This window comes from Alkalinema pantanalense CENA528, assembly GCF_050753345.1.
In the GTDB taxonomy this organism is placed as follows: Bacteria; Cyanobacteriota; Cyanobacteriia; order Leptolyngbyales; family Leptolyngbyaceae; genus Alkalinema; species Alkalinema pantanalense.
In genome coordinates this window covers 57,672-102,191 of sequence record NZ_JBLZFX010000009.1, presented here as the reverse complement: position 1 = coordinate 102,191, position 44,520 = coordinate 57,672, and the positions used below count along the sequence as shown (strand labels likewise).

The following is a 44,520-nucleotide window of genomic DNA, read 5'->3' as shown; positions in this document are numbered from 1 at the left end:
CCGCTTAATGTTCAACGCAGCAGGCTTGTGGAACTTCTACTTAGATGCAGCATAAGTTAGATAACAGTCAGGGCAAACCCTGTCCCAGAGCTGGTTTTATTTCCCAACAACTCTAATCTGGGAATTATGCTTAGATTGCTAGAATTACGCACTAATCAATCGCTAATGCTTCACTCAGAAAGCACGAACCAAGCCCGAAGAACTTCTGCAACTGTCCAAGCCTGAGCAAAGCAACCCCGTGGCGTCATTGGCGCATCCCCGTCAAAAATTTCGCTGAGACTACCTACTCCGTGATCCAATAGATGGTGGGCCATCGGTTGCAGAAATTGTAGCGCCGCTGCCGCATCCCCATACACCCGAAAATGCCCGATCGCGAACACGCCCAACAACCAACCCCAAACCGTACCCTGGTGATAGGCTCCATCCCGTTGCAACTGCGTCCCCCCATAATGGCCTTGGTAATGCGGATGGTCAGGACTGAGCGATCGCAGTCCATGGGAAGTCAGTAAATGTTGCGCACAGCGATCGACCACCGCTTTTTGTTGGTCAGGGTTGAGTAGGGCTGGAAAATCGGCTGTACCCAAGGCAGGTAAGGCGATCGCGAACAATTGATTCGGTCGCAACGTTGGATCTGCCCCCTCCGGCCCATCCAACACGTCATAGCAGTAACCTAACTCCGCATTCCAGAACTTGGCGAAATGGGTTTGAATCCGATCAGCAAGGGCGTCGTAGTCTTGGTGGGGTTGCTGGAGTTGCCGCGCAAATTTTGCCAGCGATCGCACGGCGTTGTACCAGAGGGCATTAATTTCGATCGGTTTACCAATGCGCGGTGTGACCACCCAATCGCCCACTTTTGCATCCATCCAGGTTAGCTGCACCCCCGGTTCTCCCGCATAGAGCAAGCCATCCTCCGGATCAACATGAATCTGATAGCGCGTTCCCTGGCAATGCCAATCAATGATCTCCTGCATTACTGGGAACAATTGTTTAAGTAAATCCTCGTCACCTGTTTGATAATAGTAAGCGCGAATCGCTTCGATATACCAAAGGGTCGCATCAACGGTGTTGTATTCAGGCACTTCCCCTGCATCGGGAAAACGATTGGGAATCATGCCCCGATCGACATACTTAGAAAACGTCAGTAGAATCGATTGCGCAATATCTGGACGGCCTGTACAGAGCGTTAATCCCGGCAAACTAATCATCGTATCCCGGCCCCAATCGCTGAACCAGGGATAGCCTGCAATAATTGTTTTTCCCGTTGGGAAATCTGGTGTTGCACGATCGACGATAAACTGATCAGCAGCCAAAATTAACTGCTCTATCCAATCGGGTATGGACTGGTTCGGAACCTTTGAGCGGGCTGTGGTCAGTAACGTTACTTCGTGGTGATGGCGATTTTGTCTGGCGGAATCCGGCACGATCGCGGTCTGAAGCTCAGTGCTCGCAACAATAGCGACAGATTCTCCAGGCTTCAACGTCACTTGAAAAGTAGCAGCATGGAGATGATGTTCCCGATCGCTTAAGCCTCGATACCGTTCTACCGCTAAATCAAACCCGTAATACCAGTTGTGGGCTGGGGTTGCCGTTGCCCGATCGCTCAGTAAATAAATGGGAGCAGCATCCGGGAACGCCTGAATTTTCACTCCCTGAATGGGTATTTCTGAATTAATCGATCGAACATCCATAGACCAAGCATTTTGCGTATCGCTATGGTAATCCCGATAATTGACTAAAACATTTGCCTGTAGCATCAACGGTTGCGTTGCCCGTAGTAAGCGATAGCTAATGTAAGTTGTATTCTCACCTTGCTGCATCCAAATTTGTTTTTCTAGCAATGCATCGGCACAGGCATAGCGCCAAGTGGGGATGCTACCCTCTAAGGCAAATTGCTCAATGTATTGATAGCCTTGGGGATGAATCGACCCATCTCGCCAAACATTTGTAGACAGTTCATAGCGACGATCGCCATAGCCAATCCGCTCCTCCACCTTGCTCACCAGAAGCGTGCGGCCCAAGGGCGGTTGGAGCGCTGCGATCAAGATTCCATGGTAGCGCCGAGTTAGCGAACCCGCGATCGTCCCTGCCGCATAGCCCCCAATGCCATTCGTAACAAACCACTCACGGGTACTAGCAATCTCCGATCGACCACAAATTTCCCGGCCCAATTGAATGCCCATTGACTGATTCCAGAATTGGATAGTTTTAGCATCGAGGATTTTGGCTAGATGCACGTGAGAAAAAGCTAAAGATTTGCTGAACTGTGGTTTCCACCAGAACGCAACTCAGAACCAACAAGCAAAAATAAAAAAAGGGCAGATGAATTCCGCCCTTGCCTCTTGATTCAATTGAACTTCTTGAAAGTCCCCCTTTTGTTGGCGCAGCCTCTCCGTAGGAGTTAGGGGAATTTAGGAATTGCAATCACAAATTGATTGAGCTTAAGCTTAAAACCCGCGCCCTTCCCAGCTAGAACCCGATGAAGGGAACGACGCAGAACTGAAGGATGATACAGTCGTCGTCTCCACAGGCGTTTCTGTAGCTTCTACCGTTTCTGCGGCTTCTGTTACAGACTCCACAGATGCAGTCTCCAAAGCTTCTGTAGCTTGTTCAGCAACTGGTTCGATCGCGAGTTCGATCGCGGGTTCGGTCGCGGGTTCAACCTCAGATTCTTCAGCGGATTCGATCGAAGCTGCGATCGCGGGCTCAGAAACCGTTGTAGTCTCTACCAACTCTGCATTTGCTAAATCATCATCAGCCTGAGCATTCACAGCCTGAATATCATCTGAATCCGTCACAGACTCAGAATAATCCGCCTCGACGGCAGCCACTTCAGCAATGGGATGTTGGCTGAGGTATTGATCAATGATTTCCGTAGCGAGTTCCGTCATGGAAACGCCCTTGGCTGCCGCTGCATCCTGCAACCGCAGATAGACCTCATCCCGCACCGTTACCCGTTTCCGGTGATCCAATGCTTTACCTTCCCGCCGCGCTGCATAGGTTACTGCAAATTGGCGAATGGCATCAAAGCCAACCCGATCGCAGAAATCCCCAAAACTTTCTGTCTTTTTCCGACGCTTTTTGAACAAAGCAAAGGCTGGTTCCAGCGTCTTTTCCAAGTCATCGAGATGCATTTTCTCGACATATACCTGGGACAAACGGGTTTGGTTTGGCGCAGCCCCTAGCCACAGTTGATACTGGTTTGGCCCGTTGCCCACCAAGCCCAGTTCCGCCAAGTAGGGACGGGCACAGCCGTTGGGGCAACCCGTAATGCGGGTGATGAAATACTCTTCTGGCAGCCCAACTTTGGTGAGTACTGCCCGAATGCGCGTCAGAATGTCCGGCAAAATTCGCTCGGCTTCAGTATTGGCCAAACCACACAGCGGCAGCGCAGGGCAGGCCATGGAATAGCGCACCAGCGTATCGATTTCGTCTTCCCGTTTGATACCGTGATCCGCCAAGATTTGCCCGATCTCCGCCCTATCTTCCGGACGAATATCGTACAGGATGGCGTTTTGGCTAGGAGTTAGCAGCATCGGTAGCTGATAGGTGGAAACCAAGGTTTTCAGCGCAGACTTGAGGCGCAATTCCCCCTCATCTTTGACCCGACCGTTTTCGATCGAAATCCCAACAAACCACTTACCATCTCCCTGTTCATGCCAACCCAGGAAATCTTCATACTGCCAAGCGGGAAGTTTGGCCAACGGCTGCAAGGCTTTCCCGAAATACTCTTCCACCTTGGCTTTAAAGGTATCAACGCCCCATTCATGGATCAGGTATTTCAACCGAGCATGGCGACGATCGGTACGATCGCCATAATCCCGTTGAGTTGCCACGATCGCCTTGATCGCTTCGTACACATCTGCCGCTTCTACATAACCGATCGGATCAGCAATCCGGGCAAAGGTTTCTTCCTTGCCGTGGGTACGACCCAAACCGCCGCCTGCGTAGATATTAAAGCCCTGTAGCTGACCAGCGTTATTGCAAATCACCACCAGCGACAGGTCTTGGGAGAACAAATCAACGGAATTATCCCCCGGCACCGTCACGCAAATCTTGAATTTCCGGGGCATGTAGTGGGTGCCATAGATCGGCTCCACGGAATCGGGGAAGGTCGATCCATTCTGGTGAGTCTGCCGCGCAGCAATCACGTCAGGATGCTCTTCGCCGGAGACCACTTTTTCCCCATCCAGCCAAATTTCGTAATAGGCTCCGGTTTGGGGCGTCAGCAAGTCCGCAATCCGATTGGCATATTCCCGCGCTAATTCGTATTCAGGACGGTTGCGGAAGGGTGCAGGCGGAGCCATCACATTACGGTTAACATCTCCGCAGGCCGCCAGGGTAGATCCCATACTGTGGGCGATCGACGCGATCGTAGCCTTTAAATTCTTTTTCAGCACCCCGTGGAGTTGGAATCCTTGTCGGGTGGTGGCTCGCAGGGTATGGTTGCCGTACTCGTCAGAGAGGCGATCGAGGGTGAGATATAACTGCGGTGGGATGAAGCCTCCGGGACTGCGCGTCCGCAGCATCATTTGATAGTCTTTTTCCTGACCTTTAACGCGGTTCTCGCGGTTATCTTGCTGATAGGAACCATGGAATTTGAGGAGTTGAATCGCATCCTCAGAAAAATAATTGAGATCATTCTGTAACTCGCTGGCGAGGGGCTCCCGCAGGAAGTTACTTCTTTCCTTGATGCCTTCTACCTTAGAAGGTTTTTTCTCAAGGGCTGGTGTATCAGGTGTCATGACCATGGCTGTGATGCAAGGGGGACATCCCCGGTAAGTCTATCGGAATTATGATGAATCCGATCTTACCATTACGGATCCACTGATCGCCATAAATTACAGAATCTTTTGGAATTCCCTTAGAGTTTGCAGGCAAGCTAACAAGCTAATGGATTGCGATCGCGGAGCCTGAGCTTTTTGCAAAATTACCCCGATCATTATCACCCCCCAACAGCATTCTTTGTACATTCAGCAGCAAATCTTCAATGGTGAATCTTCCAAAGAAATCTGCGAGGGGCAATTGACAAGAAGTCGATCGTAATCAAGCTAATCCCGATCGACCCACCATTTTTCTAGCAGTCTGGTTCCAGAGCCAGATTCTAGGGCGACAGACTCTGAAAGGAAAAAAGGCAGATTTAATACCAAATTGATTCATTAATGCTACAGATCCGATCCCCCCTACCCCCCTTAAAAAGGGGGGAATTCAGTCAAATTCTTTCAAAGTCCCCCTTTTTAAGGGGGATTTAGGGGGATCGTTATGTGTTGCAATCACCAGTTGATTTGGTATAAGCAATCCGGCACAGTAGGTTCGATCGCCGTAGGTCTTGCAGGCTAGCACTTCCGGTACAGAATAGCGTGGTTGCAATTTCTGCAAATAAAATATCAACTAATTCATGGAGAGCCGCTTCTGAATCATTGGCCGCTTGTAAAAAGGGCAAGGCCAAGCCGCCCAGATCAGCCCCAAGGGCGATCGTTTTCGCGACATCTAATCCGGTGCGTAATCCGCCAGAGGCAATCAAGGGAATCTCTGCGTCCACCCCGCGCACCTGCACCACACAATCCGCCGTCGGTAGTCCCCAATCCGCAAAGGTGGCTCCCAAGCGCCGTTGTTTTGCATCCTCAGCCCGTCCCGCTTCCACCTTGGCCCAGGAGGTTCCCCCAGCCCCGGCCACATCGATCGCGCCAACCCCTGCTTGGATCAGTTGTTTTGCCATGGTCGCAGAAATGCCATTGCCCACTTCCTTCGCAATTACAGGAACGGGTAATTGGTCACACAGCAGCGCAATTTTTTCCAACAGTCCCGCAAAATTACGATCGCCCCGCGTTTGCACCGCCTCTTGCAGGGGATTCAGGTGCAGAATTAAGGCATCCGCTTCCAACAGGTCGATCGCCTTGCGGCATTGCTCTAAACCATAGTGATAATTTAGTTGCACGGCTCCGATATTGGCCAGCAGGAGCGCATCCGGTGCCAGTTTGCGGATTTGAAAACTATCGGCTACCTCCGGTTTTTCGATCGCCACCCGTTGGGAACCGACCCCCATAGCCAAGCGATATTCCTGGGCGATCGTCGCCAAGCGATAGTTAATGAGTTTCGCCAGTTCCGTTCCACCCGTCATGGAGGAAATCAGAATGGGCGCATTCAACTGCTTACCTAGAAATTGAGTAGACAGGTCGATCTCGTCATAGTTCAATTCCGGCAGGCAAGCATGGGTAAAGCGATAGTTTTCTAACCCGCTAGTGGTTTCCCGGCATTGCACATCCTCTTCAAGACATACACGAAGGTGATCGGCTTTACGATTTTGCGTTTCTTGGGAAGACATGAATTTTCATGGGCTAAAACAACATATTTAATAATCTACTCGTGAATGCTAGCGATAATAAAAGTGGAAGCAAATTTCTAATAATTATCCTAGTAGTCACGAAATATCACGAAAAGACAAACAAGAGTTCATCTATGCCAGCGCTAGATCCACTTCTTGCATTTAAACTTTCAGTAACTCAACGCCTTCGCGTCCATCAATCTCTTGAAGATAGACCTTGACAACTTCTTCTTTTGAAGTGGGTAAAACTTTGCCAACAAAATCTGGTTGAATCGGCACTTCCCGATGGCCCCGATCGATCATCACCGCCAGCCGAATAATACTGGGACGGCCATAGTCGTTAATGGCATCCAACGCCGCACGAATCGTCCGCCCTTTGAAAATCACATCATCCACCAGCACCACGGTTTTGCCCGTTAGGTCAAAGGGAATTTCCGTTTTTTCCGGCGTCCGCACACCAATACGATCGAGATCATCCCGATAGAACGTAATATCCAATGATCCCAACGGCACCTCCACCTGCTCCAAAACCGCAATTTGCTCGGCCAAATCCTTCGCTAGGGGGACACCCCGGGTCCAAATTCCCAAAAGCACTAAATTGGACAAATCACCGGATTTCTCAACAATCTGTGAAGCCAGACGAGTCAGGGTTCGCCGCACTTCTTGGGCAGAAAGAATTTCGATCGCGTCAACGGTCATGGGTTGGGTGCCAGTTCAAAATAGACAGTTCAAAATAGACGATGGAAAGTCACGTATGCAAAGGGTAGGGCTTAATTCTCTATGGTGCCACAACCGTTGATCATTGATTGTGATCCAGGCGTCGATGACGCGATCGCACTTCTGCTAGCATTCGCCTCGCCGGAATTGCAAATCCTGGGAATTACCACCGTCGCTGGCAATGTTCCCCTACACCACACCCAAACCAACGCGCGGAAAATTTGCGAATTAGCAAACGTAAGTCACATTCCCATTTTTGCGGGCTGTCCTCGGGCGCTGTTGCGATCGACCCTGGAAACGGCGGAATATGTCCACGGAGCCACGGGCCTAGGGCAAATTACGCTGCCAGAACCGCAGTTACCCTTGCAAGCACAGCACGGGGTAGATTTTCTGATCAAGACCCTGCTAGCCGCCCCGGAACCCCTGAAGATCGCCACCCTGGGGCCTTTGACCAATTTAGCGATCGCGCTGATTCAGGAACCCAAGATTACCTCACAGATTCGGGAAGTAGTGATGATGGGGGGAGCCATTACCCACGGCAACGTCACCCCGTCAGCGGAATTTAACATCTACACCGATCCCCACGCCGCCGCCGTAGTCTTGACCGCAGGATTGAACCTGACCCTCATCAGCCTGGATGTCACCCACCAAGCGATTGCCAATCCCGAACGGGTCAGTAAAATTCGCGCCCTGGGCGATCCGATCGGCTCCACCGTAGCTACCTTATTGACCCAGTACAGCAGCCACGACATAGGACAATACGGCTTTGCCGGAGCCCCCCTGCACGACCCCTGTGTCATTGCCTACCTGCTGCGTCCTGATTTGTTTACTGCTCGGCCCTGTTTTGTCGAAATTGAAACCAAGAGTGAAGAGAGCTTAGGCAGAACGATCGTTGATTGGTATGGCGTTTCGGGCAAAGCAGCTAATGTGAATGTAGTAGCGACGATCGACAGTGACGGATTTTATCAATTATTAACAGAACGATTGGCCCAATTACCCGACTAGGCCAGTATGGCCACAGGGACAGTCAGCGCAAGATTCTGAATTAAAGGGATATCTGCTCAAGTTCAACTTTACCAGCCACTGCTGAGCTAATCAGTTCAGCAGTCTCCGTACTCTCAGCAGTCTGTGTACTGAAAGCAGGTTCTTGGATCAAAGATTGCCGTGAGGGAATAGAAATTATAAATTCGGTTCCCTGACCTAGCTCAGAAATACATTCCAATCGACCATTATGTTTTTCAGTCACAATCTGATAACTGATCGATAATCCCAGTCCCGTTCCTTTCCCCACTGGCTTCGTGGTGAAAAAGGGATCAAACAACTGCTGAATCACTTCCGGCGCAATACCAGGGCCATTATCTTGAAAACAAATTTGTACCTGCTGATCTTCATCCAGCAATTTTGTCTTAATCGTCAAGACAAGGGGGGGAGAGGGGCAATGGGTTGGCCCGTTTTTGATCTCCACAAAATACTCTTCCAGCGCATCGATCGCATTGCTCATGATGTTCATAAACACCTGATTGAGCTGCCCTGCATAGCATTCGATTTCTGGGATGTCGCCATACTGCCGAATCACCTGAATTCTGGGACGATGGGGCTGAGGCTTCAGACGATGTTCCAAAATCGTCAGCGTGCTGTCTAAGCCATCATGGAGATCAACCGCCTTCACTTCCGATTCATCCATCCGCGAAAACGTCCGCAGCGACAGGACAATTTCTTTAATCCGCTCTGCCCCCATTTTCATGGAATTCATCACATTGGGCATATCAGACTTCATGAATTCCAGATCGATCGATTCAATAAAATCTTGGATTTCAGGTTTCGGATCAGGATCGTTCTTTTGATAGAGATCCACTAGATGCAACAAATCCTGCGCATATTGGTTGGCATAGTCCAGATTGCCGTAGATAAACCCCACTGGATTATTAATTTCATGGGCAACGCCAGCCACCAACACCCCTAATGCTGACATCTTTTCAGTCATCAGCATTCGAGTTTGCATGCCTTGCAGATCATGGATGGCCTGTTCAAGGGCTTGGCTGCGTTCTTCCAACATATTTTGGGATTCTCGCAGTTCCTTGATCGTCGTACTTAGAACAGCTTCAGCCCGACGCCGACTTTCCTCCACCTGCAAGCGGCTTTGCTGAGCCCGATCGAGTTTTTTTTGAAGAATGCGGTTTGCTTTCTCCAATTCTTGAATTCGTTGAGTTGCCTCACAATCAGTCACTACTAATTACTCCACACCCAGTAGCAATGTTACTAAGGTTTCTTGGTGATAGAACGCCTCTCCCCCCGGTGCGAGGGGACTGATTTCACCGTAAGTATAAAAGCCGATCGTGGGTGTTGCCGAGCCGATCGATTGTTGCCCTAACTCATATTCTTCGCAGGTTCGTGTTCCCAATAACCGTCGTCTTGCTGCACAGGAAAAGAGAAAAATAGCCGCAGGTTGCTCACCGGGATAGTAACTTCGGGCTTTTTCGATCGAGGTTTTTGTGGCAGCAATAATGTCGTCACAGGTGGTGTGGGTAATTTGTACCGTGGCTCCCTCAGGCACATCCCCCATAAACAAAATCGTGCCTTGCTCCCGATCCCAGGCATTGGAAGCCCGCAGATAAAACTCATCACTCACTTGGTCAAACACCGCCAGCGGGTATTCCCCAGATACGGTTAAGCCGTTTAAATAATGGTCATAAAACTCAACGGCAGGCCGATGATCAATTTCATAGACCAATGCCCCCTCCGCCTTCGTCACCACCGCCTTGCGGCTCATCGGGTACCAACCACTAGCCACCCCATGGGAAAACTTGAGATCGCCGGAGAACAGCAATACCACGATCGCATCACTGAGTACCTGATCACCAAAGAACTGATAGGTCTGACTAAAATTCCACTGATCGCCAGCCGTTCCCCCTACGATCGCCACCTCTGGGCCTAGGGCTTGCTTGAGCCCCGAAATCGCTGCCACACCACTCACCGTCATACCATCGGGAATGGTAATACACAGTTTTGGATCTCCCGGATTCCCCGCGCATGCTTGCTCCACCGCAGCACGGGACGCGGCCTGTACATTCTGGGACACATTTACCCCGACCCCCGCTCGAATGTTCACTGTATCGGAACAAAACAGCATGAGGGTGATGGAATCCTCCTCAAATCCCAGCACAGAAGACATTTCGCCATCGGTTGTCCCCCCAATTAGTTGCAAATCGGGAAAGGTTTCCTGCAAACGAGCGAGGAGGAGGGCATGGTCAAAGTCAAGGGCCGCCAGCAAAAGTCCTGCCTGGGGCTGAACCCCGTCTAAATCCCCAAGACACTGGTCAATCACTTCCTGAATGGCGCTGGGAGAATCTGGATCATTACTGTGTGCGACAACAACTTTAAACATAGGGGCAGTCCCACGTCAGTGAAAGAACTTGTAAGGCTTGACTTTCTAGTCGATAGCTACTACTAGATTGCCCTCAACAGGAAAAAATTCGACAGCCCTACCGTTAGAACTAGGGTTTTATAGAACTAGGGGTTGAGCCGTTGTTGCACTGTAGAAATCGCTTGGCGCACCTGTTCAAATCCGGTTCCACCAAAGCTATTACGAGCTGCAACGACCTGTTGAGGGGCGATCGCGTCATAGATGTCCTGTTCAAAGGCGGGATGGAGTTCCTGCCATTCCGCCAGGGTTAAGTCTTTGAGCAACTTATTAGCTGCAAGACAAGTCCGCACTACTTTTCCAACCAAATTATAGGCTTCCCGGAAAGGAACCCCTTTGGTGGCCAGATAATCGGCCACGTCCGTTGCATTGGAAAAGTCTTCTGCCACGGCGGCGGCTAAACGCTGGGGTTTAAACACTAACCCTTCCTCAAACAAAATGGTCATCGCTTCCAGACAAGCCTGCACCGTTTTTACCGCATCGAACAAACCCTCTTTATCTTCCTGAAAATCCTTGTTGTAGGCCAGGGGTAAGCCCTTGATCACCACCAGCATGGCTTGCAAGTGACCAAAGACGCGCCCCGTTTTGCCCCGCACCAGTTCAGGCACATCAGGATTTTTCTTCTGAGGCATGATACTGGATCCCGTGGCGCAGGAATCGGTCAGGCTAATGAAGCCAAATTCCTGGGAGGCCCAGAAAATAACTTCCTCGGACAGTCGGCTGAGGTGCGCCATGATCAAGCTGGCAGCGGCGAGAAATTCCACGACAAAATCCCGATCGCTGACGGCATCCAAGCTGTTGCTATAGACGCCCGCAAAGCCCAGCAGTTCTGCGCTGTAATGGCGATCGATGGGAAAGGTGGTTCCTGCTAGGGCACCTGCCCCCAGGGGACAGAGGCTAACCCGCTTGAGCACGTCCTCTAACCGCTGGCGATCGCGCTCGGCCATCTCAACATAGGCCAGCAAGTGGTGCGCCAGACTAATGGGCTGCGCCCGTTGCAAATGGGTATAACCGGGGATCAGGGTTTCAACATGCTGTTGGGCATGGGACAGTAAAGCCCGTTGGTAGGTCTGGAGCTGTTGCTGAATTTGCTGGATTTGATCCCGCAGATAGAGACGGGTGTCCGTTCCCACTTGGTCATTGCGCGATCGAGCAGTGTGGAGCTTTTTTCCGACATCACCCACTAGGGCCGTCAGTCGCCGTTCCACCGCGAAGTGCACGTCTTCATCTTCGATCCCCGGTTGGAACTGTCCCGAGCGGTATTCCTGGCGGATTTGCTCTAGCCCTTGCACCAGTTGCTCAGCTTCTTCAGAAGAAATAATGCCTTGTTTCGCCAGCATTTTGGCATGGGCTTGGGAACCAGTCAGATCGTATTCAATCAGCTCAATATCAAAACCGATGCTGGCATTAAATTTCGCGATCGCGGGATGAAGCGTCCCCTCAAATCGCTGGCTCCAAGTTTGCGAGGACGAATTCGAAGAAGAAGGTTGGTCAGGAGAATTTGACTGCACGGTGGGAAGGCTGCGCTAACAACAGCCGTTGATTATCCCGAAAAGAGGGGGCAAGGGGCAAGATGCTAAAGCGAGAGAAGAGAGTAAATTGGGCCTTGGCAATGGGAACGTTTTCGCCATTTTTGACAATTCTCAAGTTACTCTCCCATCACAGACGCCTACACAGCTTACTAGGCAGCAGGAATTGGATCAGCAGGGATTGGACAAGCAGTACCGTTGGGCATTAAATCACTAGACATTAAACCACTAGACATTAAACCACCGGGCAATTAGAGATCAACCAAAACTGGTAAAGGTTTTAATCAAGTAACCAAAAATAATCCCAATTAAAAAAGCCCAAACTTGTCCCGTTTTGACAAAGCGGTTCCAAGCTTTGCTTACATCACCTGCAAAGTCAGGCTCTTTAAACTGCTGCGCCACCCCCGTCCAGTCATCAGGCAGGGCGGGTAAATGCAGGTGGAGGGATTGGATAGCGTCCCCTAGGTGGGAGATGGTGAAGTGAGAGGGGTTGAAATGCGAAAAATCTAGGGTCGCCAGATCAGCACTGTAATGAGTTAAGGTTTGCACCACATCAACCATCATGTTTGGAATCTCCTCGATCGCGACAAGCCTACAATCAATGATTTGCAATTTTGCTACCAGTCTACAGCGAGCAGAGAAATTCGGCGCAAACGATAGAATAAATTCGCGGATGGAGGCCCTGAATGTTGGACAGGTGGAAGCCTTGCCCAGCCCTGTAGAGGCCAGTTGCAATCTATAGCGAGAATCTTGCTTCCACAAAGCTTGTAGCATAGTTCAAGAATTCGCCTTGAACAGATCTCCCAGAAAGGATGACAGTAAAAATTCCCAATGGGTTCTATACCAACTATCCCTACTCCTCCTAGCTAATCGCAGACTCGATCGACCTACACGAATTCTCTCCCGTTACAAATATTTTGCCCATCCGGCGCTAAATATTCCAGAAATCCTGTATAGAGCAAATTTTGCAGGGATAGCCCGTTGAAATCCCCCTGGGATTAGGTTTGCGCTTTCAGACAATGATTCCAAAGGTGCGATCGTCTTAAACTTCACAGCGATCCAGGTCAATCCCCCGGCTAGAGGTATCCAATCGTTCGGTTGCCCCCCTTGTAATTTCGGTTGTTACGACTCCTATAGAATTTACGATCGTGACACGATTCGGCAACTTCCACCATATTCATTACGGTTGTCCTCAATACTTCTTTCAGCGATGTCGTTTAGATTAGTTACATCAACAACGAAGCACCTAACAACTTAAGTTCTACCAAGATTTGTAGTTGTGTCATGGTTCTCGGTGCGACGGAGTTGATACAACAGATTGAACTCAAGAAAATGGCCGCAGCGCCTACTTAATCTACTCTCTTTTTAAGGTGTACGTGATGTATCGGTTGGTTTCTCCTCGCTATATTCAACGGTCTATTCAAAATCCTTCTGGAGGTAACACCATGTCTTTGATGCGTTGGCAACCCTGGCAAGAACTGGAAACCGTTCGTCGTCAACTGGATCAACTCTTTGACGAAATGGCACCCCTCAGCCGCGAAGGTCTGATGACCACTGTGAATCGGGCCGTACGGGTTCCAGCGATCGAACTGAAAGCCACAGATACCGAAGTCATTCTGAAGGCAGAAATTCCAGGAATTGCAGGTAAGGATCTGGATATTCAAGTCACACGCGAAGCTGTGTCAATCAAGGGTGAATATCAAGCCGAAGAAAAGTCCGAAGGCCAGCAAGTTTATCGATCGGAATTTCGCTATGGTAGTTTCCACCGCGTGATTCCCTTACCCGTGGAAGTGGACAATGAACAAGCCAAAGCGGACTTTACCAACGGTATTTTGACATTAACGCTACCCAGATTGACCGACGATCGCCATAAGGTCGTGAAGGTCGCGATCGGAACCACCCCCGCAGAAGCGCCCGTGGCCGAAAGCACGGAAGGCTAACACCAACTTGCCGGGACTGGTCAATCATTCTGTGAGCCGTCCCGGCGGTCTCTGCGGAACCGCCCTCGGTCAGGTTCGGTAAATACCCCTTCATCAAATCCCCCAAGCCGCCCACCATATTAGGGTGAGGGGATACATTGCCCGGAGTACTTCGAGTTTATTTCGACAGTGCAGGGCAGCCCTGGTGCGAATCTTCCCACGCGACGCACCCCAGATAGGTTTCTTAACCCCCTAATCAACGTAACGGACAGTTTTCAATTGGAGTCGAACTTAGCCCTATGGGAAAAGTAGTTGGAATTGACTTAGGTACTACAAACTCTTGCGTCGCTGTGATGGAAGGTGGCAAGCCCACCGTAATTGCGAACGCAGAGGGTTTTCGCACCACCCCCTCGGTAGTGGGTTTTGCTAAGAATGGCGATCGCTTGGTGGGCCAAATTGCCAAGCGCCAAGCCGTGATGAATCCTGAAAATACGTTTTATTCGGTCAAGCGTTTCATTGGTCGTCGCTACGATGAAGTGACCCACGAAACCACCGAAGTTCCCTATAAAGTGCTGAACAATGGTGGAAACGTCCGTTTGGACTGCCCTTCCCAAGGCAAGCAATTTGCCCCGGAAGAAATTTCCGCCCAAGTCCTGCGCAAGCTCAAGGAAGATGCCAGCAAGTATCTGGGCCAAGAAGTGACCCAAGCGGTAATTACCGTTCCGGCTTACTTCAACGACTCCCAGCGTCAAGCCACCAAGGACGCCGGTAGAATTGCGGGTCTGGACGTGCTGCGGATCATCAACGAACCAACAGCAGCGTCCCTAGCCTATGGCTTAGATAAGAAAGCCAACGAAATCATCCTGGTCTTTGACTTGGGGGGGGGTACCTTTGACGTTTCCATCCTGGAAATTGGCGACGGTGTCTTTGAGGTTATGGCAACCTCCGGTGACTCCCACCTCGGTGGTGACGACTTCGACAAGAAGATCGTGGACTACATGGCCGCTGAGTTCCAAAAGGCTGAAGGCATTGACCTGCGTAAGGACAAACAAGCCCTGCAACGGCTGACGGAAGCCGCAGAAAAGGCCAAGATTGAACTGTCCAGCGTCACCCAAGCGGACATCAACCTGCCCTTCATTACCGCGACCCAGGACGGGCCCAAGCACCTGGAATTGACCCTGACCCGTGGCAAGTTTGAGGAACTGTGTGCTGATCTGATCGATCGCTGCCGCATTCCTGTGGAAAAAGCCCTTGCTGACGCCAAGTTGAGCAAGGATCGGATTGATGAAGTTGTCCTCGTAGGTGGTTCCATTCGGATCCCTGCGGTGAAGCAACTGGTGAAGACAGTTTTGGGCAAAGAACCCAACGAAAGTGTGAACCCCGATGAAGTGGTCGCCATGGGTGCGGCTATTCAAGGGGGCGTGCTGTCCGGTGAAGCGGGTACTGAAGGACTGCTGCTGCTGGATGTGACCCCACTGTCCTTGGGTGTGGAAACCCTAGGCGGCGTGATGACCAAGATCATTCAACGCAACACGACTATTCCGACTAAGAAGTCGGAAGTCTTTTCCACCGCTGTGGATGGCCAATCCAACGTGGAAATCCACGTCCTGCAAGGGGAACGGGAAATGGCCAACGATAACAAGAGCTTGGGAACCTTCCGATTGGATGGCATTCCTCCGGCTCCCCGTGGCGTGCCTCAGATCGAAGTCACCTTTGACATCGACGCTAACGGCATTCTCAGCGTGACTGCGAAGGACAAGGGCACTGGTAAGGAACAAACCATCAGCATCACTGGTGCATCCACCCTGGATAAGACCGAAGTTGAGAAGATGGTGCGCGATGCCGAACAAAACGCTTCGGCGGACAAAGAGAAGCGCGATCGCATCGATCTGAAGAACCAAGCAGATTCGCTGGCCTACCAAGCTGAGAAGCAAATGAGCGATCTGGGCGATAAGGTACCTGCGGCGGACAAGTCCAAAATCGAAGGCTTGGTCAAGGAACTGCGGGATGCCATCCAAGCGGAAAACTTCGACACTATTCAATCGAAGAAGAACGAACTGGAGCAAGCGCTGTATCAAGTAAGCTCTAACATCTATCAGCAAGCTGGCGGTGACGCTGAGGCTGCGGGTGGTGAGGCTCCTGGTGGTAGCGGTTCTGCACCCAGTGGGGATGACGTGATCGATGCAGATTTCACGGAATCCAAGTAGAAGTGAATTGCAGGGAATCTTAGTAGACTGTCTGTTCGATCGCTACGGAGATGAGTCCCTCCAATCCGCTCAGTAAGTGAATCTAGGTATCAGTTAAGGGTGAGTTGTATAACTCGCCCTATTTTTTTGAGTATTGATTTCCCAAAAATGCAGTTACTGGGTCGTGCAGTGGAGTGGGCGGGATAGGGTCGATCACCATGAGCTGCGCGTTTTTGAGGCTTGCTCCATTTCAGGATTGACCCACTTCACTTGTGATAATTGCCATTTGTTGCGATCGAGATGGCGCGATAAACTTGCTCGATTAGTAATAACCGTGCCATGTCATGGGTAAAGGTCATGGGAGAAAGGGCGAGGGTATAATCGGCAGCCTTTTCTAACTCAGGGGTAATGCCGTCGGAAGAGCCAATCACAAACACCAACGATTTATCGAGGGCTTGCTGTTGGATAAACTGGGAAAAGGCGATCGAATCCAGCAACTTGCCCCGTTCAGTCAAGACAATTAATTGGTCTTGAGCTTTCAAATGGGGCTGAATTTCAGCGAAGGTTGTACGTTGATTTGAGTCTTTAATTTCAGTGATATTTAGACCTGGTAGGCGTTTGAGATATTCCTGAATCCCTGCCTGAATCCAACTATATTTGACTTTACCAACGGCTACAATTTTGAGTTTTCGCTGCAACACCCGATCGTATCCCTTCACAACATCACAGATTCCACCATAACAAGAACGGGGGACACCCTGAGGATTAATGGGCTTTTTCAAAACCAGTATCAGTAGAGGAGTCCACAATTTTTTGAGCCGTAAAGGAAATGCCTGTTGGGGAACTTTGGGCATTCGGGCAGGTTAGTTGACCTTGCAGCATCAAGGGTTGGCTGGATTCAACGGTAAAGGTTAAAGTCGTCGTACTCTGTGCTAATTGAGTAGGCGCTGTGACTTGATCAACTGACGAACCACAAATCACAGCAGAGATTGTCCCTACAAGCACCCAAGTCGTACCTTGCTTAACCCCACTCAGTGAGTGGGGCGTGGCTGCTAGATTGTTGGAATTCTTCGGTTTTGTGGCAGAGTAGAGGGCCCCATTTAGGTAAACTCCGGATTGATCTAGTTCTAGAATTTGTCCCTGGAGAGCAGCGGCTGAACTATTGACGATCGTGTATTTTCCAGCAATTTTTCTTTCCGGTTTCAGGCTGGCTTCACCATAATTACTGCAGACCGTAAATAAGCCTATAACTAACCCAATGGTCCCTAGATAAAACACTAAAGATTTGGCATTAAAGAAGCCCATCTTTCAACTCCAATTGCTGTTAACAAGCTCTTATAAAACATGATCCAAATGATGCGACGTAACCTGACTAAAACGGCGAGTAATCAACAACGAAGATCGACAACGAACGGCTAATTCATCGGTGTAGCGGCCTAGGGTCTGTTGTTCTAAGCCCCATTCACGACTAGCTCCCGCGATCGTTAAATCCACCGTTTGGGAGGCATCAATGACCGCATCGATGAGTGAAGTGGTCTGCATAACAGGGGTAGAAATTCGATCGCAAACAGTTGTAGGTAACTTTTCAAGCAGTTGGTTAAACTCATAGCTAAATTCAGTGGGTCGTCCATCCTGAAACACACGAAGTAATGTCAAATGACGATCGGGATGGCTGAACAATAACCGTAACGCTAATTCAATGCCTAACTCTGTATGAACATTAGGACTATAGGGAACTAGGAGCCGCAGTAATTGTTTCGGATGCCGATCGATAAATACAGCCACATCGACTGGCGCTGTATTCAAGATTTGTCCCACGCGCCCTCCTAGACGATTGCTGCTGAAGGCAGGCCGATGCCAACCCAGCAAAATCAAATTCATCTGTTCTCGTACCGCAATATCTGCCGTTGTTTGAGCTACATTATTGGACACTTGCACAATATTCGACACTTGCACCGGGAAAGGAACCGCCGCAGATAAACTCTCCAATTCCAGTTGCCCTACAATGGCACGGAGCTTGTCCTGCTGGGCACGAATTAATCGATCGGCTTCTTGGGGCAAACTCTCAAACACATAGTCCTGTTCTAGCTGAATCAAACTGAGTGGATAAACGGATGTAGTTTGCTGCTGGGAACGAGCAATTTCTAGGGCAAGTTGAATCAAACCTTGCTGACTTTTGGGATTCGCAACGGGAACCAAGATTTTGTATTGCGGCTCTTGCATAGGCTCTGTTACAGGCGCAAGCACCTCCGTTTGCATCATCTTTTTTGGATAGGTCCACTCCAGCAAAGGCGAAGTCATAAAGGTCGTTGTCAGCGCCATAATGACTAGCATTGTGAATAGCAATGGAGTAATAACCCCTAAACTCAAGCCAATATTTAAAACAATTAACTCCGTTAATCCCCGCGTATTCATCAACCAACCCAGGGCCGAAGCATCACGATTCGACAACCCAGAAACCTTAGCCGCCGCAAAGGTTCCCGCATATTTCCCCACGATCGCCACCAACACCACTAATGCACATAACCCCCACAGTGGTGGACTATTCAGCAACCCAATTTGTGTACGTAGGCCACTGTAGGCAAAGAAAATCGGCAGTAAAAATGTTAGAACAAAGTCCTCCGTTTTTTGGGCAAGCTCCCGCACTAATCCTTCATGTTTAGGCATGACTGCACCTAACAAAAAGGCCCCAAAAATCAAATGAATCCCAATACTTTCCGTAATCAGTGCAGAAACAACGACACAAATATAAATGACTGCCAACATTGATTGGGTGAGTTTTCCTGTTCGGTTATACAAAACCGTAAATTGTCGCAATAAAGGCCGACCGACCCCAATCATTAATCCAATATACAGCGCAGCTTCTAGAATATTCGGAATGGCACCTACCATACTATTTGTACGGGTCACTGCGATCGCAACCAGTAACAAGCACCAAGCAGTCATATCGTCCACTGCCGCGCAGGTCAGTGCCAGTGCGCCAATACGACTATTTTGTAAATTATTTTCAGTAATAATCCGCGCAAGCACGGGAAAGGCTGTAATCGACATTGCTGCGCCTAAAAATAGGGCAAACGCAGTAAATGAAACCCCTTCATTGGCCACTAAGGGGTAGATAAACAGCGACAACAAAGTCCCCAAAGAAAATGGAACCAAAATACTAACATGGGACACCAACACAGCAGTATTCAATCTACCTTTGAGATATTTGGGATCCAGTTCCAGCCCAATCAGGAACATGAAAAAAATCAACCCAATTTGAGAAAGAATACCTAAAAAAGGAATCGTTTCCGGGGGGAATAAATTAGCCGCGATCGTCGGTGCAATTAGGCCAAACAACGATGGCCCTAGCATAATACCAGCCACAATTTCGCCAATCACCAAAGGTTGCTTAATACGGCGAAAGGCTAACCCAATGAGCCGAGAGAGGGCGATCACAAGAACGACTTGGATCAGGACTAGAACGATCGAGTCAAGATGCATCATCTAAATCCAACTACAGGGATCAACAGTCGTCAATACAACGCCGATCGGACAGTTTTGCTAACTTATCTAGCAACCCGACCTGAATTGTGAGTAAGCTATCCAAGGGCTACAAAGCTTTGAGCCGAATTCTGCTCCGCAATCAGATCGGGTTGCTATAGTGCAGTGTACTGACTTCCTACAGAAAGTTAAAAGTTCTATCAACAACAGTTTAGAGAGCGTGTTAGAGATCGTGAAATTGGTCAACTGATTTCGCCAGGGACTGATTCAATCCTTCGCCCATCCTGGACAGAGGAAACGAAGACCTTGAGTGACCGAGAAAATTCGCTGAGCAATCATATCCCCTGTTCACCCAGACCTAATCCATCCACCTACCCATCCCCTTTTGCTTGGGTGTTTTTAACGCTATTCCCTAGGGGATAAATCATCCTTAGCGTAGTTTCAAGGGGCGGCCTCGCCAAGTCCAACCCCAGCCCGTTTCCGTTTTAATAAGCGACACGATCGGGATCCAAAACACGATCAAACTGCCTAGCCAACCCAGCCACCAATAAGTTTTTGGAATCCCCAGAGTCATCTGTGTACGCTGCCGTAATTCGTATTGCCCATAGAGAATAAATAACGCAATCGCCGTATTGAGGCCCGCGAAACCCAACTGTAACCAGTCTTCCATCGATAGATCGCTCACTGTTGCCCATGCCATTCCTTGAGTTACTAACCCACCCAAGGCTGCTAAACTCGTCCACCAGGGTAAAACAAAGACCATTCCCACGACATAGGCCGAATACAGCGTCGATCGCCAATTTCGTTCCGATCCGAGATGCCAGTTTTTTGTCCAACCTTCCCACAATGCCCCTAGGCTGCGATACATCCGCAATTCACCTAAAGCTGCCCCAGTCCCAAACCAGAGTTTCCAGCCTTGGCGCTTGATGCGTTTCCCCAACTCCACATCTTCCACAATCTCTGCTGCCACCGCCCGATGCCCCCCGATCGCATCATAGGCCGATCGACGAAATAACATAAAGGGGCCAACGGCAAATACCGCATCTTGGCTAGGATCATTCACTTCATTCTGTTTGAAACCCACCGCAAATAACTGCGCAATCATCGGCTGAGCCAGCCATTCCCCCCAGCAATCACAAACCAACGTCAGCCAGCAGGTTAACAAGTCCGCCTGCCGATCGAGGGCCTGCACCAACGCAGCTTCGATCGCCCCTCGCCGTAGCCGCACATCCGCATCCAAAAATAACAAATATTCTCCTTTGGCCCATTGAACCGCCTGGGCACAGGCCCAATTTTTTCCCATCCATGCTTCTCCCATTGGACGGGGTTGTCCTGCCAGAATATGCAGACGGGGATCTTGCAGCCTGTCTTGCAAGTTCTTGGCGATCGCCAGCGTCTGATCCGTTGATTGATCATCTACAACCCAGACTTCTAATTGCCCGATGGGTTGCTCAGAACTTTCCAAAATTGACAGTAAACAGCCCTCAATATTGACCGCCTCATTGTAGGCAGGCACAATCACCGACACCGAAGGTAAGGTGGAAAGCTCAGTCCCTTTTAGTTCAACGGATACAGGCTCTAGCTCCAAGGGGATCTGGAGTGCGCTACTTGCCTGAAGAGCCGGGTAAAATTGTCGCCGAAACGCTCCCATGGCGAACCCACTGATCAGCAGCAGACAAAAAATCACGAGACAAAAAATCAACAAGCCCCTGACCTCAAGGAATGGCGTAGACAAGCTAGAAACTCAATTTATCAATTTAGAAAATTTAACATTTTTTATAATTTTCCGGGGTGAAACCGTGTATTGCATCACTGACAAGCAGGATGTGAGTTTCTATAATTAAAAAACCTTAAAGATATAAAAATTTGCACTAAGAAAGTTGGATACTCAGTAGCAAATCACAATAGAAAATCCAAGAAACATAAATCATTGCGTATAATTTGAGCATAATCTTCATAACTTTCTTAGTGGTTAATCCCTTAGGAGTCAATCTTAGTAATCAATTTTGTTTGGTTCATTCATCAACCTCTTTAGGACAGCTGTTTTAACGATGCCTCGGATACTTGTGATTGATGACGACCCTGCGATCGCTGAACTAGTAGCGGTCAATCTCGAGATGGCAGGGTATGAGGTGAGTCAAGCGCCAGATGGAATTAAGGGCCAAGCCATGGCTCTCCAGATGCAGCCGGACTTGATCATGCTCGATCTCATGCTGCCGAGGGTTGATGGATTTACGGTTTGCCAGCGTCTCCGCCGTGACGATCGCACCGCTGATATTCCGGTCTTGATGCTGACGGCCTTGGGGCAAACCCAAGATAAGGTGGAAGGCTTTAACGCGGGAGCCGATGACTACCTGACCAAGCCGTTTGAATTAGAAGAATTGCTGGCGCGGGTGCGAGCCCTGCTACGACGCACCGATCGCATCCCCCAAGCCGCCAAGCATGCAGAAATTTTGAACTATGGCCCCTTGACTCTTGTGCCGGAACGCTTTGAGGCCGTTTGGTTTGGTAAAACGGTTAAGCTGACGCACCTAGAGTTCGAGCTTTTGCACTGTCTGTTACAGCGCCATGGCCAAACTGTTTCGCCCAGCGAAATTTTGCGGGAAGTTTGGGGTTACGATCCCGATGATGACATTGAAACCATTCGGGTGCATGTTCGCCACCTGCGCACCAAACTGGAGCCTGAGCCGCGCCATCCCCAGTACATCAAAACCGTCTACGGTGCAGGCTATTGTTTAGAATTGCCGAACACCACCATTGAAGATGTGGCAACTTCTTCGATCGCGGGGTAAGAACCCAGAAGGCAAGGTCGCGTTCTGGCCCTAAGTCAGATCAGAGAACGCAGCACAGACATACCTTAAAATCCTCTGGTAAGGAACGAGCCAATCGTTCCTTTTTTTTAGGACATGCTAGGGGAAAGTGAGCCTGGTGCAGGAACGAATCCATCACATCACCGTCCCCAGTTAACGCCAGTTCAAATTCGTGGTGCGGTTCGATCGTCGGGACTGCTCCGCAGCAAAGATCGAGAAACATCGCCCCTCAAGGCAGTTTGCCCTGGCAGAACGTTAGAGCAAACTGCCAGGGCAAACTGCTTATGTTAGGGGACTCTACTCCCCCCAACTACCCAAGTGAAGTCTGCATCCAAGGACAGAAGATCTATGAGGGACAATTTTGCTTGTTGAACTCCCGTTTAGTTAATCGGCTCAAGCGATCGTTTAGCGATCGCCCCAAACACGAAAGGAGAGAGCCTATTCAACTCTCTCCTTTCCGCTGTAACAGACGTCAAGCGTTAGAACCGCTAGACAAGGCTAGGGAGCCAGGGCATTCCCCCGGAGGAGGCTACCAATGGTTTTCGCTGTGATCTTCAACTGCGTCAACGGGTTAGCAGGTGTCACTGTTTTGTACAGGTAGCTGTCGAAGGTCAGCTTCTGCACATCGATATCAGCACACATTTCAACGAAGGCTTCCCGAGTTGCGTCAGAGCGGTAGAACACACGCTGTAGAATATCCAGCACTAAGTAGGTTGTACCGTACATCTTATCCCAACGCTTGATGTACACCTTGAGATCCGCCTCCGTCGGGATCCGTTGCCCTTTTTCGGAGAACTCCACGATCGTTTCCGCACACATCCGGGCCGACTTCGCCGCAAAGTAGATCCCTTCGCCCGAAGATTTAGTGACAGTACCCGCTGCATCTCCAACGAGGGCAACGCGACCCACCACCCGACGGGGTCTGGGATGCTCAGGAATGGGGTGAGCTTCTACGCGGATAATCTTACCGCCCCGCAGCTTGGCCGCTGCCCTAGCCCGGATCCCTGCTTGCAGTTCCTTGATCCGAGATTGGTTAGGCTTCATGGTTCCCGTCCCCACCGCAACGTGGTTGTATTTGGGGAACACCCAAGCATAGAAGTCCGGGGAAACATCGTCACCCACGTACATTTCCGCCAAATCTTCGTAGTAGGCCATCTTGTCTTCGGGGAGCATGATCCGCTCTTGGAACGCGATCGCGTAGTTGTAATCCCCCGCGTCGATCGCCTTGGCCACCCGAGAGTTAGCCCCGTCTGCCCCGATCACCAAATCCACTTCCAGGGTTTTGTCTTCCCCTTCAATACCGTTGGAGTGATCGGCATAGTGCAGCTTGTAACTGCCATTCTGGGTCGTTGGCAACTCAAGTTTGTACATCGTGCCATTAATCAACTGGGCCCCCAGAGATGCCGCCCGATTGCGCAGGAAAGAGTCAAACACTTCCCGGCGCACCATGCCGATATATTCGTTATCTTTGAGGGTCTGACCAATATCCACCACCACATTGGAGGGGGAAATCATCTTCATTCGCCGGACCTTACGATCGATAATATTTTCCGGCAAATCAAACTCTTTCACCATGCAGAGCGGAATCGCGCCACCACAGGGTTTAACGTTGTCTAACTTGCGCTCGATCAAATAGGTTTCAATACCAGCTTTTGCCAAGACCTCCGCCGCACAAGCTCCGGCGGGACCTCCACCTACAACAGCAACCCGTAGTGCCAAAGCTCTATCTCCAAACGTTTAAAAGCTACGTATGGCATCCTATCACGGACATTTCCTGCCCTTGGGGTTCCCGTTCTGAAGTTGCAACAGAGCTTAACACCAGAAATTAACAAATGTTAATAGATTGCCTGAACTTCTCGCAGAATTAGTCTTTTTAATCCGGGGATCAGTCAGCCTGAGTCTATCCATCAGGCATAAGACCTCACTTTATAAAAACTGACGGAGATAATATTCACATTTCTACAACTACTCGAATTTATATTTCTACAACCATCTTGGGATCCCAACTTTTTCCCAACGCCCCTAGCCTGTTACCCACCCTCAAAATTCATTCCACCGTTCTTCCCGAGGAACAGTCTCTGGTTGAACTTCAGGTGATATCGATCTTCAGACCCATTGAAGCCAGGATAAAGAACTGGTTCGAGCGATTTCCTGTTTCCGATATTGCCCTTGCGGGTAATGCCTTTACGTAAAGGACAGAGAAAAATTACCTTACGCTGGCAGGCTTCTGCTACAACGCTTTTGACGAAGCCTGATTATTCTCCATTCTTTAAGAAATCAGAACAAGAGGACTTCCCCCTAAAATCTTCACGTTTCAGGTAACCCTTAACTATAGTTGAGTAACCCCTACAAATGAAATCCGAGTGATTACGATCGTTCATGCACGATCGATAAGAATTTATCCCTACTTTTACGGATTGCCTCTCACAGGTCAGACGCTACAGTTATGCATCCAAAAGCCCTGGGTGTTCTACTTCTTTTCTCTACCTTATGGTATACGTCGCAAGTTTTAAAACCGTAATTCTCGCTATCTTTCCAGCGATTAGTCATTTGCTAGGTACAGCATCAGTCAATCGTTCGACAGTTTCACATTTTGTGCAGCCTGCACCCCTTTCACTGAAATTGTTGTTGGAATCCCAGATATCGCACTGCATTCATTCGAGATCGCAATTGATGACCAGAAGCAACATCCGATCGTAATGGCGCTGTGATCGCAAGGTTGTTTTCCATTGCAATCATTCTAAAGATAGGGATCCGTGATGTGAGGGTTCCCTGTTACATCGGACCTATAGGACTCACAATCGAACGAATAAGAGGTCTATAAGAGTCCTGCCAAACCTTTCCATGGGCAGTCCCTCAATTTCTACCCAGCCCGCTAAGCAGTATTAGCTACACAGCCTTGACAGATAAGTTTCTGAAAACGCTGAGCCATCACCTAAGTCAAGTCATCCAACATTAGACTCGTCAGTGCTTTTAGGAAGAGGATACTTTCTATTTCTAAGCCCAAGAATATGTCTAATTAGTGAGTGAGTTCCTAGGACTTGAAGTTTAAACTAAATTTCAAAGATGGTGCTTTCCCAAAAAAAAAATTAGGGCATACAAACTGCTATTTGCAGCGTGATTCTTGATTGAGTTTTCGCTTCAGTTAGGAGTTTCGCACTTTTCAATTTATTCGTGGATTCTCGAGGATTTTTTCGAGAATCTGTCTCAGAGCACACGAGGTAAGCCACAGTTAGGGGCTCGAGTACGATGAATTCTCTTCTGAAAATTGTCCTTATTACAGTCACAGCCGCCAGTAGTACGATTATTCTGTCAGGAAGCGAACTAGCATCCTTAGGCAGAGGGGTTCCCCACCAAAATTATTCCGGGGAGTTTGTCCCCCATCCCAATCAGCCTCCCATCCTAACTTACGGCTCAGGAACACGATAATTACAGTGGCTTCACGCCTACTGAGCTTACGTCCGCCCAGATCCTTCCTTCCCTGGGGAATTTACTGGCCCTAGGGAATTCACTGGATGAATTCTTAGCCATACCCACAATCCCCTCTAAAATCTTCATATAGCGAGAAACCGTTCGTAAAGAAGAAGCATCGTTGAACGGAGATGGCAAAGTTACGCATTGTTCTACAAGAGATGGGAGAAGGGCGTGGTATTAGACTATGGTGCAACTGAGCTTGCACCTTTGATGGATCATTCGTTACTGAGTCCGATCGCGACGCCAGAAATGGTGACCCAATGGTGTGACGAGGCCGATCGCTTCGGTTTTGCTGCTGTTTGTATTGCGCCTTGTTACGTCCCCCAGGCAGTCAAGTTGCTCCATGGCAAGGCTCCTGCCGTCTGTACTGTGATTGGCTTTCCCACAGGAGCCCATACTTCCGCTGTCAAATTGTACGAAGCCCAAATTGCCACAGAACAAGGAGCTACAGAATTAGATGTGGTCATTAACCTCGGCTGGCTCAAGGCGGGGCGGCATGATGACGTTCATCGCGAGATTGCGGAAATTTGCGAAGCAACGGGGCAAACGGTTAAGGTCATTTTGGAAATGGCCTGCTTGACCATGGAGGAAAAACAAATCGCCGCAGAAATTGCCATGGATGCGGGGGCTGCCTTTCTGAAAACCAGTACGGGCTGGAAGGGGGGCGCAACAGTGGAAGATATTTGTCTACTTAAACAAGTTTCCCGCGATCGGGTGGGCATCAAAGCATCTGGCGGCATTCGTACCGCTGAACAAGCCATGGAACTGGTAATGGCCGGAGCTACTCGCTTGGGTACCTCGTGGGGGGTTGATATCGTGAAACAGGCCAGTCAGCAGACTTGAAGGACTGAAGAACTTGAAGGACATAAACTTAAGGACTGAACTTTAATGTCGCGGACTTACAAAGTCACGGGAATTAATTTGAAAAGTAAACCGATCGGAGAAGCCGATCGGATCCTGACAATTTTGACCAAAGAACAGGGCTTGCTGCGGGTAATTGCACCGGGTGCCCGCAAGCAAAAGTCGCGGCTCTCCGGTCGAAGTGCCCTTTTTGTTGTGAATGACCTGCTGATTGCCAAGGGCAAATCCATGGATAAAGTCCTGCAAGCGGAGTCGATCGAATCCTTTCCAAAACTAGCCCTTGATATCAAAAAACTCACCGCCGGACAGTACCTAGTCGAGTTAGCCTTGCAGCAAGCCGTGATTGACTTAGTACAAGAAGGCTTATTTTATCTGCTGATTGAGCATCTAGGCCGAGTGGAACAAGCCCCCCCCCCAGAAATCCTGCCCTCTTTAACCCACGGCATTTTCCAGCTTTTGGCCTACGCGGGAATCGCGCCGCAGATGTACCAATGTTGCCTCAGTGCAGACCCCGTGGAACCGGAATTAGACAACCCGAACTGGCGAGTAGCGTTTAGTATCGAAGCAGGAGGAGCCGTTACCCTAGAAGCGCTTAACCGATTCGAGGCCGAGCAGCAATGGGCAAATGCGGATCCTCAAGGTGAGGAAGTCATCCTTTCGGAATCTAGCTGTGGCTTGGTGCGCGTAGCAGAACGACCTACCCAGATCTATTCTGCAAAACGAGTCATCCGACCTCTGCATCTGGGAGCCATTCAGGTAACTGTGATGCAGCAGTTAGCGGAAACTTCTTGCCCTGCGATTGATCCGGATCGGTTACCCCGAGGCATGTCTACGGATATGGCATGGTTATCTATCGAACGGCTTTTGCGTCGGTGTGCGGCGTATCATTTCGATCGATCCCTACGATCAGCCAAGTTGATTGATCACCTATTTGGGGCAGAGGCTTCTGGTTTGCCCTAGTAGACTTCGCCCCTCCTAAAATCTCCTCACGATCGCGCCCAAACTCCACTGTTACAAGTGGTAAACTTTGGGATAACGGATCATCTAGCCCTCCCGGTATTCACTAGCCTCCAGGTAATCCAATAGTCGGTATGCACCAACCTGTGTCGTCAGAACCTCCCCGTAAGACCCATGCACCGACCTCTGGGAAATCGTTTCCCCGAAGTAACTTGAATAGTGGCTCTACAGAATCTAAGATTGTACCCTTCGAAAAATCCGCATTAGAGAAGCCAGTATTAGATAAACCAGTATTAGAGAAGCCAGCGCTAGATAAACCGTTAGAGAACCTTTATAAAACGTCTGATACCCCCCCAGTGGCGATTGAATCTGCTTCATCCTCCTCTCAATCTGCCCTACCACAGTCGGAAAGTGAACAGGGGTTCGTTCCCGTTTTAAAGAATCGTAATTTTTTAACGCTGTGGGGTGGGCAGGTTTTCTCGCAGCTAGCGGATAAGGTGTATTTGGTGCTGATGATTGCCCTGATTGCTAGTCGCTTTCAGGCTGATGATCAACCGATTAGTGGCTGGGTCTCTTCCACCATGGTGGCTTTCACAATTCCAGCCATTCTGTTTGGGTCGATCGCGGGGGTCTATGTCGATCGCTGGTCGAAAAAGGGAGTTTTGGTCTTTACCAATCTCCTGCGAGGATTACTGGTGGTGGCCCTTCCGCCACTACTTTGGTTTGTTAGAGACTGGGGGAACTGGGGCACCACTCCGGTGGGATTCATTTTATTACTGGGGGTCACCTTTTTAGTCTCAACCCTGACTCAGTTTTTTGCTCCGGCTGAGCAATCTGTTATTCCGTTAATTGTTGAAAAGCGCCACTTGCTTTCTGCAAACTCCCTCTACACCACCACCATGATGGCTTCGGTAATCGTTGGCTTTGCGGTGGGAGAACCGTTGTTGGCCTTGGCTGATCAATTGGTGGCGGGATTCGGGATTTCTGATTTGGGCAAGGAAATTGTCGTAGGGGGCGGCTATGCCTTAGCGGGCATGATTTTACTGCTGTTGAAAACTGGCGAACAAAAATCCGATTTTCCCGTTGAGCAACCCCATGTTTTTCAAGACATCAAGGATGGGCTGAAATATCTGAGCGTCCAGGCCCACGTCCGGGCGGCTTTACTTCAGTTAGTCATTTTGTTCTCAATCTTTGCTGCACTCTCCGTGTTAGCAGTGCGGCTGGCGGAGGTGATGCCAGAAATTAAGTCCTCTCAGTTCGGCTTCCTCTTAGCAGCGGGGGGCGTTGGGATGGCGATCGGGGCGGCTCTCCTAGGTAACTTCGGCCAGAAAATTTCTCACAATCGCCTTGGTGTGTATGGATCCTTGGGTATGGCAGCTTCATTGGTGGGGTTGGCCTTCATCTACCATCACCTCTGGTTATCCCTACTGGCGATCGCCTTGACAGGATTCTTTGCCGCCGCGATCGGGATTCCCATGCAAACGACGATCCAACAGGAAACTCCAGAAGACATGCGGGGCAAAGTATTTGGCTTGCAAAATAATGCAGTCAACGTTGCTCTGAGCTTACCCCTTGTCCTGGCGGGAGTGGGTGAGTCATTGTTGGGATTGAAAGTAGTCTTTCTCATTCTGGCTAGCGCAGCTCTAGCGGGTGGTGGATTGACTTGGTACATCTCTCGGGATCACAATTCCTAAGGAGAGTGTCTGCCTAACCGTGTCCCTTGTCCTAGCTGACGGCAGTCCTGCAACTTTCCCATTTCCTGCTTCGATATCGAATTGGGTAGTGAGTTCGTTGGCCGATTAGTAGCAGGAGCCCTAAATTTCGTTCCTCACTCCGCATCCTCGCAGGATCCATCACAACGGTATCCATCACACTTGCAGCGTCCCCCAAGATTCGGTCATTGCGACTCGCTTTTCTGGGGTTTGCTTTGCATACTCAAATCAACCCTATGGTGACGGAGTAGCCTTTATGCACATCGCTTGGTTGGGAAAAAAATCGCCCTTTTGTGGCAACGTAACCTACGGTCGCGAGGTGACCAATGCGTTGCTCGATCGCGGCCATCGCGTCAGCTTCTTTCATTTCTCCCAAGCAGATCGAGAAGATGAAGTACCGGACAATGTTCCCAATTTCCAAGAGGTGACAATTCCGTTTTTGTTTAAGTCACAGATTTATACATTGCCGAAGCTACGATCGAGCCGGGTGTTATTGCGATCGTTAAAAAAACTTAAACCCGATGTTGTTCATGCTTCTTTAACCCTTTCCCCGTTGGATTTTCGGTTGCCGGAATTGTGCGAAGAGTTAGGCGTCCCCCTCGTGGCCACCTTCCATCCTGCCTTTGATAATCAACTGCGCAACTGGGCCTCGGGCACCCAGTATTTGATGTATCAACTTTACGCCCCAGCCCTGGCCAACTACGATCGCGTCATTGTCTTTTCCTATTTACAAAAAGATTTATTGGTCAAGCTCGGCGTTCCCGCCGAACGGGTGGCGGTTATTCCCAATGGCGTCGATGTTGATAAATACTGTCCTGGGGAATCGAGATATCGGGGCCGTTGGCGTGGCGATCGGGTGTTTGTTTACCAAGGCCGCATTGCACCCGAAAAAAATGTGGAAGCGCTGCTCAGAGCATGGAAAGCCTCCAACATGGGAGCGAATAGTAAATTACTAATGGTGGGGAGTGGGCCATTGCTCTCCTCGCTCCGGTCTCAATATGGCGAAGAAATTGGTGTGAAATGGCTGGGATTTGTGGCAGAAGAAGCGAAACGGATTGAAATCTTGCGCAGTGCAGATGTCTTTATTCTGCCGTCGCTCGTCGAAGGGCTCTCGCTGTCTCTACTCGAAGCCATGGCCTGCGGTCTAGCCTGCATTGCAACGGATGCCGGAGCCGATGGAGAAGTCTTAGAGGACGGGGCAGGGGTGATAATGCGCACGACCCAATCGGTGGCAACCCAGTTACAAACGCTGTTACCTCTCTTCCGTGATCATCCAGAACTGACGAAGCTTTTGGGACAAAAGTCTAGACAACGGGTTTTAGACCGCTATACCCTGAGCAACAATATTACTCGGGTTGAGGCTCTGTACGAATCGATTTTAGGAACACCACGGGTTCCCCTCAATTTAAGCTCTCGACTGTAGGGCAAGTACAGTTTGCATCCATGCAAACGCAGTACAAAGCTGACACGAAAGTCTAATACGAAAGTCTGATATAGGGCTATGGCGGTAGGGGCGACGCCCGATCTCCACAGCCCTTGGTTTCGCGAATATGATTAGGTGAGTTTCTATCAGCGCTAGAATCGTTCTTCCGTTGCCTCGTCTTTCGTGTTGGTATTGCGCAATGGCGTTTCCCGCATAAAGCGCATCCGGATTTGCCGCATCTGTTCGCCATCCGCAGCCACTGCCATGATGGGATAATCCAACACCCCATCCTGGAAGGAGAGATGGAAGCGGAACGTGCCATCGGAGTTGAGCTTGATAGGCATGCCTCCGATCGTCACCGTGGCATCGGGTTCCGTCGCACCGTAGACAATTAATTCCGCATCCGCCACCATCCAAAACTTGCGCGATCGCACTGGGGGCATGGAAGCCGAGAAGCCAGCCCCTGACATCCCGGTAATGCCAGACATTCCCATTCCCGATGGCGTCGGCAAACTCCACATTCCCATCCCCGACGGGAACACAAAGGAACTGATGGCTGACGAGGGTAACTGGTGCATCGAGCCAAACAGTGAACCCGCAATCCGCATTGCTTCAGCCTCTTGGGAGAGCCCAAACATAGGAGGATACGGAGCAAAATCGCCCTGGCCCGTTCCCGGCGGTACCAATTCCAGGAAGGTTTTGCCCTGGAGATCTTCCTGCCAATCGACCGTGATGAACTGCTCATCAAACCAATCAGAAGGATAGACTGGCGGGATTCTCATAGCATTAGATCGGGCCAGCATGAGCCAGCGCCCATCTCCAGTGACATAGCCAATTTCCGCCACGTAATCCCGATCGCTAACGGGCACGGGTAAGTACCAATCCCGTGACATTTCATCACAGGCATACTGCTGCATACTGTGGGGGTTTTGGTCTCCCACATCGATATCCGTCACATCATAGAGACGCAGAGCAAGCTGCTGACCGCCCTGTTGTCGCAACGCATTGCGATGGTCATTGGGCACATCCCAGTAGGTGTAGGCCCATTGGGGATCCCGTGGCATCAAGACAATCCGGCTTTCGCCATACCCATCGGGCAATTCGGGCAATCCTTCATCCACGGTCGCCAAGGATTCACTGCTGAGATCAGTTTGCCCGACATCAAATTTAGTCGCTTCCACATTGGTCTGCGTGGGGTCATCGGCGGTCATGGCAAAGGTAGCCCCCATAGCTGCAGCACCACCCACGATCGCGGCTCCGGCGACCAAGGGATTGACCGCCACATTAGGAGGTTGCAAATCCGTAGGTTGGAAATCCGGGGACTGAGAACCCACAACTTCTGGATCAGATGGATTGTTGAACGGTGCAGAAGGCTCCGGCGACCCTACAGTCAGATTGGCTAATTTAGCATCCAACCCTACCTCTGCAAACTGCTCCTCCGGCGAAGGTTGAACCTGGGGAGGCAGTTGGGTGATCGGTTCCGGGTCTTGACCAGGCTCAGAGGTGAGAGTCGGTTCAGGGGTGACAGATAGCTGATCCGATTCGGAGGATCCAGAAGCCAATCCTACCGCCGCCGCTCCCGCCGCTAAACCAGCCCCTACTGCTAAGCCAGGAAACAGTAAGCCCATGGCATTCCCATCGATCGATCGCGGTGCGGTTTCTGCAATACCATCGGGAATCCCATCCCCATCCGCATCGATCGCGGCAGGTGCAGTCGTTTCGGCTGCGGTGAGTGGGATGGCCGAAGTGTCCGCACAACGAGAATTCAGTTCTACGGGGATTTCGGATTCTGCCGCAGACAGAGGCTCAGCATTTGTACCTGCCTCAGCTTCTGCAACCGGGGGAACGACTGGAAGGGCTGTCCCTGACAGAGCCTCAGCCCCAGCTAAGGGCATCACCGGAGGCACTTCCGGGGAAGCCGACGATACCGCCCCTGACACCGGAGGCACAGATCCTAAATCAGCGGGTAAATCTGGACTGGGAACCGCCGCTGGCGTTACTGCTCCGATCGAGGCTTCAGGAGTCGTTTTGCGTCCTTTGAGGCTCCACCACAGTAAGCCTGCAGCCCCCAGTGGTAAGAGGAACCATAGCCAATCCGGTAATCCAGCTTCAACCGCACCAACGCGATTGGTACTGGTGGCATCAGGAGTTGTACCCGTGGCTGAACTGGCAGGAACCTGAGCTTGAGATCCATCGGTTGGGGCAACCGGGCTGGCCGTTGCCGCCGCGCTAGGGGTTGCTGCGGGGATCGCCGCAGGACTGGGGGTAGCACTAGCGGGAGCCCCCGCTGTGGGAGAAGAGGCGTTTGTCCCAGCGGTTAGGGCCGTCGTTCCCACCGCGATCGCCGCTGCCACATCAGCATTGACATTCGGGATCTCGGCTCCGGCTGAACTGACTGATTGAATGGCCTGCCGCCCAGTCGGATCAGCTACAGATGCCAGGAAGGCTTGGGCTGCGGGGGCGACTTTGCCTTTTCGATACACGTAGGCCAAAGGCTGGGAAAAGGGATAGCGGGGATCGGTGGGCAATACATCGTGCATGGCCAGCACTTTCACCCCCTTAAGATTGCTGACCTGATCGGCGGTTACATAGCCAATGCTATCGGTTCCTAATTGCTGGGCGATCGTCTCCGGCTGCTCATCGGTCAATTTCGTAGCCGTAGCCACTGCTTGAAACGGGGCAGTTTGAAAGACCGGATAATTGGGAAACGCTTTGCGGGTATCACTGGCATCGGGCAAGTCCACAACGCGAATGGGGCCTGCTTGCCCACCCACCTGCGACCAATCCGTCAGTTCTCCCCGGAAAATTTTGGCAAATTGATGAATCGTCAGACTTTTGCTGAAGGGGTTATTCTCCCCCACCACCATCGCAATCTTTTCGCGCTTAATGGGAATGGCCACTAGACCTTGGGCTTTTTCTGCACTGGTTAGCGATCGTCCGATCGCCGCCAGATCGACCTGCCCCGCCACCAAAGCCTGCAATCCTAGATCGGTTCCCCGACTGGCAAAATCGACCTTGCTACCCGCATATTTGCCTTCAAAACTCTGCTTCAGCGCCTGATTAACGGCAGCCAAACTTCCAGATCCATCAATCCGCACGATCGAGCCCTGGGGAAGGGATGGAGGGAGCGATGGAGGATTAGCCGTCTGTGCCAACGTGATTGGTGCAGAAGTCATAGAAGTCATCAGCACGGAGGGCATTGTGGCGATGACTAACGCAAATGCCAATGGCATATGCTTCGCGGAAGAACCCTTTTTCAACATTGCAATCTAACACCAAATACAGCAGAGAGCTTGAATTGAAAACTTATGGAATCAGCAGTAACAGCCTCTTTCGGTCAGCATTAGCCAGTCTGGGACAGAGAATTGTGCTGAATACCCAAAGTTGAGCCAATTATACCGCTCTCATCTCCTACAGACCGATGGATTACGTCTTGTTTTAATCGTTGCCACGATCGAGATTAATCTTCCCTATTCAGCAGCGTGCAATGACCGCGTCAGGCCATGGACTTGTTGCCAAGCTGCCCCTCCGTACGTTCCGTAAAAGTTTATTAACCTTTGACAAAAGCGATGAGACCCTGCGCAGTTCTTCGGACGGCAAGGCATAAACAAATCAACTACAACCGAAGAACTTCTGGCAAGTTCATTGCTAGTTGTCCAGAACCTGATTCGTTTTCTAACACTCAGATACTCAGTTTGTTTGCATTTGTCATTTGAAGAAGTCAAGCAAAGTTTATGTCTTTTAGTAGTGCTTTAAGCTGGGAAACTCCTGCGCCTCTTGCGATTCAATCCCCCAATGCTTTCAACTCGACCCAGCCACTGAATACCTCCCTGCCTGGGGCTCCGGTACCCACCGCAGCCAGTAGTAACACTGAACTTCTGTTTCGCAACATTAAGACCGGACAAACTCAACTGTGGGAAATTCAACCCGATCAAACGATCGTGACCCATGACTTGCCAACAGTCTCTGATCCGGCATGGCAAGTAGCAGCCCGAGGGGATTTCGATCGCGATGGAGATCAAGATTTACTCTGGTACAACGATCTCACAGGTGCGCTTTCCTTTTGGAAGCTAACAGGTTGCGTCTATGAAGCGTCAATCGACTTTGGCGCAATGCAGGATTTGGGCTGGCAAGTTGCTGGAGTCGCTGATTTTAATCAAGATCAAAAGACCGATCTCCTATGGAGAAATCGCCGTACGGGAGATTTAGTGACTTGGCATATGAATGGGTTTTCGATCGTGGGTGCTGCGAGTTTGGGCACCGTCGCTGATACAGCTTGGGAAATTGTCGGCGTGGGCGATTTTAATGGCGACAAACAAGTCGATCTGTTTTGGCGACATGGTCAGCAGGGATATAACACCCTTTGGCACTTGACAGGAGCAGGTCAATTCGCCAGTGCAACCGCTTTACCCACCGTGGCAGATGCCAATTGGTTGGTGAAAGGGATTGCAGATATGGATCACGATGGCCAGTTGGATATTATTTGGGAACAGACCGTGGCCAGTGTAACCGCTATCTGGCAAATGGACGGTACCACGGTACAGGCAGGATATAACATTACCCAACGAATGGATCCCAATTGGCTCATTCAGGATGTAGGAGATTTAAACAACGACGGGACTGTCGATATTCTCTGGCGTAACCGCTTGACGGGAAGTATGGGCTTTGGAGCCATGGACGATTTTAACTTGGTTGCTAACCGGCCTCTAACATCTTTGGATCCCAATTGGCAACTCGAAACCTGTGGTCAATTTAGTTAATCGTCTTAGCTAATCCTCGGGTTAGTTTTGCCTCAGGCAGTCAATCTAAACACCAGTCCTCTAGATATGTCCCCTTAACCCTCTTCTACTCCCTAACCCTCTTCTACAATAGACATGTGGTTAGGGTGGGTATACCCATGAAACATCCTTTACGGTTAGCATTCCGACGATCGACGATCGAAGGGCAACGGGGCAATAGGCGAGGCGATGGGCAACGAGGCATGGTTCGCATTGCTAGCCGGGATGGTAAGTTCCAGGTGGATGGGTTAAACGCTTGGTATCGCTACTGGCGGGATTCCTATCATTTGATGCTAACCATTCCTTGGTGGGGCTTCGTTAGCATTGTTTCTAGCGTTTACATTGTAATCAACGCTATGTTTGCAATTTTGTATCTTCTAGAGCCAGACGCATTGTCAGGGGCGCGTCCAGGTTCCTTTGAAGACGCATTCTTTTTTAGTGTACATACCCTTGGGTCGATCGGCTATGGCGTAATTGCCCCGAAGACAACCTATGCCAATACGATCGTCACCCTCGAGGCCATTATGAGCCTGTTGATGATCGCTGTAGTAACGGGGTTAGCCTTTGCCCGCTTCTCCCGCCCGACGGCCCGAATTTTATTCAGTAAACAGGCCGTAGTCGTACCTCACAATGGCGTACCCACGTTGATCCTACGATCGGCCAATCAACGGCGCAATCAAATTCTGGAAGCGGAAGCGCGGCTCTATCTGATTCGGGATGAATATACATTGGAGGGCGAATTTATTCGACGCTTCCATGAGTTGCCATTGTTACGATCGCGCACTCCCAGCTTCACGCTAACGTGGAATATTATGCATCCTATCCATGAGACGAGTCCTCTCTATGGTGAAACACCAGAGTCCCTTGCCACATCCCATGCTCAGTTGATTATTTCGTTAATCGGAATTGATGAGACCGTGACAGAAACCATTCACGCTCGCAATACCTATAGCAATCACGAAGTGATGTGGGATCATCGTTTTATGGATATTTTTTATCTTTCCCAAACGGGCGATCGCTATCTAGATTACCGCTACTTCCATGAAGTCCAACCACACTCCAGCCAACCTACGACAGCGGCCTTTTCCGAAAGCATTAGATTATCCCAGGAACTCCCTGATCACCGAGTGGGAGAATAGTTTGTCTAGATACTCTCAGGACAAACTGCACTAGACAGAGAAAGCTTCACCGAGAGAGCGATCGTATGTCAATGCCCATCTCTAGTGAAGCCTACGGGGTGAAGTGAGGTTGAATGAAGGTTGCCCCCTGTGACCAAGGACAACGGTGACTTTGACGGCAAGACATTTAGAGCAAAGCGTTTACAAAAAGACGTTTACTGTAATTTGTATTGGCTAGCAATTGTATCGTCTAGACATCCTATGGACTAGACATCGTAGGAGCTATCGTGACTACCAACGATTAGCTGTTAGTGGCAGCAGCTTCTGCTGCAAGGTCTTGCTTAGGCGTCCAAACCACATCATCCCCTGTCCCAAAGTGACCATCAAATTTGGTAACTTTTACATCACCAAGAACTTTTGCTTGGCAAGCCAGCCGCCGATCGTGGTGTTGAGAGTGGGGCGGAATGGCCATTCTTAGTTTTTCAAAGTCAGTGGGTTCCGACACCATTCCCTCAACTTTGACTAGACAGCTACCACAACTGCTATGGCCATGGCAATTAAGCACTTTGGCTGCGCCATTGTACAGGTCAATATCCTGTTCCAGTAGCGCTTCTCTCAAATTTGCTTCGTATGCAACATCAAATGTTTTTCCTTGGGCGGTCACTTTAGGCATAGGATTTCTCCTTCAATAAATTTAGGGTTGGTTAATACAGATGCGATCGCAGAGACGCATAGTTAGTACCATAAGGGGAATTTCGGCGGGTTACGTCTCTAGATCGGCTAGAACTACGGCGTATCCGATCGCCTATTAAGAGGGATGGCTGAAGGGACAAGATCTTGTAAGAAGAGCGATCGGTACAACGACGAAATTGTTATTTGATGAATTGTCCAGAGCATTAATTGGGCAAAGCAGCGGTTGGGGTCACAACAAAGGCTCAGGCTCCGGGATGGAAGCATTGATGAATCTGCCCGAGCTTTAGTTCTCAAAAAGACTAGCCCCGACCAAAGAAAAGGAAAATGACATTTAAGAAATGGGTATTCGCAGGTTCTCGGAGTCTTAATGAACGTTCATCTTGTCGGTCATGACCCATCTATCTGGTAATGGCTAATGACCGACAAGCCATAAAGTCTGTTAGAGAAACATCTAAGACAAACCTATCCGAACATCCTAAAAAATAAACCTCTCTAGCGATCGCTAGAGAGGTTGCCATGCAATATCCACAGATGTCATTCTCGACTGATGTGAAGCTTAACCAATATCCATCTCAACTAAGCTGCACCATTACCGGGATGATGACCATCCTTAGGCAATGGGTGCACCAGCAAATCACTGATTGCTTCGTTGAGCGCACCAGGGTTCATAAACAAAATCTTAGAGTTCTCGCTCTTTCCAATTTCAGCATTCGCTTTCACGAAGTCTTGAGCAATCAAATACTGCAACACTGCTTGGGGATTATCTGAGTTTTCCAGCGCTTCCGAAAGCTGACGAATCGACTCCACCGTAGCACGGGTAATTTCCAGTGTCGCTTCCCCTTGAGCCCGAGCCGCCCGTTGTTTTTCCAGGGACTGCCGCATCTCATCGGAAATACTGATGTCCTGAACCTCTACCCGCATCAGTTCAATCCCCCAAGTATTCACCGGCTTGAAGGCAGGACGATTTTCCGCATCAGGATATATTTGCTCGTGCTGCAAGCGTTGCCGAGCCACATCCTCATCGGATTCCCGCAACTTCTCCTCAATGTCTCGCTTGAGCGCATCGCTAATCCCGCGTGTGGAAGCGATCGCCTGCTGTAACTCAAACTTACCAATTTCCGCCCGCAGAGAACTGAGTACCAGTTCTTTCAGCGATTCTTCTAGATCATCTACCTTATAGTATGCTCGGTACAGATCGACAATCTTCCAGTAGATGATCGCATCCACGGTTACAGGCACAGAATCCTTGGTGATAGCCTTTTGAGGCTCAATGTCCAACAACTGCTCACGCACCGTTTCCACCAACACCGAGTCCACAACGGGGACAACAAAGTTAAGTCCAGGTTGAAGAGTCCGCTTATACTCTCCCAAACGCTGAACTAGGGCTTCATCACCTTCTTCAACGATCCGCACAGAGCCGATAATATAACCCGCAAACATCAGTGCGATCGCACCCAGCAAAGACTCAAACATAGTTGTGATGGATTGTGATGTGTTGTGTGAATTCCGAAGTTTTCAATAGCCGAAATTGTGACGACATCTTGCAGCTTCAGTGTAGTCGCTTTACCTAAAAATGACACAGTCTTGCAAAAGTTTTTAGCGGTAATTTTTAGTAGTCATTTTTAGCGAGAATTTTGAGGTGTAATCCCAGATCCATTATCCCCCGATTCGTTCAGTTATCTCCTCACTGACGAGCTCTGAACTTAGGGAATAGCGTACAAATACATTCCCACGGGGAAGGGGGGGGATAGGAAGGTAAACAGGGGAGGCTGCTCAGCAAATCCCTTAAGAACGCTGAACTCAAGAACGCCGATCCTGCCACGCATCCCCAATCCCCTTAGCAATGCCTCGTCCAATCAACCCTAACCCCCGTCCCACCACTTCTGTCAGAACGTACACCACCCCTGCCCCCAATAGCGAAAAGGCCGCCCGCAACCGAGGAGATAGGGCATCTCTAGCCTCAAGGGCGATCGTCACTGCCAGAGGAATGCCAGACAGCGTTTCCAGTTCCTGACGGCGGGGTGAGTAAATTGCAATACGACGAATTCCCCGATCGCTCAAAGTCCACAGATGATACTGACTTTCAAAAATATGGGTCGGCGTCTCAAACCAACGATCGCGACGATACCGCCAAGACAGGTCGTTGCGAAACCGTTCAATTTCCCGGCTGGTCATATGTCGCCGATCGTAGAAATTTTGTTTAATCGGCTCCCAATCAGCAAATTGGTTTAACAATGGCTGAATCACGCCATTGGCGATTTGAATGACCAAGTTTTCTAAAATCACCAAGGCCCGATCGACCTGTTCCGGGGATACCGATGAAGGGCTAGGACGGTCTACAGCAAACACTTGAATTAGCGGAATTTGAAACAGTAGATAGGCAAACAACTCCGGCACCAATGGAATCTTAGACAAAATATCCCGCTGCACGATCGCATAGCTATGGAGCACCGCAGGCACGACTTCAATGGTTTGAATGTCGTCACGCAGGGTATAGTACTTCCCTAAAAAATCAATGATGGATGCTTCCCAGAGATCCGTCAAAAGTTCGTTCCGTTTCACCTGTAACTGATGCGGTTCCACCTGGGCAAGGGTCAGTTCCGCCAGCAACGTTTCTACCTTACGGAGAACAATATAGAGGAGTTCTTGCTTGCGATCGCCACGCAGAATATCAATTTCTAAGGGAACGGGTTCCACATTATTCAGTTCAAAGCGCAGTTTACTCGCCAGTCGTTCAAAAATAAGGTCTTGAACTTTTTTGGGCGGCATAGCCTGCGACTGTGGCACTAGGGCCGATCTCGATAATGGAGGAAAAGGCTTGGAGCTTGACTCTAGCGAAGACGAAAGCGCAGGGGATGACACAATTTTCGGGGAGGTCAGGCGTTCCGATGATGGCAGGGATGATGATCTTGAGGGAGCACCCGGCAGACTCCATTCAGACATCGAGGATGCAGTTGATCTGGGGAGCGAGGAAGATGGGGGCAAGGTTAACTGAGCCAGAATCCAACGGGCTGCCCGTAACTCACGACATCGGCCTTGGATGACCAGTCGATCGAACCGCGTTAGCGCTTCCGTCCTTAGGGCAGTTTCCAGTCGAATCAACAGCGTATCAATTTGCTGCATCCCAGCTTGTCGGCGTTTGCCCATCGGCTTTGCACTGGCTAACGGTGCCCCGATCGTGGCCAAGGATGGCGACCAAATAATCTCCCCTTGCAAAATCTGGGTAAATCCCGCTAGGAGAGTTGAGATCGGCGTTTCCCGAGCAAAACAACCCTCAATCCCCAGTTTGCGAGCTTCAACCAGAGCCGGATCTCGTAAATCCGCTAACAAGATAATTTTAATGGCAGGATCGGTTGCTTTTAAAACTTGGCACAGGGCCAGCCCCGATCGATCGCCATGGCCTCGTCCGGTCAATGGCAAGCCCATCACAACCCACTGAATCGCTTGGGGCGTGTCGCGCAACGTCACCAAGCGTTCCCAGGCCAGATCGGTCGTTGCCACTTCCGCAATAATTTGCCAAGGATACTGTTGCAAATAGAAGCTTAACTCCCGTCGCACCGCAGGGTCAGCTTCTACAACCATGCAAAAAATAGGCGCTATCAATTCAGCCAACGGGGCATTCATGGACACTTAAGGAGAGGAAGTAGGAGGAGAGGGATCGGTTGAGGCATCACTAGGCCATGACTCAGCGCTTTCTGAATCATTACCGGATTGGGCAGATTCGTCAAAATTTGAAGGCGCAGGGGATGGAGCGCTATCTGTTGGGTCAGAGGATTCCGCCGATTCAGCGGGCCTTGCCTCTTGGCGACGACGAATCTCAGCCCGTTCCCGTGACCATTGCTGAATCGCACCTTGCGCTTCCGGCGAAACCGATCGACTGGACACTTGAGACGCCAATTCGATCGCGCGACTCAGATACCCCTCAGCCGCCAGCCCCGTCGCCCGATCTAGCGTGGCCCGATCGGCGATCGCTTGCAACTGATCTGCCCAATTAGCAATCTCCTTCTGGGCTTCTGGATAGAGCGCTCGCTTGGGGACAATTCGACTAGCCGTTTTGATCGCCTGACCGAGCTGGCCTGACTGGGACTGGGCACGGGCTTGTACCAAAATAGGCCGATCTTCCAGGGTTTGAATTTGCGTGTTCCAGTTGCTGATTTGCATCTGCGCGTCAGATCTCAAGGCGCGTTTAGGCAAAATTTGAGCAGCCAGCAGAACCGCCTGTCGCAACTGTTCCACCGTGCCCGCCTGAGCCAACTGCTGGGCCTGCACTAAAATAGGTCGGTCCTCCAACCGTTCCACATCCTTACGCCATTGGGCTAGGTAGGTTTGGGCTTCAACGCGACGGGGGCGTTTCGGGGCAACCTGTTGGATCTGACCGATCGCCGCTTGCAGCATCGGCACTTGCCCAAAGTTCGCTAAGCTTTGCGCCAACGTGACCTGAAACGCATCTTCTGCTTGCATCTCTAAACGCGGTTGCAATGCTCCAGCTTGGGCAGAAAATGGACTTTTCCGATCGATTCGCTGCAACGCAAAACTCGCCAAGGTGATCTGTCCCAATTGTTGCAGTAAAGGTTGTCGGTGAATCGCCGTCCCATCCAATTCCGAAGCACGAACCAGCACAACTAAATCTTGATGGGCAGCGGTCAATTCAATATTCTGCGGAATGGACTGGATTAAACGACTCGCTGTTGCAATATCTTTCTGCGCTAATTTTTGTGCAGCTAACTTAAAGACCTGATCCCGCCAGCCTTGGATCTCCTTCAATGCCGTCTGCCAGACAAAGGTTTTGCGATTAATGGGATCGGTCAGGGCGATCGCCTGCCCCCAATTTTCAACGGGCTGACCCTTGATAAAGGCTTGAGCCTGCTTGAGGTAGTAACCCGCTAGTTTCTCGTCATCAATTTGTTTCCGAATATCTGACAACCGGTTCTGCCACTTGGGATCATCCACCAACGTCAGCTTGGCTAGCAAATCCGACGACTCGTTCCAAGACTGCTGTTTCAACGCCGCTAGAATGCGATCGTAAAGTTTTTGACCTCGGTTCCGCTCCGACTGCCATCGCTGAATCGAATCTTTGACATCCCCATAAAGTGGGCTAGACTCTGGGATTTCCTGGGCAACGCGAATTGCCCCATCTAAGTCCCCTTGGTTGAGTTTTTCCCGCGCCAATCCTAGCAAGGAATTAGACCACTGCTCCAGCGATCGCTGCCCTTGGGCATACAGCGGATGATCCGACGACCAATGTTTCACTAAATTGATCCCCTGCCGAATATCCTCCGGTTTCCCGGATTGGGCGGCCACTTGGGCACAGTACAAGCGTTCAGCATCCGCCGACCAACCGGAAATCTGACTGCACTCAGGCACCGGGGGAATGCGAGAGAGCCACCAAATAGCTGCCGTCCCAGTTCCCGCTACCAAAACAAAAATCGTGATGACTATCGCGGCCCAACGGTGTTGCACGATCGTCCGAGTAACCTGGGTATAGGCAATCTGAGCCTGCGCCTTAGTCGTTTGCCCCACCCAGGCAGACCCACGCTTGACTTGATTCAGACTGGCTTGCCCAGCCCGCTGGAGTTTCCGTTTGGCTTGCTGGGTGACGGATCGACGGGAGCGAGTGGAAGCGGATACAGGCTGGGGGGGGGATGCTTTCCACGATCGAGGCCGAGATTTCTGGAATCCCCGATTTTTTCCCCTTTTAGACCGTCTTGATCCCCGCACCTCTTCTGAGGCTAAATCCTCACGGTTGATAGCAGAACTGATATCCCGATCATCCTCCGCATCCCCATCAATCTCAATCCTGCTGAAGGGTAAATCCCCGATCTCGCTGTCCCAGGGATCAAAGGCGACAGGTCGGAATTCAGCATCGGTCAGATTGCCGTTTAGCGTATCGGTTAGATTGTCTGAAAACTTGGGTGGGAAGATTGTCCTGTCCACATGCTCAGGAGTATTGACTTCTTCAAACTCCGGCGTAGACGGCAGTTTAATCGAAGTATCGCCAGAATCACCAGAACTTTCTAAAACAACTGGAGTGGTCTCCAGCCCTGCCACAGCATCAAACTCTGGTGGCAGAGGTTGTTCAGGCAAGCGGACAACTGGCTCTGACTCCACCACAAATTCACTGTGAATCGAAGGGAGTTCTTGAGTCAAACGGTTCCGGGGGAGGACAGATTGGCCTTGGGAGGAGGGCTTGACAAACGCCTGCAACCAAGACTGTACAAGGGGTTTCCTAACCATGACGCATGGGCCGAGTCAATGGAGCAACTGAAAGGTACGCCTATTGAAACACGAATTTTCGGATCTGAACCGTCCCCCGCAAGAGAGGAACACAATATTTATCTAAGTTCACTCTTGACCCAAGTTCACTAATCAACCGTTGGGGGAGTAGCAATTCAGTTAATGGCGGATGTCCTGCCTGACTAGAAACTTAACATTGCCTAAACCTGATGATTTAATCATCCGTTGATCGGTTCCACAGAGGCTTTCGGTTCCACAGAGGCTTTCGGTTCCACAGAGGCTTTCGGTTCCACAGAGGCTTGGCGATAGCCATAGAAATCAATGCGATATTCAGTGATCTTGACCCCTGTGTGGGCTTCAATCTGCTGAATCAGCTCCAACGGTAGATCTACATGCACATCGATGATTTGCTGAGTATCTAGGCAGTTGACGTGGCTATGGGCATCACTGATATTGCCATACAGGCGGCCATCGGCTCGCTCAATACACTCAATTACCCCTTGTTCCGAAAGGGCTTCCAGGTTCTGATATACCGAAGTATGGCCAATCTCTTTGCCTTGACAGTTGAGTCGATCGTAAATTTCCCGTGCAGATAAATGTTCCTGATCCTGCCACAGCAATTCCAGGATGTAGCGCCGCTGACGGCTTAGGCGCATTCCTAAGAGTTGACAGCGTTCCACCGCATCTTCCAGTGAGCGAATCGGTTTCAGTGTTGCCCCGTGAGTTTGCATAGATTTTGATTCTTAATCTAGGTGCAGAGTAAAAGCGAAAAAGAACGATAAACCGAGATTGATGCTGATCTTCTTAAATTGTTTTTCAATTCTAGCCAGGTTAAAAGGAATTTAATGAACAGACTGACTAGAAGTCGTGAGATTTTAAGGAA

Annotated in this window: 30 protein-coding genes; 11 read left to right on the top strand and 19 right to left on the bottom strand. The window is 50.2% G+C overall.

All coding sequences use genetic code 11. From position 1 onward, the window contains the following. Window positions 1-170: 170 nt before the first annotated feature. The 4 genes from ACN4EG_RS05215 to pyrR all read right to left on the bottom strand — a co-directional run bounded on the left by ACN4EG_RS05215 (window position 171) and on the right by pyrR (window position 7,021). Entirely contained in the window at window positions 171-2,180 is a 2,010-nt protein-coding gene (locus tag ACN4EG_RS05215) for an amylo-alpha-1,6-glucosidase (RefSeq protein WP_431628166.1), read from the bottom strand. Between the two features lie 264 nt (window positions 2,181-2,444). Further along, window positions 2,445-4,742, bottom strand: coding sequence for a sulfite reductase, ferredoxin dependent (gene sir, locus ACN4EG_RS05210; protein WP_431628165.1), 2,298 nt, complete (start codon window positions 4,740-4,742; stop codon window positions 2,445-2,447). A 515-nt stretch (window positions 4,743-5,257) separates the two neighbouring features. Then, window positions 5,258-6,322 carry a type 2 isopentenyl-diphosphate Delta-isomerase gene (gene fni / locus ACN4EG_RS05205; protein WP_431628164.1) on the bottom strand — a complete coding sequence of 355 codons (1,065 nt, stop codon included), beginning with the start codon at window positions 6,320-6,322 and terminating at the stop codon, window positions 5,258-5,260. Window positions 6,323-6,484: 162 nt separating this feature from the next. Beyond that, window positions 6,485-7,021, bottom strand: coding sequence for a bifunctional pyr operon transcriptional regulator/uracil phosphoribosyltransferase PyrR (gene pyrR, locus ACN4EG_RS05200; RefSeq protein WP_431628163.1), 537 nt, complete (start codon window positions 7,019-7,021; stop codon window positions 6,485-6,487). Between the two features lie 81 nt (window positions 7,022-7,102). On the opposite strand from pyrR, the gene ACN4EG_RS05195 reads away from it, so the two are divergent. Then, window positions 7,103-8,044 carry a nucleoside hydrolase gene (locus ACN4EG_RS05195; protein WP_431628161.1) on the top strand — a complete coding sequence of 314 codons (942 nt, stop codon included), beginning with the start codon at window positions 7,103-7,105 and terminating at the stop codon, window positions 8,042-8,044. Between the two features lie 40 nt (window positions 8,045-8,084). On the opposite strand, the gene ACN4EG_RS05190 is transcribed toward ACN4EG_RS05195, so the two are convergent. The 4 genes from ACN4EG_RS05190 to ACN4EG_RS05175 form a co-directional block, all read right to left on the bottom strand. Next, window positions 8,085-9,266, bottom strand: coding sequence for a sensor histidine kinase (locus tag ACN4EG_RS05190; RefSeq protein ID WP_431628160.1), 1,182 nt, complete (start codon window positions 9,264-9,266; stop codon window positions 8,085-8,087). A gap of 6 nt (window positions 9,267-9,272) precedes the next feature. Then, window positions 9,273-10,424 (bottom strand): FIST signal transduction protein, encoded by a 1,152-nt coding sequence (locus tag ACN4EG_RS05185; RefSeq protein ID WP_431628159.1) that lies wholly within the window; start codon window positions 10,422-10,424, stop codon window positions 9,273-9,275. 125 nt (window positions 10,425-10,549) lie between these two features. Continuing rightward, on the bottom strand, window positions 10,550-11,971 hold the full coding sequence (argH, locus tag ACN4EG_RS05180; protein WP_431628158.1) for an argininosuccinate lyase: 1,422 nt from the start codon (window positions 11,969-11,971) through the stop codon (window positions 10,550-10,552). A gap of 276 nt (window positions 11,972-12,247) precedes the next feature. Beyond that, window positions 12,248-12,763: a hypothetical protein gene (locus tag ACN4EG_RS05175; RefSeq protein WP_431628157.1), complete on the bottom strand. Its 516-nt coding sequence runs from the start codon at window positions 12,761-12,763 to the stop codon at window positions 12,248-12,250. Between the two features lie 671 nt (window positions 12,764-13,434). Here ACN4EG_RS05175 and ACN4EG_RS05170 point away from each other — a divergent pair. Together ACN4EG_RS05170 and dnaK are read left to right on the top strand one after the other, a co-directional pair. Further along, entirely contained in the window at window positions 13,435-13,929 is a 495-nt protein-coding gene (locus ACN4EG_RS05170; protein WP_431628156.1) for an Hsp20/alpha crystallin family protein, read from the top strand. Between the two features lie 278 nt (window positions 13,930-14,207). After that, window positions 14,208-16,115 (top strand): molecular chaperone DnaK, encoded by a 1,908-nt coding sequence (dnaK, locus tag ACN4EG_RS05165; RefSeq protein WP_431628155.1) that lies wholly within the window; start codon window positions 14,208-14,210, stop codon window positions 16,113-16,115. Between the two features lie 245 nt (window positions 16,116-16,360). Here the strand turns inward: dnaK and ACN4EG_RS05160 are convergent, their stop codons facing one another. The 4 genes from ACN4EG_RS05160 to ACN4EG_RS05145 all read right to left on the bottom strand — a co-directional run bounded on the left by ACN4EG_RS05160 (window position 16,361) and on the right by ACN4EG_RS05145 (window position 21,228). Next, a complete protein-coding gene (locus tag ACN4EG_RS05160) occupies window positions 16,361-16,876 on the bottom strand; it encodes a 23S rRNA (pseudouridine(1915)-N(3))-methyltransferase RlmH (protein WP_431628154.1) in 516 nt (171 codons plus the stop codon). After that, window positions 16,860-17,399, bottom strand: coding sequence for a hypothetical protein (locus ACN4EG_RS05155; protein WP_431628153.1), 540 nt, complete (start codon window positions 17,397-17,399; stop codon window positions 16,860-16,862). The genes ACN4EG_RS05160 and ACN4EG_RS05155 overlap by 17 nt, the downstream gene beginning before the upstream one ends. Before the next feature lie 30 nt (window positions 17,400-17,429). Then, the gene (locus tag ACN4EG_RS05150; protein ID WP_431628151.1) at window positions 17,430-19,580 is read right to left on the bottom strand and encodes a cation:proton antiporter; all 2,151 of its coding nucleotides are present in this window, start codon (window positions 19,578-19,580) and stop codon (window positions 17,430-17,432) included. Window positions 19,581-20,007: 427 nt separating this feature from the next. Further along, the gene (locus tag ACN4EG_RS05145) at window positions 20,008-21,228 is read right to left on the bottom strand and encodes a glycosyltransferase family 2 protein (RefSeq protein WP_431628150.1); all 1,221 of its coding nucleotides are present in this window, start codon (window positions 21,226-21,228) and stop codon (window positions 20,008-20,010) included. Window positions 21,229-21,628: 400 nt separating this feature from the next. Between ACN4EG_RS05145 and ACN4EG_RS05140 the strand changes: the two genes are divergently transcribed. Beyond that, a complete protein-coding gene (locus ACN4EG_RS05140; protein WP_431628149.1) occupies window positions 21,629-22,369 on the top strand; it encodes a response regulator transcription factor in 741 nt (246 codons plus the stop codon). Window positions 22,370-22,885: 516 nt separating this feature from the next. Here ACN4EG_RS05140 and chlP read toward each other — a convergent pair. Beyond that, a complete protein-coding gene (chlP, locus tag ACN4EG_RS05135; RefSeq protein WP_431628148.1) occupies window positions 22,886-24,106 on the bottom strand; it encodes a geranylgeranyl reductase in 1,221 nt (406 codons plus the stop codon). A gap of 275 nt (window positions 24,107-24,381) precedes the next feature. Between chlP and ACN4EG_RS05130 the strand changes: the two genes are divergently transcribed. From ACN4EG_RS05130 to ACN4EG_RS05110, 5 genes are all read left to right on the top strand, one after another. Then, window positions 24,382-24,579, top strand: coding sequence for a hypothetical protein (locus ACN4EG_RS05130; protein ID WP_431628147.1), 198 nt, complete (start codon window positions 24,382-24,384; stop codon window positions 24,577-24,579). Between the two features lie 1,453 nt (window positions 24,580-26,032). Beyond that, window positions 26,033-26,704: a deoxyribose-phosphate aldolase gene (gene deoC / locus ACN4EG_RS05125; RefSeq protein ID WP_431628145.1), complete on the top strand. Its 672-nt coding sequence runs from the start codon at window positions 26,033-26,035 to the stop codon at window positions 26,702-26,704. Window positions 26,705-26,749: 45 nt separating this feature from the next. After that, window positions 26,750-27,682, top strand: coding sequence for a DNA repair protein RecO (gene recO / locus ACN4EG_RS05120; RefSeq protein WP_431628144.1), 933 nt, complete (start codon window positions 26,750-26,752; stop codon window positions 27,680-27,682). Between the two features lie 353 nt (window positions 27,683-28,035). Then, window positions 28,036-29,373: an MFS transporter gene (locus ACN4EG_RS05115; RefSeq protein ID WP_431628143.1), complete on the top strand. Its 1,338-nt coding sequence runs from the start codon at window positions 28,036-28,038 to the stop codon at window positions 29,371-29,373. A gap of 274 nt (window positions 29,374-29,647) precedes the next feature. Continuing rightward, entirely contained in the window at window positions 29,648-30,814 is a 1,167-nt protein-coding gene (locus tag ACN4EG_RS05110) for a glycosyltransferase family 4 protein (protein ID WP_431628142.1), read from the top strand. Between the two features lie 152 nt (window positions 30,815-30,966). Here ACN4EG_RS05110 and ACN4EG_RS05105 read toward each other — a convergent pair whose 3' ends face one another. Further along, window positions 30,967-34,047 carry a DUF4912 domain-containing protein gene (locus ACN4EG_RS05105; RefSeq protein WP_431628141.1) on the bottom strand — a complete coding sequence of 1,027 codons (3,081 nt, stop codon included), beginning with the start codon at window positions 34,045-34,047 and terminating at the stop codon, window positions 30,967-30,969. Between the two features lie 501 nt (window positions 34,048-34,548). On the opposite strand from ACN4EG_RS05105, the gene ACN4EG_RS05100 reads away from it, so the two are divergent. Both ACN4EG_RS05100 and ACN4EG_RS05095 read left to right on the top strand, forming a co-directional pair. Further along, window positions 34,549-35,574, top strand: a complete 1,026-nt coding sequence (locus ACN4EG_RS05100; RefSeq protein ID WP_431628140.1) for an FG-GAP repeat domain-containing protein — start codon at window positions 34,549-34,551, stop codon at window positions 35,572-35,574. Between the two features lie 137 nt (window positions 35,575-35,711). Next, entirely contained in the window at window positions 35,712-36,731 is a 1,020-nt protein-coding gene (locus ACN4EG_RS05095; protein WP_431628139.1) for an ion channel, read from the top strand. 280 nt (window positions 36,732-37,011) lie between these two features. On the opposite strand, the gene ACN4EG_RS05090 is transcribed toward ACN4EG_RS05095, so the two are convergent. The 5 genes from ACN4EG_RS05090 to ACN4EG_RS05070 all read right to left on the bottom strand — a co-directional run bounded on the left by ACN4EG_RS05090 (window position 37,012) and on the right by ACN4EG_RS05070 (window position 44,368). After that, window positions 37,012-37,383, bottom strand: a complete 372-nt coding sequence (locus tag ACN4EG_RS05090) for a 2Fe-2S iron-sulfur cluster-binding protein (RefSeq protein ID WP_431628138.1) — start codon at window positions 37,381-37,383, stop codon at window positions 37,012-37,014. 596 nt (window positions 37,384-37,979) lie between these two features. Beyond that, the gene (locus ACN4EG_RS05085; protein WP_431628137.1) at window positions 37,980-38,876 is read right to left on the bottom strand and encodes an SPFH domain-containing protein; all 897 of its coding nucleotides are present in this window, start codon (window positions 38,874-38,876) and stop codon (window positions 37,980-37,982) included. A 327-nt stretch (window positions 38,877-39,203) separates the two neighbouring features. Then, the gene (locus tag ACN4EG_RS05080) at window positions 39,204-41,027 is read right to left on the bottom strand and encodes a DUF3685 domain-containing protein (RefSeq protein ID WP_431628136.1); all 1,824 of its coding nucleotides are present in this window, start codon (window positions 41,025-41,027) and stop codon (window positions 39,204-39,206) included. Between the two features lie 6 nt (window positions 41,028-41,033). Then, entirely contained in the window at window positions 41,034-43,637 is a 2,604-nt protein-coding gene (locus ACN4EG_RS05075) for a tetratricopeptide repeat protein (RefSeq protein ID WP_431628135.1), read from the bottom strand. 218 nt (window positions 43,638-43,855) lie between these two features. Further along, window positions 43,856-44,368, bottom strand: a complete 513-nt coding sequence (locus tag ACN4EG_RS05070) for a Fur family transcriptional regulator (RefSeq protein WP_431628134.1) — start codon at window positions 44,366-44,368, stop codon at window positions 43,856-43,858. Window positions 44,369-44,520: the final 152 nt, after the last annotated feature.

What these genes read in the sequence shown, in the direction of transcription:
- ACN4EG_RS05215 (WP_431628166.1), bottom strand. Translation starts at nt 2,180, where the DNA reads ATGGGCATTCAATTGGGCCGGGAAATTTGTGGTCGATCGGAGATTGCT.
- sir (WP_431628165.1), bottom strand. Translation starts at nt 4,742, where the DNA reads ATGACACCTGATACACCAGCCCTTGAGAAAAAACCTTCTAAGGTAGAA.
- fni (WP_431628164.1), bottom strand. Translation starts at nt 6,322, where the DNA reads ATGTCTTCCCAAGAAACGCAAAATCGTAAAGCCGATCACCTTCGTGTA.
- pyrR (WP_431628163.1), bottom strand. Translation starts at nt 7,021, where the DNA reads ATGACCGTTGACGCGATCGAAATTCTTTCTGCCCAAGAAGTGCGGCGA.
- ACN4EG_RS05195 (WP_431628161.1), top strand. Translation starts at nt 7,103, where the DNA reads ATGGTGCCACAACCGTTGATCATTGATTGTGATCCAGGCGTCGATGAC.
- ACN4EG_RS05185 (WP_431628159.1), bottom strand. Translation starts at nt 10,424, where the DNA reads ATGTTTAAAGTTGTTGTCGCACACAGTAATGATCCAGATTCTCCCAGC.
- ACN4EG_RS05175 (WP_431628157.1), bottom strand. Translation starts at nt 12,763, where the DNA reads ATGCTACAAGCTTTGTGGAAGCAAGATTCTCGCTATAGATTGCAACTG.
- ACN4EG_RS05170 (WP_431628156.1), top strand. Translation starts at nt 13,435, where the DNA reads ATGTCTTTGATGCGTTGGCAACCCTGGCAAGAACTGGAAACCGTTCGT.
- dnaK (WP_431628155.1), top strand. Translation starts at nt 14,208, where the DNA reads ATGGGAAAAGTAGTTGGAATTGACTTAGGTACTACAAACTCTTGCGTC.
- ACN4EG_RS05155 (WP_431628153.1), bottom strand. Translation starts at nt 17,399, where the DNA reads ATGGGCTTCTTTAATGCCAAATCTTTAGTGTTTTATCTAGGGACCATT.
- ACN4EG_RS05150 (WP_431628151.1), bottom strand. Translation starts at nt 19,580, where the DNA reads ATGATGCATCTTGACTCGATCGTTCTAGTCCTGATCCAAGTCGTTCTT.
- ACN4EG_RS05145 (WP_431628150.1), bottom strand. Translation starts at nt 21,228, where the DNA reads ATGGGAGCGTTTCGGCGACAATTTTACCCGGCTCTTCAGGCAAGTAGC.
- ACN4EG_RS05140 (WP_431628149.1), top strand. Translation starts at nt 21,629, where the DNA reads ATGCCTCGGATACTTGTGATTGATGACGACCCTGCGATCGCTGAACTA.
- recO (WP_431628144.1), top strand. Translation starts at nt 26,750, where the DNA reads ATGTCGCGGACTTACAAAGTCACGGGAATTAATTTGAAAAGTAAACCG.
- ACN4EG_RS05110 (WP_431628142.1), top strand. Translation starts at nt 29,648, where the DNA reads ATGCACATCGCTTGGTTGGGAAAAAAATCGCCCTTTTGTGGCAACGTA.
- ACN4EG_RS05105 (WP_431628141.1), bottom strand. Translation starts at nt 34,047, where the DNA reads ATGCCATTGGCATTTGCGTTAGTCATCGCCACAATGCCCTCCGTGCTG.
- ACN4EG_RS05100 (WP_431628140.1), top strand. Translation starts at nt 34,549, where the DNA reads ATGTCTTTTAGTAGTGCTTTAAGCTGGGAAACTCCTGCGCCTCTTGCG.
- ACN4EG_RS05095 (WP_431628139.1), top strand. Translation starts at nt 35,712, where the DNA reads ATGAAACATCCTTTACGGTTAGCATTCCGACGATCGACGATCGAAGGG.
- ACN4EG_RS05090 (WP_431628138.1), bottom strand. Translation starts at nt 37,383, where the DNA reads ATGCCTAAAGTGACCGCCCAAGGAAAAACATTTGATGTTGCATACGAA.
- ACN4EG_RS05085 (WP_431628137.1), bottom strand. Translation starts at nt 38,876, where the DNA reads ATGTTTGAGTCTTTGCTGGGTGCGATCGCACTGATGTTTGCGGGTTAT.
- ACN4EG_RS05080 (WP_431628136.1), bottom strand. Translation starts at nt 41,027, where the DNA reads ATGAATGCCCCGTTGGCTGAATTGATAGCGCCTATTTTTTGCATGGTT.
- ACN4EG_RS05075 (WP_431628135.1), bottom strand. Translation starts at nt 43,637, where the DNA reads ATGGTTAGGAAACCCCTTGTACAGTCTTGGTTGCAGGCGTTTGTCAAG.
- ACN4EG_RS05070 (WP_431628134.1), bottom strand. Translation starts at nt 44,368, where the DNA reads ATGCAAACTCACGGGGCAACACTGAAACCGATTCGCTCACTGGAAGAT.